General features: G+C 63.9%; 49 protein-coding genes, 8 tRNA genes and 1 pseudogene (2 of these 58 running past the window's edge). 43 read left to right on the top strand and 15 right to left on the bottom strand.

Annotated features, from left to right (window positions below):
- The 5 genes in view from AACY13_RS17680 to AACY13_RS17660 are tightly spaced (each overlapping or abutting the next) and all read left to right on the top strand, a layout consistent with a single transcriptional unit that may run on beyond the window.
- Positions 1–513, top strand: partial view of a heme lyase CcmF/NrfE family subunit gene (locus AACY13_RS17680; RefSeq protein ID WP_339462880.1) — the 3' end only. It extends 1,461 nt beyond the left edge of the window; the window shows 513 of its 1,974 coding nt (coding positions 1,462–1,974); its start codon lies beyond the left edge, outside the window; its stop codon occupies positions 511–513.
- Positions 510–1,046, top strand: coding sequence for a DsbE family thiol:disulfide interchange protein (locus tag AACY13_RS17675; protein WP_339462879.1), 537 nt, complete (start codon positions 510–512; stop codon positions 1,044–1,046). The genes AACY13_RS17680 and AACY13_RS17675 overlap by 4 nt, the downstream gene beginning before the upstream one ends.
- Positions 1,043–1,543, top strand: a complete 501-nt coding sequence (locus AACY13_RS17670; RefSeq protein ID WP_339462878.1) for a cytochrome c-type biogenesis protein — start codon at positions 1,043–1,045, stop codon at positions 1,541–1,543. Before AACY13_RS17675 ends, AACY13_RS17670 begins: the two co-directional genes overlap by 4 nt.
- A complete protein-coding gene (gene ccmI, locus AACY13_RS17665; RefSeq protein ID WP_339462877.1) occupies positions 1,543–2,760 on the top strand; it encodes a c-type cytochrome biogenesis protein CcmI in 1,218 nt (405 codons plus the stop codon). The genes AACY13_RS17670 and ccmI overlap by 1 nt, the downstream gene beginning before the upstream one ends.
- A complete protein-coding gene (locus AACY13_RS17660) occupies positions 2,757–3,080 on the top strand; it encodes a hypothetical protein (RefSeq protein ID WP_339462876.1) in 324 nt (107 codons plus the stop codon). The genes ccmI and AACY13_RS17660 overlap by 4 nt, the downstream gene beginning before the upstream one ends.
- A gap of 64 nt (positions 3,081–3,144) precedes the next feature.
- Here AACY13_RS17660 and AACY13_RS17655 read toward each other — a convergent pair whose 3' ends face one another.
- From AACY13_RS17655 to AACY13_RS17625, 7 genes and pseudogenes are all read right to left on the bottom strand, one after another.
- Positions 3,145–3,999, bottom strand: coding sequence for a pirin family protein (locus tag AACY13_RS17655; RefSeq protein ID WP_339462875.1), 855 nt, complete (start codon positions 3,997–3,999; stop codon positions 3,145–3,147).
- Between the two features lie 94 nt (positions 4,000–4,093).
- Positions 4,094–4,537, bottom strand: a complete 444-nt coding sequence (locus AACY13_RS17650) for a MerR family transcriptional regulator (RefSeq protein WP_339462874.1) — start codon at positions 4,535–4,537, stop codon at positions 4,094–4,096.
- 78 nt (positions 4,538–4,615) lie between these two features.
- A pseudogene (locus AACY13_RS17645) lies at positions 4,616–5,311 on the bottom strand (MlaA family lipoprotein); the annotation flags it as partial.
- Between the two features lie 73 nt (positions 5,312–5,384).
- Positions 5,385–6,683 (bottom strand): serine/threonine protein kinase, encoded by a 1,299-nt coding sequence (locus tag AACY13_RS17640; RefSeq protein WP_339462873.1) that lies wholly within the window; start codon positions 6,681–6,683, stop codon positions 5,385–5,387.
- A 172-nt stretch (positions 6,684–6,855) separates the two neighbouring features.
- Positions 6,856–7,092 carry a DUF2061 domain-containing protein gene (locus AACY13_RS17635; protein WP_339462872.1) on the bottom strand — a complete coding sequence of 79 codons (237 nt, stop codon included), beginning with the start codon at positions 7,090–7,092 and terminating at the stop codon, positions 6,856–6,858.
- Between the two features lie 560 nt (positions 7,093–7,652).
- Positions 7,653–7,728 (bottom strand) — tRNA-Asn (locus tag AACY13_RS17630).
- A gap of 65 nt (positions 7,729–7,793) precedes the next feature.
- Positions 7,794–8,990, bottom strand: a complete 1,197-nt coding sequence (locus AACY13_RS17625; protein ID WP_339462871.1) for an amino acid aminotransferase — start codon at positions 8,988–8,990, stop codon at positions 7,794–7,796.
- 189 nt (positions 8,991–9,179) lie between these two features.
- Between AACY13_RS17625 and uvrB the strand changes: the two genes are divergently transcribed.
- From uvrB to AACY13_RS17585, 8 genes are all read left to right on the top strand, one after another.
- Positions 9,180–11,195: an excinuclease ABC subunit UvrB gene (gene uvrB / locus AACY13_RS17620; protein WP_339462870.1), complete on the top strand. Its 2,016-nt coding sequence runs from the start codon at positions 9,180–9,182 to the stop codon at positions 11,193–11,195.
- Positions 11,196–11,292: 97 nt separating this feature from the next.
- Complete coding sequence (gene gltX / locus AACY13_RS17615; RefSeq protein ID WP_339462869.1) at positions 11,293–12,774, top strand: glutamate--tRNA ligase; 1,482 nt, start codon at positions 11,293–11,295, stop codon at positions 12,772–12,774.
- Between the two features lie 135 nt (positions 12,775–12,909).
- Positions 12,910–12,985: transfer RNA gene (locus tag AACY13_RS17610), tRNA-Ala, on the top strand.
- Positions 12,986–13,051: 66 nt separating this feature from the next.
- Positions 13,052–13,127: transfer RNA gene (locus AACY13_RS17605), tRNA-Glu, on the top strand.
- 49 nt (positions 13,128–13,176) lie between these two features.
- Positions 13,177–13,252 (top strand) — tRNA-Ala (locus AACY13_RS17600).
- 48 nt (positions 13,253–13,300) lie between these two features.
- Positions 13,301–13,376, top strand: a tRNA-Glu gene (locus tag AACY13_RS17595).
- Between the two features lie 320 nt (positions 13,377–13,696).
- Complete coding sequence (locus tag AACY13_RS17590) at positions 13,697–14,236, top strand: TetR/AcrR family transcriptional regulator (protein WP_339462868.1); 540 nt, start codon at positions 13,697–13,699, stop codon at positions 14,234–14,236.
- A gap of 11 nt (positions 14,237–14,247) precedes the next feature.
- Positions 14,248–15,087, top strand: coding sequence for an alpha/beta fold hydrolase (locus AACY13_RS17585; protein WP_339462867.1), 840 nt, complete (start codon positions 14,248–14,250; stop codon positions 15,085–15,087).
- Here AACY13_RS17585 and AACY13_RS17580 read toward each other — a convergent pair.
- A complete protein-coding gene (locus AACY13_RS17580; RefSeq protein ID WP_339462866.1) occupies positions 15,057–16,919 on the bottom strand; it encodes a sensor domain-containing diguanylate cyclase in 1,863 nt (620 codons plus the stop codon). The two genes, AACY13_RS17585 and AACY13_RS17580, sit on opposite strands and share 31 nt — an antisense overlap.
- 255 nt (positions 16,920–17,174) lie before the next feature.
- Between AACY13_RS17580 and AACY13_RS17575 the strand changes: the two genes are divergently transcribed.
- Positions 17,175–17,624, top strand: a complete 450-nt coding sequence (locus AACY13_RS17575) for an acyl-CoA thioesterase (RefSeq protein ID WP_339462865.1) — start codon at positions 17,175–17,177, stop codon at positions 17,622–17,624.
- A gap of 9 nt (positions 17,625–17,633) precedes the next feature.
- Here AACY13_RS17575 and AACY13_RS17570 read toward each other — a convergent pair whose 3' ends face one another.
- Positions 17,634–18,017: a hypothetical protein gene (locus AACY13_RS17570; RefSeq protein WP_339462864.1), complete on the bottom strand. Its 384-nt coding sequence runs from the start codon at positions 18,015–18,017 to the stop codon at positions 17,634–17,636.
- Positions 18,018–18,219: 202 nt separating this feature from the next.
- On the opposite strand from AACY13_RS17570, the gene AACY13_RS17565 reads away from it, so the two are divergent.
- Entirely contained in the window at positions 18,220–19,200 is a 981-nt protein-coding gene (locus AACY13_RS17565) for a tRNA dihydrouridine synthase (RefSeq protein ID WP_339462863.1), read from the top strand.
- A 290-nt stretch (positions 19,201–19,490) separates the two neighbouring features.
- Here the strand turns inward: AACY13_RS17565 and AACY13_RS17560 are convergent, their stop codons facing one another.
- Entirely contained in the window at positions 19,491–20,237 is a 747-nt protein-coding gene (locus AACY13_RS17560) for an SDR family oxidoreductase (RefSeq protein ID WP_339462862.1), read from the bottom strand.
- Positions 20,238–20,367: 130 nt separating this feature from the next.
- Between AACY13_RS17560 and AACY13_RS17555 the strand changes: the two genes are divergently transcribed.
- Entirely contained in the window at positions 20,368–20,814 is a 447-nt protein-coding gene (locus AACY13_RS17555; RefSeq protein WP_339462861.1) for an Hsp20 family protein, read from the top strand.
- A 31-nt stretch (positions 20,815–20,845) separates the two neighbouring features.
- On the opposite strand, the gene AACY13_RS17550 is transcribed toward AACY13_RS17555, so the two are convergent.
- Positions 20,846–24,163, bottom strand: a complete 3,318-nt coding sequence (locus AACY13_RS17550) for a PAS domain S-box protein (protein ID WP_339462860.1) — start codon at positions 24,161–24,163, stop codon at positions 20,846–20,848.
- 92 nt (positions 24,164–24,255) lie between these two features.
- Complete coding sequence (locus AACY13_RS17545) at positions 24,256–25,161, bottom strand: LysR family transcriptional regulator (RefSeq protein ID WP_339462859.1); 906 nt, start codon at positions 25,159–25,161, stop codon at positions 24,256–24,258.
- Between the two features lie 361 nt (positions 25,162–25,522).
- Between AACY13_RS17545 and leuC the strand changes: the two genes are divergently transcribed.
- The 14 genes from leuC to AACY13_RS17475 all read left to right on the top strand — a co-directional run bounded on the left by leuC (position 25,523) and on the right by AACY13_RS17475 (position 42,211).
- Positions 25,523–26,950: a 3-isopropylmalate dehydratase large subunit gene (gene leuC / locus AACY13_RS17540; RefSeq protein WP_339462858.1), complete on the top strand. Its 1,428-nt coding sequence runs from the start codon at positions 25,523–25,525 to the stop codon at positions 26,948–26,950.
- A gap of 10 nt (positions 26,951–26,960) precedes the next feature.
- Positions 26,961–27,608, top strand: a complete 648-nt coding sequence (leuD, locus tag AACY13_RS17535; RefSeq protein WP_339462857.1) for a 3-isopropylmalate dehydratase small subunit — start codon at positions 26,961–26,963, stop codon at positions 27,606–27,608.
- Between the two features lie 90 nt (positions 27,609–27,698).
- Complete coding sequence (leuB, locus tag AACY13_RS17530; protein ID WP_339462856.1) at positions 27,699–28,781, top strand: 3-isopropylmalate dehydrogenase; 1,083 nt, start codon at positions 27,699–27,701, stop codon at positions 28,779–28,781.
- 60 nt (positions 28,782–28,841) lie between these two features.
- Entirely contained in the window at positions 28,842–29,954 is a 1,113-nt protein-coding gene (gene asd / locus AACY13_RS17525) for an aspartate-semialdehyde dehydrogenase (protein WP_339462855.1), read from the top strand.
- A gap of 152 nt (positions 29,955–30,106) precedes the next feature.
- The gene (locus AACY13_RS17520) at positions 30,107–31,117 is read left to right on the top strand and encodes an aspartate-semialdehyde dehydrogenase (protein WP_339462854.1); all 1,011 of its coding nucleotides are present in this window, start codon (positions 30,107–30,109) and stop codon (positions 31,115–31,117) included.
- 154 nt (positions 31,118–31,271) lie between these two features.
- Complete coding sequence (locus tag AACY13_RS17515; RefSeq protein WP_339462853.1) at positions 31,272–34,091, top strand: FimV/HubP family polar landmark protein; 2,820 nt, start codon at positions 31,272–31,274, stop codon at positions 34,089–34,091.
- Positions 34,092–34,094: 3 nt separating this feature from the next.
- Positions 34,095–34,961, top strand: a complete 867-nt coding sequence (gene truA, locus AACY13_RS17510) for a tRNA pseudouridine(38-40) synthase TruA (RefSeq protein ID WP_339462852.1) — start codon at positions 34,095–34,097, stop codon at positions 34,959–34,961.
- A 51-nt stretch (positions 34,962–35,012) separates the two neighbouring features.
- Positions 35,013–35,633, top strand: coding sequence for a phosphoribosylanthranilate isomerase (locus AACY13_RS17505; RefSeq protein ID WP_339462851.1), 621 nt, complete (start codon positions 35,013–35,015; stop codon positions 35,631–35,633).
- Positions 35,634–35,869: 236 nt separating this feature from the next.
- On the top strand, positions 35,870–36,754 hold the full coding sequence (gene accD, locus AACY13_RS17500) for an acetyl-CoA carboxylase, carboxyltransferase subunit beta (protein ID WP_339462850.1): 885 nt from the start codon (positions 35,870–35,872) through the stop codon (positions 36,752–36,754).
- The gene (gene folC / locus AACY13_RS17495) at positions 36,751–38,055 is read left to right on the top strand and encodes a bifunctional tetrahydrofolate synthase/dihydrofolate synthase (protein WP_339462849.1); all 1,305 of its coding nucleotides are present in this window, start codon (positions 36,751–36,753) and stop codon (positions 38,053–38,055) included. The genes accD and folC overlap by 4 nt, the downstream gene beginning before the upstream one ends.
- Complete coding sequence (locus AACY13_RS17490; RefSeq protein WP_339462848.1) at positions 38,039–38,653, top strand: SPOR domain-containing protein; 615 nt, start codon at positions 38,039–38,041, stop codon at positions 38,651–38,653. The genes folC and AACY13_RS17490 overlap by 17 nt, the downstream gene beginning before the upstream one ends.
- A gap of 136 nt (positions 38,654–38,789) precedes the next feature.
- Positions 38,790–39,344, top strand: a complete 555-nt coding sequence (locus AACY13_RS17485) for a CvpA family protein (RefSeq protein ID WP_339462847.1) — start codon at positions 38,790–38,792, stop codon at positions 39,342–39,344.
- 45 nt (positions 39,345–39,389) lie between these two features.
- Positions 39,390–40,898: an amidophosphoribosyltransferase gene (gene purF, locus AACY13_RS17480; protein WP_339462846.1), complete on the top strand. Its 1,509-nt coding sequence runs from the start codon at positions 39,390–39,392 to the stop codon at positions 40,896–40,898.
- Between the two features lie 101 nt (positions 40,899–40,999).
- Positions 41,000–42,211 (top strand): O-succinylhomoserine sulfhydrylase, encoded by a 1,212-nt coding sequence (locus AACY13_RS17475; RefSeq protein ID WP_339462845.1) that lies wholly within the window; start codon positions 41,000–41,002, stop codon positions 42,209–42,211.
- Positions 42,212–42,448: 237 nt separating this feature from the next.
- Here the strand turns inward: AACY13_RS17475 and gspD are convergent, their stop codons facing one another.
- Complete coding sequence (gspD, locus tag AACY13_RS17470) at positions 42,449–44,398, bottom strand: type II secretion system secretin GspD (RefSeq protein ID WP_339462844.1); 1,950 nt, start codon at positions 44,396–44,398, stop codon at positions 42,449–42,451.
- A 4-nt stretch (positions 44,399–44,402) separates the two neighbouring features.
- Positions 44,403–44,969: a type II secretion system protein N gene (locus AACY13_RS17465; RefSeq protein WP_339462843.1), complete on the bottom strand. Its 567-nt coding sequence runs from the start codon at positions 44,967–44,969 to the stop codon at positions 44,403–44,405.
- Between the two features lie 325 nt (positions 44,970–45,294).
- On the opposite strand from AACY13_RS17465, the gene gspE reads away from it, so the two are divergent.
- The 12 genes from gspE (at position 45,295) to AACY13_RS17405 (ending at position 53,213) form a co-directional block, all read left to right on the top strand.
- The gene (gene gspE, locus AACY13_RS17460; protein ID WP_339462842.1) at positions 45,295–46,782 is read left to right on the top strand and encodes a type II secretion system ATPase GspE; all 1,488 of its coding nucleotides are present in this window, start codon (positions 45,295–45,297) and stop codon (positions 46,780–46,782) included.
- A 3-nt stretch (positions 46,783–46,785) separates the two neighbouring features.
- Positions 46,786–48,003 carry a GspF family T2SS innner membrane protein variant XcpS gene (gene xcpS, locus AACY13_RS17455; RefSeq protein ID WP_339462841.1) on the top strand — a complete coding sequence of 406 codons (1,218 nt, stop codon included), beginning with the start codon at positions 46,786–46,788 and terminating at the stop codon, positions 48,001–48,003.
- A 43-nt stretch (positions 48,004–48,046) separates the two neighbouring features.
- A complete protein-coding gene (gspG, locus tag AACY13_RS17450) occupies positions 48,047–48,433 on the top strand; it encodes a type II secretion system major pseudopilin GspG (RefSeq protein WP_445262591.1) in 387 nt (128 codons plus the stop codon).
- 14 nt (positions 48,434–48,447) lie between these two features.
- Positions 48,448–49,005, top strand: coding sequence for a type II secretion system minor pseudopilin GspH (gene gspH / locus AACY13_RS17445; RefSeq protein ID WP_339462839.1), 558 nt, complete (start codon positions 48,448–48,450; stop codon positions 49,003–49,005).
- A 5-nt stretch (positions 49,006–49,010) separates the two neighbouring features.
- A complete protein-coding gene (gene gspI / locus AACY13_RS17440; protein ID WP_339462985.1) occupies positions 49,011–49,400 on the top strand; it encodes a type II secretion system minor pseudopilin GspI in 390 nt (129 codons plus the stop codon).
- Positions 49,397–50,092, top strand: coding sequence for a type II secretion system minor pseudopilin GspJ (gspJ, locus tag AACY13_RS17435; RefSeq protein ID WP_339462838.1), 696 nt, complete (start codon positions 49,397–49,399; stop codon positions 50,090–50,092). Before gspI ends, gspJ begins: the two co-directional genes overlap by 4 nt.
- On the top strand, positions 50,089–51,054 hold the full coding sequence (gene gspK, locus AACY13_RS17430) for a type II secretion system minor pseudopilin GspK (protein WP_339462837.1): 966 nt from the start codon (positions 50,089–50,091) through the stop codon (positions 51,052–51,054). The genes gspJ and gspK overlap by 4 nt, the downstream gene beginning before the upstream one ends.
- Positions 51,051–52,187 carry a type II secretion system protein GspL gene (gspL, locus tag AACY13_RS17425; RefSeq protein ID WP_339462836.1) on the top strand — a complete coding sequence of 379 codons (1,137 nt, stop codon included), beginning with the start codon at positions 51,051–51,053 and terminating at the stop codon, positions 52,185–52,187. Before gspK ends, gspL begins: the two co-directional genes overlap by 4 nt.
- On the top strand, positions 52,184–52,705 hold the full coding sequence (locus AACY13_RS17420; RefSeq protein ID WP_445262589.1) for a type II secretion system protein M: 522 nt from the start codon (positions 52,184–52,186) through the stop codon (positions 52,703–52,705). Before gspL ends, AACY13_RS17420 begins: the two co-directional genes overlap by 4 nt.
- 146 nt (positions 52,706–52,851) lie before the next feature.
- Positions 52,852–52,927: transfer RNA gene (locus AACY13_RS17415), tRNA-Val, on the top strand.
- Positions 52,928–52,959: 32 nt separating this feature from the next.
- Positions 52,960–53,036, top strand: a tRNA-Asp gene (locus tag AACY13_RS17410).
- Positions 53,037–53,136: 100 nt separating this feature from the next.
- Positions 53,137–53,213 (top strand) — tRNA-Asp (locus AACY13_RS17405).
- A 510-nt stretch (positions 53,214–53,723) separates the two neighbouring features.
- Here the strand turns inward: AACY13_RS17405 and AACY13_RS17400 are convergent.
- Positions 53,724–54,761 carry an AraC family transcriptional regulator gene (locus tag AACY13_RS17400; protein WP_339462983.1) on the bottom strand — a complete coding sequence of 346 codons (1,038 nt, stop codon included), beginning with the start codon at positions 54,759–54,761 and terminating at the stop codon, positions 53,724–53,726.
- A 240-nt stretch (positions 54,762–55,001) separates the two neighbouring features.
- Here AACY13_RS17400 and AACY13_RS17395 point away from each other — a divergent pair, with 240 nt between their 5' ends.
- Positions 55,002–56,323: the 5' portion of an NADPH-dependent 2,4-dienoyl-CoA reductase gene (locus AACY13_RS17395; RefSeq protein ID WP_339462835.1), read on the top strand. It continues 715 nt past the right edge of the window; only the first 1,322 of its 2,037 coding nucleotides appear in the window; the start codon lies at positions 55,002–55,004; its stop codon lies off the right edge, out of view.

The raw sequence follows: 56,323 nt of genomic DNA, 5'->3' as shown, positions 1-56,323 counted from the left end.
AGCTATTGGGGCATGCAGACCGCGCACCTGGGCATGGCGGTGTGCGCCCTGGGCGTGGTGCTTACCAGTGTCGGCAGTTTCGAACGCGATATGCGCATGGCTCCCGGCGAGTCGGTGGAAATCGGTGGTTATCAGTTTGTCTTCGACGGGGCCGAACACTTCGAAGGACCGAATTTCACCTCCGACAAAGGCACGGTGCGCATCCTTGAAAACGGCAAGCAGATCGCCGTTCTGCACCCGGAGAAGCGCCTGTATACCGTGCAGCAGTCGGTCATGACCGAAGCCGGCATCGATGCCGGGATCACCCGCGACCTGTTCGTCGCCCTGGGCGAGCCATTGGACAACGGAGCCTGGGCGGTGCGCGTGCATATCAAGCCCTTTGTCCGCTGGATCTGGCTGGGTGCCTTGCTGATGGGCCTGGGCGGTTTCCTCTCGGCAGCGGACAAGCGCTACCGCATAAAGGTCAAAACCCGGGTACGCGAAGCCCTGGGCATGGCGGGGGCGCAGGCATGAAACGGTTGATCCTGATACTGCCCCTGGCGATTTTTCTCGGTGTCGCGCTGTTCCTCTACCGTGGCCTGTTTCTCGACCCCAGCGAACTGCCCTCGGCGCTGATCGGCAAGCCGTTTCCGGCGTTCTCCCTGCCGGCGGTGCAGGATGGCAAGACGCTGAGTGAGGCCGACCTCAAGGGCAAGCCTGCGCTGGTCAATGTTTGGGCCACCTGGTGCGTGGCCTGCCGGGTCGAGCATCCGGTGCTGAACAAGCTGGCCGGGCTCGGCGTAACCATCCATGGGGTCAACTACAAGGACGACAACGCCGCCGCGCAGAAGTGGCTGGTGGAGTTCCATGATCCCTACCAGCTCAATATCAACGACGCCCGCGGTACCCTGGGTCTGGACCTGGGCGTGTATGGCGCACCCGAGACCTTCCTGATCGACAAGGACGGCATCATCCGCCACAAGTTCGTCGGCGTGATCGATGAGCGGGTCTGGCGCGAGCAACTGGCCCCGCTCTATCAAGAACTGGTCGACGAGGTCAGCCCATGAAACGTTTGTTGACCGCAGCCGTACTGGGCCTGGCGCTGCTTGGCAGCGCCCAGGCCGCCATCGATACCTACGAGTTTGCCAGCGAGGCCGAGCGCGAGCGTTACCGCAATCTGGTGGAAGAGCTGCGCTGCCCCAAGTGCCAGAACCAGAATATCGCCGACTCCGACGCGCCGATTGCCATGGACCTGCGGGCGCAGATCTTCCGCATGCTGGAGGAGGGCCAGAGCAATGAGCAGATCATCGATTTTCTGGTCAGCCGCTATGGCGATTTCGTTCTCTACAAACCGCCGCTAACCGCGCGCACCCTGTTGCTCTGGTACGGCCCGGGCGGCCTGCTGCTCGGGGGCTTCGTCCTGCTCGGGGTGATCCTGCTGCGTCGCCGCGGCAAACAGAATGCCGAGGCCAGCGGCCTGTCTGCGGATGAACGGCAGCGCCTGGCCGCTTTGCTTAGCCAGCCGCCTGCCAATAATCAACCGCCTGTGGATAAGAAAGACTGATGATCGAATTCTGGTTGTGCGCCGGCCTGCTGTTGCTGGTGGCCCTGGCTTTTCTGCTGATTCCGGTGTTGCGCGGGCGCAAGGCGCAAGCGGAAGAGGATCGTACCGCGCTCAATGTGAGCCTCTATCAGGAACGCCTGCAGGAGCTGCAAGGCCAGCACGAGGCCGGCGCGCTGAACGATGAGCAGCTGCAGCGTGGTCGCGACGAAGCGGCCCGCGAGCTGCTGGCCGACACCGAAGGTGCCGGGACGCCAAGCCGCTTTGCCGCGCTGGGCGGCAAGATTCCGCTGCTGGCGGCCCTGCTGATGCCATTGCTGGGCTATGGCCTGTATCAGCACTGGGGGGCCATCGATGAGGTTGAGCAGGCGCGTACCTTGGCCGAGCAGCCGAAGAGCATCGAGGAGATGACCGCGCGCCTGGAAGCCTCGGTACAGAGCAATCCCGATTCTGTCGAGGGTTGGTACTTCCTCGGTCGCGCCTATATGGCCCAGGAGCGGGCGGCCGATGCGGCGGTGGCTTTCGAACGGGCCGTCGGCGTTGCCGGACGTGAGCCGGAGCTGCTCGGGCAGTGGGCCCAGGCGCTGTACTTCGCCGGCAACAAGCAATGGAGCGAGCAGCTGCAGACGCTCACCGATGAAGCCTTGCAGACCGATCCGGATGAGGTCACCAGCCTCGGTCTGCTCGGTATTGCCGCCTATGAAGAGGGGCGCTTTACGGCAGCCATCGGCTTCTGGGAGCGCCTGGTCGCGGTATTGCCTGAGCAGGACCCTTCGCGACAGGCGATTCAGGGCGGTATCGAACGTGCCCGTGAGCGCCTCGCCGCGCCGACAGATGAAGTGCCAACGCCAGCGCCGGCTGCTGCGGCGAGCCGGCAATTGACGGTCAAGGTCGAGCTGGCTGCGGCGCTGCAGGACCAGGTACAACCGAGCGACAGCGTGTTCGTCTTTGCTCGTGCGGCCTCCGGTCCGCCGATGCCGCTGGCGGTCAAGCGTCTGACTGTAGCCGACCTGCCGGCGCAGGTCAGCCTGTCGGACAGCGACGCGATGATGCCGCAGCTCAAGCTTTCCGGGTTCGCACAGGTGCAGCTGGTGGCGCGGGTTTCCCGCAGTGGCAACGCTACCGCCGGCGAATGGATCGGCCGCAGCCAGCCATTGGCCAGCAGCACCACCGAGCCGCAGCACCTGACCATCGACACCGCCGACGGCCAGGCGCAATGAAGCGCTGGATGCCGCTGGTGCTAGCGCTGGGCTTGTCGAGCCTGGCCGGTTGCGCGCTACAGCAGGGCAGCGTCCCCAGCGCGCAGCCGTCGGTGGCCAAGTCGCACCCGCGCTATGCGCCGCCGCCCGGTGTGAAAAGCCACTGGGACAGTCGTCTGACGGTGTATGTCGTGGCTGGTGTGCGTGACCTGTACTACCGCGAACGCACCTACTACCGCTGGAATCGCGGCTGGAGTTGGGCGACCAACCCACAGGGGCCCTGGCAGCCAACCGACAGCAGCGGTGTCCCGCCAGGCCTCTATCGGCACTACGTCCAGTAGCGCCGTAGCCGGTTAGCGTTCCGGGCGACTGACCACGGTGCCGGTCGTCGGCCTCCGTCCGGGGTCAGGCCAGGGCGCTGTCGCGAAGGTCGCGCAGCGCCTGCTCGATCTCTTCCCGGGTATTCATCACAAAGGGGCCGTACTGCACGATCGGCTCGCCCAGAGGCTTGCCCGCGATCAGCAGCAGGCGCGCGCCGTCCTGGCTGTGCAGGTGCAGCTCGCCCTGGTCGGAAAGGCGCACCAGGCGGCCGGCGGCCACCGACTGCGGGCTGGCACCAGGTAGCTGCAGGCTGCCCTGGTAGACATAGAGCATGGCCCTGTGCCCTTGCGGCAGGCGCGGCGCGATGTGGCTGCCGGCCGGCAGGTGCAAGTCGAACAGGTAGGGCTCGGTGTGGGGGCGCTGCACTGCGCCCTGTTGCCGGACCTGACCGTCGTCGAACTGCCCGGCGATCACCACCACCTCGACCCCGCTCTGGCTGGTCAGGCGCGGAATCTCGCTGGCCGGAATATCGCGGTAACCAGGGTCGCCGAGCTTGTCCTTGGCCGGCAGGTTGAGCCACAGCTGAAAGCCGCGCATGGCCCCCTGTTCCTGTTCGGGCATTTCGCTGTGGATGATGCCGCGGGCGGCGGTCATCCACTGCACGCCACCGCTTTGCAGGAGGCCGACATTGCCCAGGTGGTCTTCGTGGCGCATATGGCCTTCGAGCATATAGGTGATGGTCTCGAATCCGCGGTGCGGGTGCGGCGGAAAACCGGCGATGTAGTCGTCGGGGTTGTCCGAGGCGAACTCGTCGAGCATCAGGAAGGGGTCGAAGCGCTCCAGGCCGCCCCCGCCTATCACTCGTGTCAGGCGCACGCCGGCACCGTCGGATGCGGGCTGGCCGGGTTGGATGGCGATAACGCTGCGCAGTGGATTCATGGGGGGCCTCCATTAGTGGATGGCCCTATCCTATGCCGATAAATCAGATTGATGGTTGCTAAATAAAGGACTTAATGATCTATTTTTTAGATGTTCAGTGGGCCGGGCAGGGGGTGGCGGGGCGGCTTTCCTCGGGCAGCTCGAAGTCTTCGATCAAGCGACAGATCGCCTGGCCATCGGGGGCGCACTCGGGCCGCTCGGCCCAGTCGTCGAGGGCGTTGTGCATGACCAGTGCCAGGCGCTGGCACTCGTCGATATGGGCCTGCAGGGCCGCCAGGCGGTTGCCCAGCAGGTCGCGCACTTCGCCGCATGGCGCGCTGCCGCTCTCGGCTCGGGCGAGGATCGCCTGTACATCCTTGAGGCTGAAACCCAGGCGTCTGGCGCGGGCGATAAAACGCAGGCGCTGGAGGTCGCCGGAGGCGAACTGCTGGTAACCGTTGTGCGGGTCGCGGGCGGGTTGCAACAAACCGAGGTCGGTGTAGTGGCGGACAGTTTCGGCACTGACGCCGGCGGCCTTGGCCAGTTGGGCTACACGCATAAGCAGTCTCCAGAATCGACAGGGTCGCCCTAGGTTAAAACCTGGGGGCGGCCCTTGGGTCAAGTCGCCGGGGGATGCCTACTCGGCGATCTTCAGCTTGCGCGACTCATGGTAGAAGAAGCGGATTTTCTCGTACTCGAAGGGCGAGTTGAGCTGACCGTAGCGGAAGTTCACCGTGGCGCGCTGGTCGACTACTTCGAGCAGGGTGATTTCCGGATGCTGCACGCTGGTTTCGGCGACGTTGAGCAGGTTGATCTGGCTGCTGGCGGCGAAATCCGCCACCAGCCCGCCGGTGTCGCGCAGGTTGGAGGGGCCGAGCAGCGGCAGCATCAGGTACGGACCCGCCGGCGTGCCGTAGAAACCCAGGGTCTGGCCAAAGTCTTCGCGCTGCTTGGGCAGGCCCATGCGGGTGGCCGGGTCCCACAGGCCGGCGACCCCAATGGTGGTGTTGAGCAGCAGGCGTGCGGTGGTCTGCATGGCGCGTTTGCCCTTGAACTGCAGCGCGCTGTTGAGCAGGTTGGGCACATCGCCCAGGTTGCTGAAGAAGTTGCTCACGCCACTTTGCACGAGGTCGGGGGTGATATAGCGGTAGCCATCGACGATCGGCAGAAACACCCACTGATCGAAGCGGTAGTTGAAGTGATAGACCCGACGGTTCCAGGACTCCAGCGGGTCATAGACCTGCAGTGCGCCGAGGCTCGAGCGCTCGAACTCGCGCTGATCGAGGCCAGGGTTGAACTGCAGATGCTGCAGCGGCTGCTTGAAGCCGTCGTCATCGGCCGCGTGTTGCGCCTGGACCAGGCTGCTGGCGAGTATCAGGCTTGCGAAAAGCGCGCTGCGGAAAGGCTTAGCCACGGAAGAACTCCAGCATGGCGTCGCTGTTGACGCTGTAATTGAGGTTGCCGCAATGGCCGCCGAGGGGGTAGAGGGTCAAGCGCTCGCCGAAGGTCTTGCGCAGGTAACCGAGGTCGCCAGGGCCGAGAATCACGTCGTCGGCATTGTGCATGACGGCGATCTTGCTGCTGTCTTTCAGGTAGTCGGTCAGGGCATACAGGCTGACCTGGTCGATCAGTTGCAGCAGGCTGCCGCCGTCAGAGCGGGCTCGCCACATGGGAATCAATTGTTCCGTCAGGTAGCAGTCGAAATTGCATTGCAGGGCGCGCTTGAAGAACGGCGTCAGGCTGGTGCCTTCCTTGATCGGATAGTTGATCGGGGTGATCAGGCCGCGGCGATTGACCAGGTCCGAGGTGAAGGCGATATCCGAGGATGAGAAGCGGAACACCGCGCCGATCAGCATGGCCATCTGCTCGTCCGAGAGTTGCTCCTTGGACTGCTGGAAGTCGTAGAGCAGGGCGTCGTTGATATCGAGGTAACCTTTGGCCTGGAAGTAACGGGTCAGCTTGTTCAGAACCAGTTCGTAGAAGGTGGTGCTGTTGTCGATGCCTTCGACCTGGGTCTGCACCAGGCGATCCAGGTTGCCGAGCGAGGTATAGAGGTTGACCGGCGGGTTGAGCAGCAGCACGCGCTTGAAGTTGAAGCTGCGCCGCGTCTCGTCGAGTTCGCTGACGAAAGCAGCCTGCAGGCCGCCCAGGCTGTAGCCGGTCAGGTGGAATTCGCTGACTTGCAGGCGCGGGTGCTGGGCCCTGACGGCCTGCATGGCGCGGTACAGGTCTTCGGCATCGTCGCGGGTAATGCCCGGGGTGGCGAAGCGCGAGGCCGAGGTCATAAAGTCGTAGCTGGTGGGCGAAGACAGTTGCACCACGTGATAGCCCGCGCCATAGAACAGCTTCTTCAGGTACTCCGGCGTGCTGCTGGCGTAGTGCGCACCGGTGCCGGCGATGATAAAGATCAAGGGCGCTACGCCGCGCTGTTTGGCCAGGCGATAACCCATCTTGGTGACCGGCCAGAAGTTCTCCGACAGTTCGAACTCGCGTTCGGGGCGCAGCTTGATCCGATAGTCATCCTGATCGATGTCGGCGTCGGCCGGTAGGCTTGGGCGCAGTTCGGGTGGGGTGGTGGCGATCGTGGCTTCGAAGGGGTTGCTCAGGGGGTAGCCATAACTGGTTGCATCGATATCGGCTGCCAGGAGCTGGCCGGTAAAGGCCATTGCGCTGAGCAAGGCGACCAAGCGGAAGAATCGCGGCATGACAGGAATTCTCGAGTAGTGGGCAAGCTGACGTGAGCTGGCGTCATTCGACCACAGAGTCTTTCCTAAGTGCGTTTTATTATCAATGGAAATAACCCCGCCGCTGTACAGGTCGCTGTTTCGGGACTCCAGTGGCCAGGGGGCAGGTCAATAAACCGGGTAGGCTGGCCGCTCAAGCCTGGTGGTGCAACCAGGCGTGCCGGGGAATGGCCTGGGCGGAGGACGGCGCACGACTTCTTCTGGCGACCAGCCTCGCCCACAGCTTCTCGTGGAAGTAGAAACCCACGGAATTGCACAGCGGCTCAACGGCTGCCACCAGGCCGCTGGCTGCGACGCTGCCGGTCAGCGCATAGGTCACCCCGAAGGCGATGCAGAAGTGCATCAGGGTAAAGGTCAGGGTCTTGAGCATGGCGCGCCTCGATTGAGAACTGTTCTCTGTTGCTGTGCAGCCTAGTGGCTAAAGTTGTATTGATAAAATTTCTCGTCTCGATCTTCTTGATAGTTTTGTTCGATCGATTGGGGTAGGGCGATTATTTCTATGGGGTGTTGTAGTCGGGGCTGTTGGTGCGCACGGTGTTCAGCCAGGATGCAGGGGCGAGCGTCAGCGAATAACCAGGCGGTGGAGAGTCCGCAGGCAATAAAAAACTCAGCGGTTAGGCTGGGTTCTTAAATGTGGCTCCGCGACCAGGACTCGACAGCGCTAGCTGAACGCGCTTTAGCGCGGCCCCGGAGGGGTGAGCGTAGCGAATAACCTGGGACATGGTCCCGGTGAGAGTCCGGCAGGCGAAAAAAAGCCCCGGATTAACCGAGGCTCTTGAATGTGGCTCCGCGACCAGGACTCGACAGCGCTAGCTGAACGCGCTTTAGCGCGGCCCCGGAGGGGTGAGCGTAGCGAATAACCTGGGACATGGTCCTGGTGAGAGTCCGGCAGGCGAAAAAAAGCCCCGGATTAACCGAGGCTCTTGAATGTGGCTCCGCGACCAGGACTCGAACCTGGGACCCAATGATTAACAGTCATTTGCTCTACCGACTGAGCTATCGCGGAATGACGGCGCGTATCCTACTGATTAAGAAGGGGAAGTCAAGCATCCCTGGCTTCCCCTTGGCGGCTTAGAGCACCTGGGCGATGGCCTGGGTCACGGCCGGCAGATTGCGCTGGTTCAGCGCGGCGACGCAGATGCGCCCGGTGCCGACGGCGTAAATGCCGAACTCGCTTTTCAGGCGCTCGACCTGCTCGGCGGTGAGGCCCGAGTAGGAGAACATGCCGCGCTGTTGGGCGACGAAGCTGAAATCGCGCTTGCTGCTCAGGGCAGCCAATTGTTCGACCATGCTCAGGCGCATGCCGCGAATACGCTCGCGCATGCCCGCCAGCTCATCTTCCCACAGGGCGCGCAGCTCAGGGCTGTTAAGCACAGTGGCGACCACGGTGGCACCGTGGGTCGGCGGGTTGGAGTAGTTGGTGCGGATCACCCGCTTGACCTGCGAGAGCACGCGGCCAGCCTCTTCCTTGCTGGCGGTGACGATGGACAGGGCACCGACGCGTTCGCCGTACAGCGAGAAGGACTTGGAGAAGGAACTGGAGACGAAGAACTGCAGGCCCGACTCGGCGAACAGGCGCACGGCAAAGGCGTCCTGCTCGATGCCGTCACCGAAGCCCTGGTAGGCGATGTCGAGGAAGGGCACGTGCTCGCGTTCGCGCAGCACCTCCAGCACGGCTTTCCAGTCGTCCAGCGACAGGTCGACGCCGGTCGGGTTGTGGCAGCAGGCGTGCAGCACGACGATTGAGCGGGCCGGCAGGTTTCTCAGGTCTTCGAGCATGCCGGCGCGGTTTACCCCGTGGCTGGCCGCGTCGTAGTAGCGGTAGTGCTGCACCGGGAAGCCGGCGGACTCGAACAGCGCGCGGTGGTTTTCCCAGCTCGGGTCGCTGATGGCCACCACGGTGTTCGGCAGCATGCGTTTGAGGAAGTCGGCACCGGTTTTCAGTGCACCGGTGCCGCCCACCGCCTGGGTGGTAATGACTCGGCCCGCGGCGATCAGCTCGGAGTCGGCTCCCAGCAGCAGTGTCTGCACGGCGCTGTCATAGGCGGCAATCCCTTCGATCGGCAGGTAGCCACGCGGCGCATGGGCTTCAATGCGGGCCTTTTCGGCTTCGGCGACGGCGCGCAACAGCGGAATTCGGCCTTCCTCGTTGTAGTAAACGCCCACGCCCAGGTTGACCTTGGTCGCACGGGTATCGGCGTTGAATGCTTCATTGAGGCCCAGGATGGGATCGCGCGGTGCCATTTCGACGGCAGAGAACAGACTCATGGAGGCGGCAGCTCTTGGAGAGGAGAGATGAGTGTCAGGCAACACCCTGCTACGACTGGGGCTAGGGGTTGCGTAAGTGGGCCGGTAGTATACCGAGCCATAACCTGTGCCGCGACAGCAGGCACACGCTTTTCACCGGTTTTGACGTACGCTTTCAGCTCGCGTCACAGCCGCTTGTCGAGGTCCGTCATGTCCGAGTTCCAACTGGTCACCCGTTTTCAGCCCGCCGGCGATCAACCGGAGGCAATCCGGCAGATGGTCGAGGGGCTCGAAGCGGGTCTTTCGCACCAGACCCTGCTCGGCGTGACCGGCTCGGGCAAGACTTTTTCCATCGCCAACGTGATCGCGCAGATCCAGCGGCCGACCCTGGTGCTGGCACCGAACAAGACCCTGGCCGCGCAGTTGTATGGCGAGTTCAAGAGCTTCTTCCCGAACAATGCGGTGGAGTATTTCGTTTCCTATTACGACTACTACCAGCCCGAGGCCTATGTGCCGTCGTCCGACACCTTTATCGAGAAGGACGCCTCGATCAACGACCATATCGAGCAGATGCGCCTGTCGGCGACCAAGGCGCTGCTGGAGCGGCCGGACGCGATCATCGTTACCACTGTGTCGTGCATCTACGGTCTGGGTAGTCCGGAGAGTTACCTGAAGATGGTGTTGCACGTCGATCGCGGCGACAAACTGGATCAACGTGCCTTGCTGCGCCGCCTGGCCGACCTGCAGTACACCCGCAACGATATGGACTTCGCCCGCGCCACCTTCCGCGTGCGCGGTGATGTGATCGATATCTTCCCCGCAGAATCGGATCTGGAAGCCATTCGTATCGAGCTGTTCGACGATGAAGTGGAAAGTTTGTCGGCGTTCGATCCGCTGACCGGGGAGGTGATCCGCAAACTGCCGCGCTTCACCTTCTACCCCAAGAGCCACTACGTCACCCCGCGCGAGGTGCTGCTGGAGGCGGTGGAGAAGATCAAGGTCGAGCTGGTCGAGCGCCTGGATTATCTGCGCAGTACCAACAAGCTGGTGGAGGCCCAGCGTCTGGAGCAGCGCACCCGCTTTGACCTGGAGATGATTCTCGAGCTGGGCTACTGCAACGGCATCGAAAACTACTCGCGCTATCTGTCCGGACGCGGCCCCGGCGAGCCGCCACCGACCCTGTATGACTACCTGCCGGACCAGGCGCTGCTGGTGATCGACGAGTCCCATGTGTCGGTGCCGCAAGTCGGTGCCATGTACAAGGGCGACCGCTCGCGCAAGGAAACCCTGGTCGAATACGGCTTCCGTCTGCCCTCGGCACTGGATAACCGGCCGATGCGTTTCGAGGAGTGGGAGGCGGCCAGCCCGCAGACCATCTTCGTTTCGGCCACGCCGGGCAACTACGAGGCCGAGCATGCCGGGCGGGTGATCGAACAGGTGGTGCGGCCCACCGGTCTGGTCGACCCACAGATCGAGGTGCGCCCGGCCCTGACCCAGGTCGATGACCTGCTCTCGGAAATCCACAAGCGCGTGGCCATCGAGGAGCGCGTGCTGGTCACCACCCTGACCAAGCGCATGGCCGAAGACCTCACCGATTACCTGGCCGATCACGGGGTCAAGGTGCGTTACCTGCACTCGGATATCGACACCGTGGAGCGGGTCGAGATCATTCGTGACCTGCGCATCGGCGCTTTCGACGTGCTGGTCGGCATCAACCTGCTGCGCGAAGGCCTGGACATGCCGGAAGTGTCGCTGGTGGCGATCCTCGATGCGGACAAGGAGGGCTTCCTGCGCTCCGAACGCTCGCTGATCCAGACCATCGGCCGCGCCGCGCGTAACCTCAACGGCCGGGCGATTCTCTATGCCGACCGCATGACCGGCTCGATGGAGCGCGCCATCGGCGAGACCGAGCGGCGGCGCAACAAGCAGATCGCCTTTAACACCGCCAATGGCATCACCCCCAAAGGCGTGTTCAAGGACGTACAGGACATTCTCGAAGGGGCCACCGTGCCCGGTTCGCGTAGCAAGAAGCGCAAGGGCATGGCCCAGGCCGCCGAAGAAAACGCGCGCTACGAGAACGAATTGCGTTCGCCCAGCGAGATCGCCAAGCGCATCCGGCAGCTGGAGGAGAAGATGTACGCCCTGGCCCGCGATCTGGAGTTCGAGGCCGCGGCGCAGTTGCGCGACGAGATCCACAAGCTGCGTGAGCGCCTGCTGCAGGTGTAACGGTCCGGGGCGCGGAGGGCGGCGCTGGAGGGCGGAGGGCTAGGGCTGTTAATATCGCCGCCTCGATTTAATCCGCTTTGCCTGCCCGAGAGCCGCCATGACCACCGTCCGTACCCGTATCGCGCCGTCGCCTACCGGCGATCCCCATGTAGGCACTGCCTATATCGCCCTGTTCAACCTGTGCTTTGCGCGTCAGCACGGCGGCGAATTTATCCTGCGCATCGAGGATACCGATCAGTTGCGCTCGACCCGTGAGTCCGAGCAGCAGATCTACGACGCCCTGCGCTGGCTGGGCATCGAGTGGAGCGAAGGCCCGGATGTCGGCGGCCCGCATGGCCCGTATCGGCAGAGCGAGCGCGGGCATATCTACCAGAAATACAGCGCCGAGCTGGTGGGCAAGGGGCATGCCTTCCACTGTTTCTGCAGCGCCGAGCGCCTGGACAAGCTCCGTGCCGAGCAGATGGAGGCCAAGCAGACGCCGCGTTACGACGGCCACTGCATGCATCTGTCCGCCGAGGAAGTGCAGCAGCGCCTGGCCGCCGGCGAGCCTAACGTGGTGCGCATGAAGGTGCCGACCGAAGGCGTGTGCGTGGTGCCGGATATGCTCCGTGGCGAAGTGGAGATTCCCTGGGATCGCATGGACATGCAGGTGCTGATGAAGACCGATGGCTTGCCGACCTATTTCCTGGCCAACGTGGTCGATGACCACCTGATGGGCATCACCCATGTGCTGCGTGGCGAAGAGTGGCTGCCGTCGGCCCCCAAGCTGATCCTGCTGTACGAGTACTTCGGCTGGGACAAGCCGCAGCTGTGCTATATGCCGCTGCTGCGCAATCCGGACAAGAGCAAGTTGTCCAAACGCAAGAACCCGACATCCATCACCTTCTACGAGCGCATGGGCTTCCTGCCCCAGGCCATGCTCAACTACCTGGGCCGCATGGGCTGGTCGATGCCGGATGAACGCGAAAAATTCAGCCTGGATGAGATGGTCGAGCATTTCGATATCAACCGGGTGTCCCTGGGGGGGCCGATCTTCGACCTGGAGAAGCTGTCCTGGCTCAACGGCCAGTGGATGCGCGAGCTGAGCGTCGAGGAATTCGCCGCCGGTGCGCAGAAGTGGGCGTTCAATTCCGACTACCTGATGCAGATCGCCCCCCATGTGCAGGGGCGAGTGGAGACCTTCAGCCAGATCGCGCCGCTGGCCAGTTTCTTCTTCGCCGGTGGCGTCAGCCCCGATGCCAAGCTGTTCGAGAGCAAGAAGCTGTCGGCCGATCAGGTACGCCAGGTGATGCAGCTGATCCTGTGGAAGCTCGAAGCTCTGCGCCAATGGGAAAAAGACAAGATCACTGGCAGCATCCAGGCGGTGGTCGAACACCTGGAGCTGAAGCTGCGTGACGCCATGCCGCTGATGTTTGCTGCAGTCACCGGTCAGGCCAGCTCGGTGTCGGTGCTCGATGCCATGGAAATCATCGGTCCTGACCTGACCCGCTTCCGTCTGCGTCAGGCCATCGAGTTGCTCGGCGGTGTGTCGAAGAAAGAAAACAAAGAGTGGGAAAAGCTTCTGGCAGCCATTGCCTGAAGCACCCCGGCGAGCCCGGTTTTTCCGGGCTTGGCCAGTAAGTAGTTGTTCTATTGGTAAAAATTTTACGGCTGCGGGAAAAATTTTGTTGACAGGTAGGGGGCGCGCTCTTAACATGCGCCCCGTCCTTGAGATGGGGCTATAGCTCAGCTGGGAGAGCGCTTGCATGGCATGCAAGAGGTCGACGGTTCGATCCCGTCTAGCTCCACCAATCTCAAAGCCGAAAGGCTTGCCACAGTTGGCTCTTAGAGTTGACTGAGTTTTGAAGGGTATCTGCGTCCCCTTCGTCTAGTGGCCTAGGACACCGCCCTTTCACGGCGGTAACAGGGGTTCGAGTCCCCTAGGGGACGCCATTATTTCCAGCCGCAGCGCTTAGGCGCTGCAGCCAGACCGCAAGGTTTCGGGGCTATAGCTCAGCTGGGAGAGCGCTTGCATGGCATGCAAGAGGTCGACGGTTCGATCCCGTCTAGCTCCACCAATACCACGACAGGCCAGCCTAGCGCTGGCCTTGTTCTTCGAAGGTTTCGTCCCCTTCGTCTAGTGGCCTAGGACACCGCCCTTTCACGGCGGTAACAGGGGTTCGAGTCCCCTAGGGGACGCCATTTTTGCCCGCTCTGCGGGATTTTGAAGGGTCATTCTTTACGGAATGGCCCTTTTGTTTTTATGGCCTGCCATCCCTGGCGGCCACCCTGCTGGCCGTTGCTGCGCAACGTTAAAAATCGCTCCAGGCGATTTTTTATGGCCTGCCATCCTTGGCAGCCACCCTGCGGGCCGTCGCTACGCGACGTTAAAAATTGCTCCAGGCAATTTTTTCCATCCTCTTAAAACTTTTTTCTTGCCGCCCGATTAATGGTCGTATTCAGCGCTTGCCTAAATATATTATGAGCATAATATTACGCATGTAATATTTGTGGAGGCGAGCATGAGCGACAAGAAAGCGCAAACCCGTGAACGCATTATGGCTGCAGCCGGTACTGCGCTACTGCAGCGCGGTCCGGCTGATCCCAGTGTTGGTGAGGTGATGGGGGCGGCCGGCCTGACCGTCGGCGGTTTCTATGCCCATTTCGAGAGCAAGGACGCGCTGATGCTGGAGGTGTTTGAGCAGATGCTCTGTCAGCGCCGCGAGTTGCTCGGGGCGTTGGATCAGGAGTTGCCGGCGGATCAGCGACGGGTTCTGGCAGCCGCCTTCTACCTGTCGCGCAAGCACCGCGATGCCTGCGATCAGGGCTGCCCGCTGCCCAGTACGCTGGGCGAGCTGAACCGCTTGCCGGAGGGTTTTCGCCAGGCGTTGGCACAGCACCTGGAGCTGATGACGGCGCAATTGTCGGCCAGTCCCGAGGAGGCCGACAAGGTGCTGGCCGATATCGCATTGATGGTCGGGGGGCTGGCGCTGGCGCGGGCGCTGGGTCCCTGTGAGTTGTCTGACCGCGTCTTGCGTGCCGCCAAGTCGGCAATCCTGTGAGGAGAACGGCAATGAGCAATATAGGCTGGATTCGTGGCTTCAACGCGTCTGTGGGGCTGCTGGCCCCCCGTGCGCTGGCCAGCAAGCTGCATCGTGAATTTATAACGCCGCGCGAGTCGTTACCGCGGGACTGGGAGTTGCCGCTGCTGAGTCGAGCCGAGCGCATCACCCTGCGTTTCGGCCTGTCGGCCTTGCGTTGGGGCAGTGGTCCTACCGTCTTGCTGATGCATGGCTGGGAAGGGCGGCCTACCCAGTTCGCCGGCTTGATTGGCGCGCTGGTCGAGGCCGGCTATGGCGTGGTGGCGCTGGATGGCCCGGCCCACGGCCGTTCGCCTGGGCAGGAAGCCACGGTGGTGCAGTTTGCCCATGCGCTGCTGGAGGCGGCCAACGAGTTGCCGCCGCTCAAGGCGGTGGTCGGCCACTCCATGGGCGGGGCCAGCATGCTGCTGGCGACCCAGATGGGCTTGCGCGCCGAAGCGCTGGTGAGCATTGCCGCGCCGAGCCGGATTCTCGCCATGCTGCGCCGTTTCGCCCGCTATATGGGCATGCCGGCGCACGCGGGGGCGCATTTCGTGCGTCTGATCGAGGAGAAGGCCGGTATGCCTGCGAGCAAGCTGGATGTGGCGCAATACCAGCTGGATATCCCGGGCCTGATCGTGCACGCCGCGGATGACCCGGTGGTGCCTTTCGGCGAGGCCGAGGCCATCCAGCAGGCCTGGTTCGACAGCCGTCTACTGCGTCTGGAGACGGGTGGACACCAGCGAGTATTGGCCGACCCGCGTCTGCACGAGGCGGTGGTGCAGCTGCTGGGGACTGTCCGTCATACCTCGTCGAGCGCGCTGGCTTCGTAGCGCTCCACCCGGTTGCGCCCGGCGGCTTTGGCGCGATACAGGGCCTGGTCGGCGCGGCGCAGCAGTTGTTCGCTGTTGCTGTCGGCGTGCGGGACCAGCGCATAGACGCCGATGCTCAGGCTCAGTGCGATGCTGGCCCCCTCATGTTGGCAGGGGTGGTTGGCCAGGTCGGCGCGCAGTTGTTCGGCCAGTTCGGTCGCGCCGGCCAGGTCGGTGTCGCTCAGTACCGCGGCAAACTCTTCGCCGCCGAAGCGCGCCAGCAGGTCATTGTTGCGCATGCGCTGCAGCATGCGCTGGGCGGCGTGGTGCAGGCAGGCATCGCCGGCCAGGTGGCCGTGCTCGTCGTTGACCCGCTTGAAGTAGTCCAGGTCCATCATCAGGATCGCCATCGGTTGGTGCGAACGCTTGGCCTGGGCCAGGGTTCGCGCCAGTTCTTCGTTGAGCACCTGGCGGTTGTACAGGCCGGTCAGGCTGTCATGGCGGCTGAGTTCGGCCAGGCGCTGGTTGGCCGCGGAAAGCTCGTGCAGCGCCTGCTGCAGCGAGGCGGTACGTTGTTCTACGCGCAGTTCAAGCCCCTCGCTGATCTGTTTCTGCAGGCCGAGGCTTTTCGCCTGCTCCGCACGCAGTTGCTGCTCATGGCTGAGCAAGCGGGCCTGGGCCAGCTGCTCGGCACGTTGGGCCTGGCGGATGCGCGTGCCCAGGGCGATGGAAAAGATCAGCAGTTCGAGCAGGCCGCCGATCTGCTGGGCGTGCAGGGTCAGCAGGGAGTTGGCGATCACCCCGGTGCCGCTGAGGATGCTGGACAGGCTGGCGCAGATCAGCATGGACCAGCCCAGGGCAAACAGCTTGGCCGGCTGGTAGCCGGCACGCCAGCGCAGCAGGGTGAAGGCGAAAGCCATCAGCGCGCAGATCACCAACAGCACGAAGCTGGCGATCAGTGCCACGCTGTAGGGGGCGGTCAGCGCCAGGGCGATCACCGCCAGGCTGCCGGCCAGCAAGGCCTGAGTGATGCGGGTATAGCGCGCGGGGCAGCTCTTGAGGTCGAGCACGCCATAGGTAAAGAAAATGCCGAACAGGGTGGCGAGGGCGGAACTGAGTGGGAAGCTCAGCTGCTGCCAGCCAAGCGCCTGGGGCCACAGCCACTGGAAGGCAAAGCCCAGCTGAATGAACTGATAGAGGCTGAAACTGCCGACAAACAGGCTGTACCAGAGGTAGTTGCGGTCGCGGGTGATGACGAAGATCGACAGGTTGTAGATCAGCATCACCAGCAAGGCTCCGAAGAACAGGCCCTGCAGCAGCAACATCGATTGTTCGTGGCGGTTGAAGCTGGCCGCGGTCATCAGGCTGGCGCTGAGGTTGGCCGAGCCTTCGGTCTGCATGCGCAGGAACAGTTCGCGCTGCTCGCCGGCGGCCAGGTGCAGGGGCAGGACGAACTGGCGGTGCTCGATCCAGCGCTGCGGGAAGGGGCGCTGATCGCCGGCCTGGTACACCCGCTCGCCATCCAGGCCGTACGCATCCAGGTAGTCCAGCAACGGGTTGCCGATCAGCAGTACCCAGTCCATGGCCTGGGTTTCGGGGTTGTGCAGCCTAAGGCGCAGCCAGTAGGCCTGGCCTCCATAGCCGAAGCTGGCATCGCGCCTGGTGACCGCCTGCCAGGCCGAGTCGGGGAGGTTGCGCACGGCGGTTATCTGCGTCTGACCCTCGGGGTCCTGCCATACGTGCATAAAGGGGCCCGGTAGCACGGGCTGTTCGCTCGCCGGCAAGGACAGCAGAGCCGTGTGGCCCGTCAGGGGGAGTAGCAACAGTAGGCACAGACGTAACAGGGCGATCAAATGCAAGTTACTCGCTGTGGTAGGAGCAGGTTGTTCGGCAAGGACGTATTATGCTGCTCCCTTATGCCTTGCCGATAGCTTAGTGTCAGTGTTCGCGCAGGCCAATGCCCTGAGTCAAGTTAACGGATAGTTGATCGCAAGCGCTGGCCGGCTGCTCTTGTGGGGCTCGCGGACGGCCTGAGTACGCTGTTTTTACCCGGCCAGCCCAAGGGCTGGCGCAACCTGCGTGTTGAGCGCAAACATGGAGCCATAGCCATGAGTTGGGATCTTGCCGATCCATTTGTTATCGATATCGATGTCGTGGCCGAGGACATCGACGGTCTCGGCCATGCCAACAATGCGGTCTATGTCAGCTGGCTGGAGCGCTGCGCCTGGCGGCATTCGCAATACCTGGGGCTGGATCTGGCCGAGTATCGTCGTCTCGATCGGGCCATGGCGGTGCTGCGCCATGAGATCGACTACCTGGCCAGTGCCTATGAAGGCCAGGCGTTGCAGATGGCCACCTGGATCGTCGAGTCCGACCAGCGCCTGAAGATGGATCGGCGCTTTCAGCTGCTGCGTCCGGAGGATGGCGTCACCCTGCTGCGGGCCAAGACCACCTTCGTCTGCATCGAGCTGTCCAGCGGCAAGCCCAAGCGGATGCCGGCGGAGTTCGTGGAGGGGTACGGGCGAGCCTTGCAGCCGCCGTTTCCACTGGAGTTGTAGCGGCGGGGGTCATTCCAGCTGCGGGGCGAGGAACAGGGCGTCGTTGTCGAACATCAGCTGGTAATGCCGGGTCTCGCCGGGTTCGAGCAGCACCGACTGGCCGCTGGCCAGGCCGCCCGCATCGCAGTTGTCGGTGGGCAGCAGCTGGGCCCTGAGGTAGAGGGTGCCGGGTGCGACCTCCAGGTCGGTGGATTCGCCGGCCGGTAGTTGCGCCACCTGCTTTTCTTCCAGCAGCAACTCCACGTTGCAGTTTGCGGGCACCTTGGCGTCACGGCTGATAATCAGCTGGGCGGGCTGCTTTTGGCGCGCTTGCGCCTCGGCGTCGGTCGGTTCGGCGGCATGGCTCAGGCCCATGCCGAGGAAGAGGCTACTAAGCAGTATCAGGTGACGCATCATGTTCTCCAGGGTGTTTGGCTCTCTTCGAAGTGGACTCCCTGAGCGTTGCGGTGTTCCATCCGGTTTGTCCGCAGTCGTTGTCCGGGCGGTTCATTCCGGGCGATGCGCCGCGTACACTAGCGCTCGCCCAAGGCCCCGGCCAGTTAGGTCCTATCACGCGCAGGCTCCCCGAGGGCCGCGTATTCCTGAGAGTTGATTTATGCAAATCGCCCTGGCCCCGATGGAGGGGTTGGTCGACGAGATCCTTCGCGATGTGCTGACCCGGATGGGCGGCATCGACTGGTGTGTGACCGAGTTTATCCGCGTGACCGAGCGGGTATTGCCGGCCAGCACCTATGAAAAGCTGGCTCCCGAGCTCTTCAGTGGTGCACAGACGGCCGCTGGTACGCCGCTGCGGGTGCAGTTTCTCGGCTCCGACCCGCTTTGCCTGGCCGATAATGCGGCGTTCGCCTGCACCCTGGGGGCTCCGGTGATCGACCTGAATTTCGGCTGCCCGGCCAAGACGGTGAACAAGTCCCGGGGTGGTGCGGTGTTGCTCAAGGAGCCGGAGCTGCTGCATGCCATCGTTCGCGAGGTGCGTCGCACGGTCCCCGCGCATATTCCGCTGACCGCCAAGATGCGCCTGGGTTTCGAGCACAAGGACGATGCCCTGGAGTGCGCCCAGGCCCTGGCCGAAGGCGGTGCGGCGCAGATCGTGGTGCACGCGCGGACCAAGGTCGAGGGCTACAAGCCGCCGGCGCACTGGGAGTGGGTGGCGCGGGTGCAGGAAGCGGTCAAGGTGCCGGTGTTCGCCAATGGCGAGATCTGGAGCCTGGATGACTGGCGGCGCTGCCGCGAGGTCAGCGGGGTCGAGGACATCATGCTCGGCCGCGGCCTGGTGGCGCGCCCGGACCTGGCTCGGCAGATTGCCGCCGCCAAGGCAGGGCAGGCCGTGGAGGCCATGCGCTGGGCCGAACTGCAACCCCTGCTCGCCGATTTCTGGCTGCAGGCGCGGCGCAAGATTTCCCCACGCTATGCGCCGGGGCGACTCAAGCAGTGGCTGGCGATGCTGACCCGCAGCTACCCGGAGGCCACCGAGCTGTTCAGCCTGCTGCGCCGTGAGAACGACTGCCTGCGTATCGATGCCTTGCTCGGCATTGACTTTCTCGAACCCGGGCACGCCGAAAAGGCCAGCGCCTGAGCGTTTCCCCTCAGAACCTGTTTACGATCTCGCGGGCTAGAGTCATGCAAGGCGCTACGTTAGTAACAGCCTTCGGCTGGTCAAAACGGCGAGAAACGTAGCGTAGCGCAGTAACAGCCGTAGGCTGGCCCGCAGGGTGAGCGCAGCGAATCAAGCGGAGTGTACGAGCTTAAAGCATTACTCGCTTCGCTCGCCCTTCGGGCCGCGCTGAAGCGCGTTAGCCGCAAGCGACTTGCCGAGCCTGTTTTTAACGCAGCAGGGCCGACGCGCAGCAGATCGTAAATAGGTTCTCAGCGCCCGCCGCTGACATCCAGCAAGGCCCCGCTGGTATAGGACGCCTGCTCGCTGGCCAGCCAGAGAATCGCTTCGGCCACTTCCTCGGCCAGACCGCCACGGCCCATGGGTACGCTTTGGCTGACCCGGGCGACCCGTGCCGGTTCGCCGCCGCTGGCGTGGATCTCGGTGTCGATCACCCCGGGGCGCACGGCGTTGACCCTGATCCCTTCGGCGGCGACTTCCTTGGCCAGGCCCAGGGTCATGCTGTCGATCGCGCCCTTGGCGGCGGCATAGTCGATATATTCGCCCGGCGCGCCGAGGCGGGCGGCCGCCGATGACAGGTTGACGATGCTGCCTCCCTGTCCGCCGTGGGCGCTGGACATGCGCTTGATCGCCTCGCGGGCGCAGAGAAAGCTGCCGAATACATTGGTGGCTAACACCCGCTGCCAGCGGCCGAGGTCCATCTGCTCCAGGCACATCTGCGTCTCCAGCATGCCGGCGTTGTTGACCAGCGCGTCGAGGCGACCGAAGTGGCGGTCGAGCTGGGCGAACAGCTGCAGAACCTGGCGTTCATCTGCCACGTCCGCCTGTACTGCGATGGCCTGCCCGCCGCCCTGGATGATCTCGGCAACCAGGGCATCCGCCGCGGCCTGTTGCTGGTGATAGTTGAGGCACAGGGCATAACCCCGAGCGGCGGCGAGCCGGGCGGTGGCTGCGCCTATGCCGCGGCTGGCACCGGTAATCAGCATGACCTGGGGCATGGGGCTACTCCCTGACGGAAATTTGCTCTGGGGCTTGAAATCGTTCCAGGCGTCCACATTTTCACTAGTGCGGGATGCCGAAATCGGGTCTCGCTATTTTCGACTCGCTGAATATCAGGAGATTAATCCCATGAGCACTGCATTTTCCATGACCCCGCTGTTCCGTCAGTCCGTCGGTTTCGACCGTTTCAATGATCTGTTCGAGTCGGCCATGCGCAATGAGGCCGGTAGCAGCTATCCACCCTACAACGTCGAGAAGTATGCCGACGATCAATACCGCATCGTGGTGGCGGCCGCCGGCTTCCAGGAAGACGATCTGGAACTGCAGGTCGAGCGCGGTGTGCTGACCGTAAGCGGCGGCAAGCGCGACGCCAGCGCCGAGAACGTCACCTACCTGTACCAGGGCATCGCCCAGCGCGCGTTCAAGCTGTCGTTCCGCCTGGCCGATCATATCGAGGTCAAGGCGGCCAATCTGATCAACGGCCTGTTGAATATCGATCTGGTGCGCATCGTGCCGGAGGAGGCCAAAGCCAAACGCATCCCCATCAGTGCGGAGCGTAGCGTGCTGCAGCGTTAACTGTGCGTCGTTAAGTGATAAACAAGGGCTCCTAGGGAGCCCTTGTTGTTTGTCCTGGGCCGGGCTGAAGGTTTTCCTCCAGCAGGTTGCGGAACTGCGCCAGGGGCACCGGTCTGCTGAACAGGTAGCCCTGGTAGTGGTGGCAACCCTGCTGCTGGAGGAAGTCCAGCTGATCGCGCTGTTCGACCCCCTCGGCAATCATCGCCAGGCCCAGGCTGCGGGCCATGGCGACGATGGCGCGGATGATCTCCGCATCGTTGACGTCGAGGGTGGCGTCGCGCACGAACGACTGGTCGATCTTCAGTACGTCAACCGGCAGGCGCTTGAGGTAGGTCAGCGAGCTGTAGCCGGTGCCGAAATCGTCCATGGCGAAGCTGACGCCGACGCGTTTGAGGCGGTTCATCTTGGCGATGGTGTCGTCGATATTCTGGATCACGATGCCTTCGGTGATTTCCAGCTTGAGCATGCCGGCGGGCAGTTTGCTGGCGGCCAGGCTGCTTTCCACGCGCTCGACGAAATCGTTCTGGCGGAACTGCCGTGGGCTGATATTCACACACAGGCTGAACTGGCTGGCGTCGACCAGGCCGTCCTTGAGCAGCTGGGCGCAGGCGTGGCAGGCTTCGGCCAGGACCCAGCCACCGACTTCGAGAATCAGCCCGCTTTCTTCCAGCACATGGATAAACAGGGCTGGCGACTGTGCCCCCAGGGTCGGGTGACACCAGCGCAGCAGGGCTTCGGCTCCGATAATCTGGTTGTTGCGGGCGTCGACCTGAGGCTGGAAATGCAGCTCGAACTCGCCGCGGGCCAGGGCCAGGCGCAGATCGTTCTCCAGGCGCAGGCGCTCGCTGGCGGCCTTCTGCATGGTGTTGCGAAACAGCTGGATGCAGTTGCGCCCCGAATCCTTGGCGCGGTACAGGGCAATATCGGCGCGCTTGAGCAGGTCCGCCGGGGTGTCGCCGTGGTCGGGAATCAGGGCGATGCCGATGCTGGGGGTGACCTGCAGTCTGTGGCCATCCAGCAGCATGGGTTCGGCCAGCAGCTGGCGCAGTTTCTCCGCCACCCCGCGGGCCTGGCGTACCACGGTCGAGCGCTTGCCTTCGAGGCCGGAGAGCAGCACCACAAACTCGTCGCCGCCCAGGCGCGCCACCGTGTCCTCCTGGCGCACGCTGGCTTCCAGGCGGGCGGTGACCAGCTTGAGCACTGCGTCGCCGACCGGGTGGCCGAGCGAATCGTTGATGTGCTTGAAGTGGTCCAGATCGAGAAACAGCAACGCGCCGCGCAGTTCATGGCGCTTGAGCAGAGCGATCTGCTGGGTCAGGCGATCGAGCAGCAGGGCGCGATTGGGCAGGTTGGTCAGCGAGTCGTGGTAGGCCAGGTGCTGCACCTGGGCCTGGGCATGCTTGAGTTCGCTGATATCGCGGGCGGTCAGCAGCAGGCAGGGCGTGGCGTTCAGTTCGATCGGCTCGACCGAGACTTCGACCAGCTTGACCGTGCCGTCGCGGTGCCGGCCGTGCATTTCCATATGGTAGACGTGACCGTCCTGCAGAAGCCGTTGCACCATCTGCACCCGCTCCTGCGGATCGGCCCAGACGCTGAGTTCGCCGGCGCTGCGGCCGATCACTTCCTCGGCCTGGTAGCCGGTCAGGCGGCTGAAACCCTGGTTGACCTCGATATAGCGGCCCGTATCGCGCTCGGTGATGGTGATGGCGTCGGGGCTGGAGTGGAAGGCCTTGGCGAATTTCTCCTGGCTGCCCTTGAGTGCGGCTTCGGCCTGTTGGCGCGCGCTGATGTCGCGAAATGAGGTGAGGATGCAGGTCTGGCTGCCGATTTCGATCGGCCGGGTCGAGACCACGCAGGTGAGCTTGCGGCCTTGCCGGTCGAGAAAGTCGGCGACCTCGTTATCCAGTTTCTGCTGCTGGTAGAACTTTACGAAGAGTGCGGCACGCACCTCTACATCGGCCCAGAAATTGAGCTCCAGCATGGTGCGCCCGACCGCTTGCTCGGGCTGCCAGCCGAACACCTGGGTGAAGCTGGGGTTGATTTCCAGTACGCGGCCGTCGGGTATCGTGGTCAGGGCAATGGGGTCGGGGCTGGCCTGGAACAGGGTGGCGAATTTTTCCTCGGAGGCGGCCAGGCGCTGCTCGCGGCGGACCCGTTCGCTGATGTCGATCAGGATGCCGGCCATGCGCTCGGGTTTGCCCTGGGCGTCGCGATAGAGTTTGGCGGTGCTCTCCAGGTAGTGCACCTCCTGGTTGGCGTAGATGGCGCGGTAGGTCACCTGGTAGTCCTGGCTGCTGCCTTCGGCCAGGCGCTTGTAGTGGTCGCGCATGGCACGGCGGTCTTCCAGGGGGACGAAGCTGAAGAACTTGCGAAAGTCGTCATGGAAGGGCGCTTCCGCCAGGCCGTGGAGCTTCGCGGCGCGCACCGAGCCAAACAGCATATTGCTGGGGATATGCCAGTCCCAGGTGCCCAGGTCGGCAGACTCCAGGGCCAGGTTCAGGCGTTCCTGGCTGTCTTGCAGCGCCTGTTCCTGTCTGCGCTGTTCGGTGATGTCGCGCAGCGACAGGACCAGGCAGGTGCAACCGTCCAGCTGCATCGCGCCGCCGAACAGGAGGTTGCGGCGCAGGCTGCCGTCGCGGTGGTAGAGGCTGACTTCGAGGCCGTTGAGGGCATTGTTCTCGATGGCTTCGAGCATCCGCAAGCGATCGCCGGGTTGCGCCCAGATGCCCAGCTCCAGCGAGGTGCGACCCAGGGTTTCCTGACTGCTCCAGCCAAACTGGCGCTCGAAGCCGGCATTGACCGCGATAAAGCACCCGTTGGCCCTGTTGGTGATGACTACGGCGTCCGGGGTGTAATGGAAGGCCTGGGCGAACTTTTCCTCGCTGCTGCGCAGCGCCTGGTCGCGGGCCTGTTGCCCGCTGATATCGCGGATCACCCCCATGACTCGGGGCTTGCCGTCGTCGTCCTGTTGCAGGCTGCCGCTGATCTCCAGCCAGTGCAGGCTGCCGTCGGGCCAGAGAATGCGGTGGCGCAGTGCGTGCGAGCTGGGTTTGCCCTGCAGGAACTGTTCGAAGACTTGCAGCACGTCGGTGCGGTCTTCCTCGGGGATCAGATCGATATAGTCGACCTGTCGTTGCAGCGGCTGTTTGGGGTCCAGGCCGAACAGCGCCTGTGCGCCGCGCGACCAGCTGACCCGGCCGCTCTCGATGTCCCAGTACCAGGTGCCCAGGTTGGCCCCGTTCAAGGCGCGCAGCAGGCGCGGGGCGTCGTTCCAGGTGTTTTCGAATTCGGCGGGATCCAGTGCCGGGATAAAAGGCAGTGGTGGACGACGGTCAGTGGGTGGGGTCACGGCCGACTCTTCCTTTGGGCGATCGGGTGGTGCAACCGTTGTCAGGTCGACATGCTTGGCTCATGCGCGGGCCTTTTTTATCGTTATGGGCCTCACGTTAGCCTCTTGTCTGCAGGCAGTGCAAGGCTGTCGCGCTGGCTGTCGAGCAGGCTCATAAAGGCCCGCGCCGCATTCGACAGGGTGCGTTCGGTGTGGCGGATATAGCCCAGTTGGCGTGACAACTGGATGCCCGGCAGGGGCAGGCGGGTGACCTGGTCGTCGAGCATGGTGCGCGGCAGTACGCTCCAGGCCAGGCCGATGGAAACCATCATCTTGATGGTTTCCAGGTAGTTGGTGCTCATGGCGATGTTCGGCGTCAGCCCCTGGGCTTCGAACAGACGCCGCACGATATGGTGGGTAAAGGTGTTGCCGCCGGGAAAGACTGCCGGATGGTGGGCCACATCGGCCAGGCTGATCGCGTTGCTGCGTGCCAGCGGGTGTTCGGGGGCGGCGACGAAATCCAGCGGGTCGTCCCACACCGCGACTGCGTGCACCGGTTCGCGGGTTTCCGGGGCCAGGGTGATCACCGCCAATTCGGCGCGGCCATGCAGCACCTCTTCATAAGCCACTTCGGAGTCGAGAAACTGGATATCCAGCGCCACCTGCGGGTGCGCGCGGGTAAAGGCGCGCAGCAGCGGCGGCAGGCGGTGCAGGCCGATATGATGGCTGGTGGCCAGGGTTAGGCGACCGCTGATCTCGCCATTGAGGTTGGTCAGGGCGCGGCGCGTATCATCCAGTACATTGAGAATCTGGTAAGCCCGCGGCAGCAGGGCGCGGCCGGCCTCGGTCAGGCTGACTTCGCGGCCCAGTCGGTCGAACAGGCGCACATCGAGCTGCAGTTCCAGGCTGGCGATGCGCTTGCTCACCGCCGGCTGGGTCAGGTGCAGGCGCTCGGCCGCTTCCGAGAAGCTGCCCAGCTCGGCGATGGCGATAAAGGCGTTGAGGGTGGCGAGGTCCATAACGCAATAGCTCCAGGTGGTAAGTCATAAGTTGCAAGAGGAAGGCTGCGGGTCCTTGCTTGCAGCTTGAGGCTTGCAGACTAGCGCTATTCCTGCAAGGAATCCTTTGAATAAAAAATATGAATTTGAGTAATTCGACGGCAGCCCATAGGATTGCCCCATAAGCCAGAGGGCCATTCGCCCCGGGCATAGTACGGGCACCTCCAAAAACGTAGGCGAGGCAGCCAGCGCAAGGCAAAAACAGGCGAAAAAGCGGAGTTTACGAGTTGTAAATGAGCATTTTGAGCCTGTTTTTAACGCAGCGATGGCAACGCAGGTAGTTTTTAGAGGTGCCCGAAAGACGCTGATGAGGAACACGCTGATGGCCGGCAAAACGCTCTACGACAAGCTCTGGGACATGCACGAGGTGAAGCGCCGCGACGATGGTTCGTCGCTGATCTATATCGACCGGCATATCCTCCACGAAGTGACCTCGCCCCAGGCCTTCGAAGGGCTGCGTCTGGCTGGGCGCAAGCCGTGGCGCATCGATGCCAACATCGCCACCCCGGATCATAATGTGCCGACCACCAAGGCCGAGCGCCAGGGCGGTCTGGAGTCCATCGCCGATGAAGTCTCGCGCATTCAGGTGCAGACCCTGGACGAGAACTGCGACGACTTCGGCATCCTCGAATTCAAGATGAACGACCTGCGTCAGGGCATCGTCCACGTGGTCGGCCCGGAGCAGGGTGCGACCCTGCCGGGCATGACCGTGGTCTGCGGTGATTCGCACACCTCCACCCATGGCGCATTCGGCGCGCTGGCTCACGGCATCGGCACCTCCGAGGTCGAACATGTGCTGGCGACCCAGTGCCTGGTGGCGAAGAAGATGAAGAACATGCAGGTGCGGGTGGAGGGCAAGTTGCCCTTCGGCGTCACCGCCAAGGACATCGTGCTTGCGGTAATCGGCACGATCGGCACCGCCGGCGGTAATGGCCATGCCCTGGAATTCGCCGGCAGCGCAATCCGCGAGCTGTCGCTGGAAGGGCGCATGACCATCTGCAATATGTCCATCGAGGCCGGTGCTCGCGTCGGCCTGGTGGCGGTGGACCAGAAGACCATCGATTACGTCGAAGGCCGACCGTTCGCCCCCAAGGGTGCCGATTGGGACGCCGCCGTGGCGCAGTGGCAGGACCTGGTGTCCGATGCCGATGCGGTATTCGACACCGTGGTCGAGTTGCGTGCCGAAGATATCAAGCCGCAGGTCAGCTGGGGTACGTCCCCGGAAATGGTGCTGGCGGTGGATCAGCAGGTGCCGGACCCGGCCGCCGAGAGCGACCCGGTGAAGAAGGACTCGATCACCCGCGCCCTGAAATATATGGGCCTGAGCGCCAACCAGGCGATCACCGATATCCAGCTGGACCGCGTGTTTATCGGCTCCTGCACCAACTCGCGGATCGAGGACCTGCGCGCCGCAGCTGAGGTGGCCAAGGGCCGCAAGGTCGCCGCAACCATCAAGCAGGCCATGGTGGTGCCGGGTTCCGGTCTGGTCAAAGCCCAGGCGGAAAAGGAAGGACTGGACCAGATCTTTATCGACGCCGGTTTCGAATGGCGCGAGCCGGGCTGCTCCATGTGCCTGGCGATGAACCCGGACAAACTCGGCAGCGGCGAGCACTGCGCCTCTACCTCCAATCGCAACTTCGAAGGCCGTCAGGGGGCCGGTGGGCGTACCCATCTGGTCAGCCCGGCCATGGCGGCGGCGGCGGCGGTGACCGGCCACTTTATCGATGTGCGCGAATTGATCCAGGCCTGAGGACTCGACCATGAAAGCTTTTACCCAACATACCGGCCTGGTCGCTCCATTGGATCGCGCCAACGTCGACACCGACCAGATCATCCCCAAGCAGTTCCTCAAGTCGATCAAGCGCACGGGCTTTGGCCCGAACCTGTTCGATGAGTGGCGTTACCACGATGTCGGTCAGCCCAATCAGGACAACTCCCAGCGTCCGGTGAATCAGGCGTTCGTGCTCAATTTTCCGCGCTATCAGGGTGCCAGCGTGCTGCTGGCGCGGGAGAACTTCGGTTGCGGCTCGAGCCGCGAGCACGCGCCCTGGGCGCTGGAAGAGTACGGTTTTCGCGCCATCATCGCGCCGAGCTTTGCCGATATCTTCTTCAACAACAGCTTCAAGAACGGTTTGTTGCCGATCATCCTCAAGGAGGATGAGGTCGATGCGCTGTTCCAGCAGGCCGAGGCCCATGAGGGTTATCAGCTGACCGTCGACCTGGCCGCGCAGACCGTGACCCGTCCGGATGGCGTGCAGTACCGCTTCGAAGTCGATGCCTTCCGCAAGCATTGCCTGCTCAACGGTCTGGACGATATCGGCCTGACCCTGCAGGACAGCGACGCGATCAAGGCCTTCGAGGTCGGTTATCAGCAGCGCAGCCCCTGGCTGTTCGGCGCAATCAAATAAGCGAGGGTGGGCGGGGCCGCCCAGGCCGCGCGCACCGGTTAGACGGATAAATGGTGCGCGCGGCGCACCCCATGGCGTATTGAGGGCAAGATGAGCAAGCAGATTCTGATTCTCCCAGGCGACGGTATCGGCCCGGAAATCATGGCCGAGGCGGTCAAGGTGCTGGAACTGGTCAGCGACAAGTACAGCCTGGGTTTCGAGCTGAGCTTCGACGAACTGGGCGGCGCTGCCTACGACAAGTACGGCGTACCCCTGGCCGACGAAACCCTGGAGCGTGCCCGCGCCGCCGACGCCATTCTGCTCGGTGCCGTCGGTGGGCCGAAGTGGGACACGATCGACCCGGCGCTGCGCCCGGAGCGCGGCCTGCTGAAGATCCGTTCGCAGCTGGGCCTATTCGCCAATCTGCGTCCGGCCATTCTCTATCCGCAACTGGCCGATGCTTCTTCGCTGAAACCGGAAGTGGTAGCGGGGCTGGATATCCTCATCGTGCGTGAGTTGACCGGCGGCATCTATTTCGGCCAGCCGCGCGAGAGCAAGGTGCTGGAGAACGGCGAGCGCATGGCTTACGACACCCTGCCGTACAGCGAGAGTGAAATCCGCCGTATCGCCCGGGTCGGCTTCGACATGGCCCGTGTGCGTGGCAACAAGCTCTGCTCGGTGGACAAGGCCAACGTGCTGGCCTCCAGCCAGCTGTGGCGCACCGTGGTCGAAGAAGTGGCCAAGGACTATCCGGATGTCGAGCTCAGCCATATGTACGTCGATAACGCCGCCATGCAGCTGGTGCGTGCGCCCAAGCAGTTCGACGTGATGGTCACCGACAACATGTTCGGCGACATTCTGTCGGACGAGGCCTCCATGCTCACCGGCTCCATCGGCATGCTGCCGTCGGCGTCTCTGGATGCCAACAACAAGGGCATGTACGAGCCGTGCCACGGCAGCGCACCGGATATCGCCGGGCAGGGCATTGCCAATCCGTTGGCGACCATCCTCTCGGTGTCGATGATGCTGCGTTACAGTTTCAATCAGAGCGCGGCGGCCGATGCCATCGAGCAGGCGGTCAGCCTGGTGCTGGATCAGGGCCTGCGCACTGGCGATATTCTCTCTGCCGGTACGACCAAGGTCGGTACGGCGGCAATGGGCGATGCGGTGGTTTCCGCGCTGCGCAGTCTGTAATCTTCTCTGCTCGCCGGAGCAAACTCCGGCGGTCTGCTTGTTTATAAAGGTGCAGTGGCTATGAAACGTGTAGGTCTGATCGGTTGGCGTGGCATGGTGGGTTCCGTGCTGATGCAGCGCATGCTGGAAGAGCAGGATTTCGACTTGATCGAACCGGTGTTCTTCACCACTTCCAATGTCGGTGGTCAGGGTCCGGCGATTGGCAAGGAGATTGCCCCGCTGAAGGACGCCTACAGCATCGAGGAGCTGAAAGGTCTCGACGTGATCCTCACCTGTCAGGGCGGTGACTACACCAACGAAGTCTTTCCCAAGCTGCGCGAAGCCGGCTGGCAGGGCTATTGGATCGATGCCGCCTCCTCGCTGCGCATGGATGACAGCTCGGTGATTGTGCTCGACCCGGTCAACCGCAGGGTGATCGACCAGCAGCTGGATGCCGGGACCAAGAACTATATCGGCGGCAACTGCACCGTCAGCCTGATGCTGATGGCCCTGGGCGGCCTCTACGAAGCCGGTCTGGTCGAGTGGATGAGTGCCATGACCTATCAGGCGGCATCCGGTGCCGGCGCGCAGAACATGCGCGAGCTGATCAAGCAGATGGGTGCGATCAATGCCTCGGTGGCCGATGAACTGGCCGATCCGGCCAGCGCCATCCTGGATATCGACCGCAAGGTGGCCGACGCCATGCGCGGCGAGTCCTTCCCGGTGGACAACTTCGGCGTGCCCCTGGCCGGCAGCCTTATCCCCTATATCGACAAGGAACTGCCCAACGGCCAGAGCCGCGAAGAGTGGAAGGCTCAGGCCGAGACCAACAAGATCCTTGGCCGCTTCAAGAACCCGATTCCGGTCGATGGTCTGTGCGTGCGCATCGGTGCCATGCGCTGCCATAGCCAGGCGCTGACCATCAAGCTGAACAAGGACGTGCCCATGGCCGATATCGAGGGCTTGATCAGTCAGCACAACCCCTGGGTCAAGCTGGTGCCGAATCAGCGTGAAGCGAGCATCCGCGAACTGGGTCCGACCGCGGTAACCGGCACCCTGAGCGTACCGGTCGGTCGCCTGCGCAAACTCAATATGGGCTCGCAGTACCTCGGCGCGTTCACCGTCGGTGATCAGCTGCTGTGGGGTGCGGCCGAGCCACTGCGGCGCATGCTGCGGATTCTGCTGGAGCGTTGATGCCCTGAGTCTCCTCTGACGAGACTGCTGGGGTGTTAAAGGGGCGGGTTTGTCGGTGATCGAATGAAAGTTCGACCGCCGGCAGGCTCGCTTCTTTGCATTTGGCTGATGCGGTTATACAGTGCTGGGCTTATTTCGCTAGAAGCCTTGCCATGACCCGTAGTTTTGATATCGCAGTGATCGGTGCCACCGGTAGCGTGGGGGAAACCCTGGTGCAGTTGCTCGAAGAGCGCGATTTTCCGGTGGCGAACCTGCATCTGATCGCCAGTGGTGACTCGGCGGGTGGCTCATTGTCCTTCAAGGGCAAGAACCTGCGGGTGCGGAGCCTCGAGTCCTTCGACTTCACGACTGTGCGTCTGGCGTTCTTTGCCGCAGGCGCGGCCGTGACCCTGAAATATGCCGCCCAGGCCAGGGCAGCGGGTTGTGCGGTGATCGATCTGGCGGGCGCGCTGCCCGAGGAGCAGGCTCCGCGGATTGTCCCAGAGGTGAATGGCGGGGTCCTGGCGACGCTGGCGGCCCCCTATCTGCTGGCCAGCCCGAGTGCACCGAGTATCGCCCTGGCCTGCGTTCTGGCGGTTTTGGGCGAGTATCTGAGTCTGCAGCGACTGACTGTTACCGCCTGTCTGGCGGTTTCCAGCCGTGGTCGGGCTGGAGTTTCCGAGCTGGCACGGCAGACCGCCGAGCTGCTCAATGGGCGTGCTTTCGAGCCGCAACTGTTTGATCGGCAGATGGCGTTCAATCTGCTGGGGCAGGTCGATCAGTGCGATGGCGAAGGCCATGGTGCGCTGGAGCGGCGCATGGCGCTCGAGCTGAAAGCCTTGCTGGCTGCGCCGCAGTTGCAGGTGTCGGCCACCTGCATACAGGCACCGGTGTTCTTTGGCGACAGTTTCAGCGTATCGCTGCAGTGCGCCTCGGCAGTCGATCTGCAGACCCTGCGCGATGCCTTGGAAGCCGCGCCGGCTGTGGAGTATGTAGAGTCCGGCGATTATCCGACGGTGGTGGGCGATGCGGTGGGACAGGATGAGGTCTATGTTGGCCGAGTTCGCGCCGGCCTGGACGATCCCTGTGAACTCAATTTGTGGATTGCGTCTGATAATGTAAGAAAAGGCGCTGCCCTGAATGCTGTGCAATTGGCCGAGTTGTTGATAAAACACTATCTGTAAAAGATACTTAGCCGGAAATTTGAAGAAACTTTCGAGCTTGGCAATACTGGCTGAGTTGATTGCTGGATGGGGTGGCACCTTCGGGTGATGCAGGCAGCAATTTCCAAGATCCTCTCGCCTGGCGAGAAAAAAAGATAAAACAAGGGATAACGCTATGGTTCGGGTTCGCAAACTGGTGCTGGCAATCGCAGCTGCTTCGGCACTGTCCTCCGGTATGGCGCATGCGCTGGGGCTGGGTGAGGTGACCTTGCAGTCGGCGCTGAATCAGCCGTTGGTGGCTGAAATCGAATTGCTGGAAGTGCGTGACCTGACTTCCAGCGAGTTGCGGCCCAGCCTCGCGTCTCCCGAAGAATTCAACAAGGCGGGTGTGGATCGCCAGTATTTTCTGACCGATCTCAAGTTCACCCCGGTACTCAAGCCCAACGGCAAGAGCGTTATCCGCGTTACCTCGAGCAAGCCGCTGCGCGAGCCCTACCTGAACTTCCTGGTCGAGGTGTTGTGGCCTAACGGTCGCCTGCTGCGTGAGTACACCCTGCTGCTCGATCCGCCACTTTATAGCCCGCAGGCCGTGATCCCCGCCGCACCGCGGCTGCCGGTTGCGGCCCCTGCGCCGCGTCCGCAAGTCGCGGCTGCACCACGTCCGACCCAGGCCAGCGGTGCGCCGCTGGCGCCTGCCGCGCCTGCCGCGCCACGGGCCCTGGACGGCAACGAATACAAGACCACCGCCAATGACACCCTCTGGGAAATTGCCCGGCGCGTACCCGGCGGTAGTGTGCATCAGACCATGCTGGCCATCCAGGCGCTGAACCCGGATGCCTTTATCGGCGGCAATATCAATCGCCTGAAGAGCGGTCAGGTCTTGCGCCTGCCGGAAGCCGAACAGATCAAGAGCCGGGGGCAGGCCGAGGCCATTGCCCAGGTCGCCGAGCAGAACGCCGCATGGCGTGAAGGCCGTAGCCTGGCAGGCGGCGCGGCGCGCCAGCTGGATGCAACCAAGCGTACCGTGGCCGGCGACGCGCCTGCCAAAGCGGCGGCGGGTGACAGTCTGAAGCTGGTTGCGGCCGATACCGGCAAGGCCACCGCCGGTAGCGATACCGGCACTGCCGATAGCAAAGCCCTGGCCGACAAGTTGGCGGTGACTCAGGAAAGCCTCGACTCCACTCGCCGGGAAAATACCGAGCTGAAGGATCGCATGGGCGATCTGCAGAGCCAGCTCGACAAGCTGCAACGCCTGATTCAGCTTAAAGACGATCAGATGGCCAAGCTGCAGGCCGACCTGGCCGCCCAGGGGCAAACCCCCGCGGTGGCTCCGGCGGCTGAGGCTGTTGCGCCTGTGCCGGCCCCTGAGGCCGCTGCCGAGCCTGAGCAGGCCCAAGCCCCCGACACACCGGTGTTGGCTAGGCCCGCTGAACCAGTAGCCGAGCCTGAGCAGGATTTCAATTACAGCGAAGAGCCCGCCCCGGCCGCTCAGCCTGAGGCGGTTGCGCCGCAGGTCAGCGAGCCGCCAGCGCCGGCCAAGCCGGCTCCCGTCAAGCCCGCAGCCCCCGTGGTTGCCGTTGCCCCACCGGTGGTAGAACCTCCGGTCGAGGCCAGCCCGCTCGATGAGCTGCTGGCCAATCCGATGATGTTGGGCATCGCCGGTGGCGGTGCTTTGCTGGTTTTGCTGCTGGCACTGATGATGCTGTCGCGTCGCAACGCCCTCAAGGAAGCCGAGCTGCAGGAAAGTCTGGCCGCGGACGGGCAGGGTGTTGATCTGGGGGGCGATATGGCCCTGCCGGACGATAGCTTCGACGCTGCGGATGATCTGGCTGACGAGCAGGCGTCTGCCCTGGCTGAAGAGCGTGTGGCCACGCAAACCGGCGATGCCCTGGGCGAGGCCGATATCTATATTGCCTACGGTCGCTTCAATCAGGCGGCGGAGTTGTTGCAGGGGGCCATCAACGATGAGCCGCAGCGCAGCGACCTGCGCTTGAAATTGATGGAGGTTTATGCCGAGCTGGGCGATCGCGATGGCTTTGCCCGTCAGGACAATGAACTGCGTGAAATCGGCGGCAGTGCTGCTGAAGTCGATCAGATCAAGGCCAAGTACCCCGCCATGCTCGCCGCTGCCGGGGTTGCCGGTCTCGCGGCGGCTGCCGATGCCGAGGACGATGACCTGAGCGACTTCAGCTTCGACGACCTGGCGCTGGATGAGCCGACTGCGCCAGCCGCAGGCGGCGATCTGGACGATGCCTTCGACCTGAGTCTGGACGATCTGGAGGCCGACCTGGAGCGTGATCTGCAAGAGGCCGGTAAAGCGGCTGGGTCGAGCGATATGGACAGCCTGTCTCTGGATGGCGATATGGACTTCAGTGCGCCGGCCGAGCCCGAGAGCAAAGCGGACGATGAGCTGGGCTTCGATCTGAGTCTGGACGAAGCGGCGGGCGAAAGCCTGGCGGCGGAAGATGAGCTGGCCGATTTCAGTCTGGATCTGGATGCGCCGCTTGAGCTTGAAGAGGCCGCCGACGATGAGTTTCTGCTGAGCCTGGACGATGAGCCGAGTGCCGCTCCGGTCAAGAGCGAGCTGCCCGCAAAGGCTCCCGAACCCGCAGCCGAAGAGGCTGGCAACGACTTCGATCTGTCGGCCGATTTCGATCTGTCGCTGAATGACGAGTCGCCCGCCCAGCGGAGCGGCGACAGCTTTGCCGCTCAGCTCGATGAGGTAAATGCCGAACTCGACCAGCTGGCCGGTGATCTGGATCAGCCGGATGATCTGTCATCCACCCCTGGCTTGTCCGATTCGGGGATGGACGGCGACGACGATTTCGACTTCCTCTCCGGTACCGATGAAACTGCGACCAAGCTTGATCTGGCGCGCGCTTATATCGATATGGGCGATACCGAAGGTGCTCGCGACATCCTCGATGAAGTCATCGCCGAAGGTAACGATGGTCAGCAGCAGGAAGCCCGCGAGCTGGTCGCTAAACTGGTTTGATACATGTCTGATGGTCTCACTACAACGGCAGCCGACTCGGCTGCCGTTGGCGTTTTCAAAATCGCCCTCGGGGTCGAATACAAAGGCTCGCGCTACCGTGGCTTTCAGCGCCAGCGGGCGGGCGTGCCCTCGATTCAGGAATCCCTGGAAAAAGCCCTGTCGAAGGTCGCGGGCGGCGCTGCGGTTACCCTGAGCTGTGCCGGGCGCACCGATGCCCTGGTGCATGCCAGTGCCCAGGTGGTGCATTTCGCGACCACGGTCGAGCGCTCCATGCACGCCTGGGTGATGGGGGCGAACATGAACCTGCCCGGCGATATCAGCGTGACCTGGGCCAAGTCGATGCCGGCCCATTTCGATGCGCGCTTCTGCGCCATGGCCAGGCGCTATCGGTACGTGATCTACAACGATCAGATTCGTCCGGCGCATATGGCCGAAGAGGTGACCTGGAATCATCGGCCGCTGGATATCGAACGTATGCGCGAGGCGGCCAGGGCTTTTGTCGGCACCCACGACTTCAGTGCCTTTCGCGCGCGCCAGTGCCAGGCCAAGTCGCCGATCAAGACGGTGCATCACCTGGAGCTGCTGCAGCACGGGCGTTTTATCGTGCTGGATATTCGCGCCAATGCCTTCCTGCACCATATGGTGCGCAATATCGCCGGGGTGCTGATGACCATCGGGGCAGGGGAGCGGCCGGTTGCGTGGGCGCAGGAAGTGCTGGAAACCCGGGTGCGGCGTACCGGTGGGGTGACGGCGCATCCTTATGGCTTGTATTTGGTGCAGGTCGATTATCCGGCCGAGTTCGATTTGCCCAAGCGTTATCTGGGGCCGCATTTTCTCTCTGGCTTGGCGGATGTGGCGGCTGACGTCTGAAGGGCTATTTGTTAGCATCCGGCTCTGGCTGAATTTCTCGAGGTGATCCTGTTGTCAGTCGTTCGCAGCAAGATCTGTGGCATTACCCGCATAGAAGACGCATTGTCGGCCGCCGAGGCGGGTGCGGATGCCATAGGACTGGTGTTCTATGCCAAGAGCCCGCGCGCGGTCAGTGTGCAGCAGGCGCGGGCCATCATTGCCGCCTTGCCGCCCTTCGTGACCACCGTGGGGCTGTTTGTCGATGCCGACAGGCAGGAGCTCGACGAAATTCTCGCGGCCGTTCCCCTGGACCTGTTGCAGTTTCATGGGGATGAGAGCCCGGCCTTCTGCGAGGCCTTGCAGCGGCCCTATATCAAGGCGCTGCGGGTCAAACCCGGCGACGATCTGGTGGTCCGGGTCGCGGCCTATGGCCAGGCGTCCGGAGTCTTGCTCGATACCTATGTGCCGGGCATTCCCGGTGGCACGGGCGAGGCCTTCGACTGGTCGCTGGTGCCGCAAGGCCTGAGCAAGCCGATTATCCTGGCCGGTGGCCTGGTGGCGGAGAATGTGGCGGCGGCGATCAGGCAGGTGCGGCCCTATGCGGTCGATGTCAGTGGCGGCGTCGAGGCCCGCAAGGGCATCAAGGATGCAGAAAAGATCCGGGCGTTTATGCGTGCGGTCAAGACGGCCTGAAACAAGCCGGCGGGTGATGTGACGACGCGCTGCCCTTGGCCGTCCATAACCCTGTTGCAGGTGTTGCATGAATACTGCAGGCAGTCGAAGTGCGGGTGGCGGGTTTGTTGCGTGGATAGCCCGATGGGCGCGTACGCCGGCCCCTGGCATGACTGCCCTCGTGAATTTGCCTGGATCGGCCTGGTGACCTGGCGTCGCAGGCTTGCCCGGCTTTACCGCTTTGGAGAATCAAGAGCATGAGCAACTGGTTAGTAGAAAAACTGATCCCATCGATCATGCGATCCGAGGTCAAGAAGAGTTCGGTGCCGGAAGGCCTGTGGCACAAGTGCCCGTCCTGCGATGCGGTGCTGTACAAGCCCGAACTGGAAAAGACCCAGGATGTCTGCCCAAAATGTAATCACCACATGCGGATCGGGGCTCGTGAGCGCCTGGATATCTTTCTCGATGCCGACGGGCGTGAAGAGCTGGGTGCTGACCTGGAACCGGTCGACCGCCTGAAGTTCCGCGATGGCAAGAAGTACAAGGATCGTATCGTCGCGGCGCAGAAGCAGACCGGCGAGAAGGATGCGCTGATCGCCATCCGTGGCACCCTCGAAGGCATGCCTATCGTGACCTGTGCCTTCGAGTTCTCCTTTATGGGCGGCTCCATGGGGGCGATCGTCGGCGAGCGCTTCGTGCGCGCGGCCAACGCCGCGCTGGAGCAGCGTTGCCCACTGGTGTGCTTTTCCGCTTCGGGCGGCGCGCGCATGCAGGAAGCGCTGATTTCCCTGATGCAGATGGCCAAGACCTCCGCGGTGCTGGCGCGCCTGCGCGAAGAGGGAATTCCCTTTATCTCGGTACTGACCGACCCGGTGTATGGCGGGGTTTCCGCCAGCCTGGCCATGCTCGGCGACGTGATCGTGGCAGAACCCAAGGCCCTGATCGGCTTTGCCGGCCCGCGGGTGATCGAGCAGACCGTGCGCGAGAAGCTGCCGGAAGGCTTCCAGCGCAGCGAGTTCCTGATCGAACACGGTGCCATCGACATGATCATCCACCGTGCCGAGCTGCGCCCGCGTCTGGCGCGTCTGCTGGCCCAGTTGATGCGTTTGCCATCGCCAGCTGCGCTGCCGGCCACTGCATGACCGCGCGCTCCCTTGCCGAGTGGTTGGCTTATCTGGAGCAGTTGCACCCTAGTGCCATCGATATGGGCCTGGAGCGCTGCGCTGAAGTGGCGCAGCGGCTGGGTCTGGCCCGGCTTGCGCCGCGGGTGATCACGGTGACCGGCACCAATGGCAAGGGTTCGACCTGTGCGTTTATTGCCTCCTTGCTGCAAGAGCAGGGGCTCAGGGTCGGGCTGTACAGCTCGCCCCATCTGTTGCGTTACAACGAACGCGTGCAGATCGCCGGCGTCACCGCCAGCGACGCCGAACTCTGCCAGGCCTTTGCCGTGGTCGAGGCGGCGCGTGGCGATATTTCCCTGACCTATTTCGAAATGGGCACCCTGGCGGCGTTCTGGCTGTTCCGTGAGGTGGGCCTGGATGCGGTGGTGCTCGAGGTCGGCCTGGGCGGTCGGTTGGATGCGGTCAATCTGATGGATGCCGATATTGCCCTGGTCACCAGCATCGGTATCGATCATGCCGACTGGCTGGGCGATACCCGTGAGTCGGTGGCCTTCGAAAAGGCTGGGATCTTCCGCGCCGGCAAGCCGGCGCTGTGTGGCGATCTCGAACCGCCGCAGCCTTTGCTCGATCGCGTGGCCGAGCTGGATGCGCCGTTCTTTCTGCGCGGCCGCGACTATGACCTGAGCGTCGAGGCGCAGCATTGGTCCTGGTATGGCTTGAATGGCCAGGGCGAAGTGCTGCAGGTCGAACGCTTGCCGCTGCTCGACCTGCCCATGGAAAACGCCGCCCTGGCCCTGCAGGCCTATGCCCTGACGGGGCTACCCTGGCAGGCCGAGCAGATCGGCGATGCGCTGCTGCGCACCCGGGTAACCGGCCGACTCGACCGCCGCGTTGTGAATTGGCAGGGTAAGCCACTCACACTGCTGCTCGATGTTGGGCATAATCCCCAGGCGGCCGAGTACCTGGCCCGGCATCTGGCCGATCGGCCAGGGCAGGGGCGTCTGGCGGTATTCGGTCTGCTCGCGGACAAGGACCTGGCAGGGGTGGTGAGGCCGCTGCTGCCTGAGGTGCAGGCGTGGGCCGTAGCCCCGCTGCCGACCGCGCGCAGCCGTGATGCCGCCGAGCTGCAGGCTCAGCTGCACAATAGCGGTGCCCGGGTAGCGGCCTATGCCAACGTGCAGGCGGCGCTTGAGGCCCAGTGCGAGCAGGCGGCAGCCGGTGATGAAATACTGGTGTTCGGATCTTTCTACTGCGTGGCCGAGGCCCTGGATTGGCTGGCCCGCCAAGCCAATGGGGGCGTGCAGGATGGCTTTGCTGGATAAAGGATTGAAGCAGCGGATGGTGGGGGCGCTGGTGTTGCTGGCGCTGGCGGTTATCTTCCTGCCGATGCTGTTGTCGCGTGAAGATGAGCTGCGTCGTGTGGTGGTCGATGCGCCGTCCATGCCCGCTGCGCCCGCCATGCCGCAAGTCGAGATGCAGTCGGTGGTGGTCCCCGAGCCGCAGCCGTTGGCGGATGAGTCGCCCGTCGCAGGCGACGATGTTCAGGCCCCTGAGCCGTCTGCGGTTCCCGAGGCCGTCCCTGCGCCAGCGCCTGCTGCCAAGCCTGCTGCGCCCGCTGTGGCGCAGGCCAAGCCGAGCGCGCCGACGCCTGCGCCCGTCAGTCGTCTGGATGGCAACAGCCTGCCGATCAGTTGGTCGGTGCAGCTGGCCAGCCTGTCCAGTCGCGATGGCGCGCAGGGCCTGCAGAAAACCCTACGCAGCCAGGGCTATAACGCCTATATCCGGACCGTGGACGGGATGAATCGAGTCTTTGTCGGCCCGCTGATCGAGCGCGGCGAGGCCGATCGTCTGCGTGATCAGCTCAATCGACAGCACAAGCTCAACGGTTTTGTCGTGCGTTTCCAGCCGGAATCCAGCTGAAGCGCTCAGGCCGGACGCGGCAGGCCGACCTGTCGGGCCCGGCTTTTGGGCATTTCGGCGGGTGCGCAATCCTTTGCTTACCCCAGCTCGGGGGCTCTGCTAAAATGCAGCGCCTTTTCCGTCGGTAACCCGCATCGTGATATTTACCTGGGTCGATTGGGCGATAGTCGCCGTTGTCGCCATCTCCAGTCTGATCAGCCTAAGCCGAGGCTTCGTAAAAGAAGCGCTGTCGCTGCTGACCTGGATTATTGCCGGCGTGGTGGCCTGGATGTTTGGCGGCGCGCTGGCGCAGCATCTCGGCGAGTTTATCGAAACACCCTCGGCGCGGGTCATCGCCGCCTGCGCCATCCTGTTCGTGGTGACCTTGTTGGTCGGCGCGTTGATCAATTACCTGATCGGTGAGCTGATTCGGGTGACCGGATTGTCCGGTACCGATCGTCTTCTCGGCATGGTGTTCGGCGCTGCCCGTGGCGGCTTGCTGGTGGTGGTACTGGTCGGCCTGGTCAGCCTGGCCCCGGTGCAGCAGGACAGTTGGTGGCAGGAGTCGAGCCTGCTGCCACATTTTTTGCTGGTGGCCGACTGGTCGAAGAACCTTATCCTGAGTCTGTCCAGTCAGTGGCTCGCCAGCGGCGTAAGTGCGCCGGTTGAATTACCGTTCAAAGAGGCGCTGCAGCAGCCTAGACTGCCGTAAGCGCATTCAGAATCATCCTGTTTCATTGAGTAGGGGTTGCGTCACATGTGCGGCATTGTCGGTATCGTCGGTAAATCGAACGTCAATCAGGCGCTGTATGACGGGCTCACCGTCCTCCAGCACCGCGGCCAGGATGCTGCCGGTATTGTCACCAGCCATGATGGCCGCCTGTTCCTGCGCAAGGATAACGGCCTGGTGCGCGATGTCTTTCAGCAGCGTCATATGCAGCGCCTGGTTGGCCATATGGGCATCGGCCATGTCCGTTATCCCACCGCGGGCAGCTCCAGTTCGGCCGAAGCGCAGCCGTTCTACGTCAACTCGCCGTATGGCATCACCCTGGCGCACAACGGCAACCTGACCAACGTCGAGCAGTTGGCCAAGGAGATCTACGAGTCCGACCTGCGCCACGTCAACACCAATTCCGATTCGGAAGTGCTGCTCAACGTGTTCGCCCACGAACTGGCCCAGCGCGGCAAGCTGCAGCCGACCGAGGAAGATATCTTCGCCGCGGTCAGTCAGGTGCATGAGCGCTGCATCGGCGGTTATGCGGTGGTGGCGATGATCACCGGCTACGGCATCGTCGGCTTTCGCGACCCCAACGGCATTCGTCCGATCGTCTTCGGTCAGCGCCACACCGACGAAGGCGTGGAGTACATGATCGCCTCGGAAAGCGTATCGCTGGACGTGCTCGGCTTCACCCTGATCCGCGACCTGGAGCCGGGCGAGGCGGTGTATATCACCGAAGACGGCAAGCTGACCACGCGCCAGTGCGCGAGCAATCCGAAGCTCTCGCCGTGCATCTTCGAACACGTCTATCTGGCCCGCCCCGACTCGATCATGGATGGCGTGTCGGTGTACAAGGCGCGTCTGCGCATGGGCGAGAAGCTGGCCGACAAGATCCTCCGCGAGCGGCCGGAGCACAATATCGATGTGGTTATCCCGATTCCCGACACCAGCCGCACCTCGGCGCTGGAGCTGGCCAATCACCTGGGGGTGAAGTTCCGTGAAGGCTTCGTCAAGAATCGCTATATCGGCCGTACGTTCATCATGCCGGGCCAGGCCGCTCGGAAGAAATCGGTACGGCAGAAGCTCAACGCCATCGAACTGGAATTCCGCGGCAAGAACGTGATGCTGGTGGACGACTCCATCGTGCGCGGCACCACCTGCAAGCAGATCATCCAGATGGCCCGCGAGGCCGGGGCGAAGAATGTCTACTTCTGCTCGGCCGCGCCAGCGGTGCGCTATCCCAACGTGTATGGCATCGACATGCCCAGCGCCCATGAGCTGATCGCCCATAATCGCAGCACCGAGGAAGTGGCCGAGTTGATCGGTGCCGACTGGCTGGTGTATCAGGACCTGCCGGACCTGATCGAGGCGGTCAGTGGTAGCAAGAAGATCAAGATCGAGCATTTCGACTGCGCGGTGTTCGACGGCAAGTACGTGACCGGCGATGTCGACGCGGCTTACCTGGACAAGATCGAGCAGGCGCGCAACGATGCCTCGAAGGTCAAGTCCCAGGCGGTCAGCGCGATTATCGATCTGTACAACAACTGACGGCAGGCTGGGCAGGCAGAATCTGTCCGGCGTTTAGCTGGTGCGCGCGGCGCACCCTACGCGGCACGGCCGGCGCTGCCGGTCGTAATGAGGTTTGCAGCATGACCGAAGAATGGCAAGCAGGGCGTCTGGACAGCGATCTGGACGGCGTAGGTTTCGACACCCTGGCGGTGCGTGCCGGGCAGCATCGCTCGCCTGAAGGCGAACACAGCGAGGCGATCTTCCCGACTTCCAGCTATGTGTTCCGCACCGCCGCCGACGCCGCCGCGCGCTTTGCCGGCGAGGTGCCGGGCAATGTCTATTCGCGTTACACCAACCCCACGGTGCGCGCCTTCGAGGAGCGCATCGCCGCCCTGGAAGGGGCCGAGCAGGCGGTGGCCACCTCGTCCGGCATGTCGGCGATTCTGGCCATGGTCATGAGCCTGTGCAGCGGCGGCGACCATGTGCTGGTGTCGCGCAGCGTGTTCGGTTCGACCATCAGCCTGTTCGAGAAGTACCTCAAGCGCTTCGGCGTCGAGGTGGACTATGTGCCGCTGTCCGACCTGGACGCCTGGTCGGCGGCGTTCAAGGACAATACCCGGCTGCTGTTCGTCGAGTCGCCCTCCAACCCCCTGGCCGAGCTGGTGGATATCGCCGCCCTGGCGGAGATTGCCCATGGCAAGGGTGCGCTGCTGGCGGTGGACAACTGCTTCTGTACCCCGGCGCTGCAGCAGCCGCTCAAGCTGGGGGCCGATATCGTCATGCATTCGGCGACCAAGTATATCGACGGCCAGGGCCGCAGCATGGGCGGGGTGGTCGCCGGCCGCGCCGCGCTGATGAAGGAGGTGGTGGGCTTTCTGCGCACCGCCGGGCCGACCCTCAGCCCGTTCAATGCCTGGATCTTCCTCAAGGGCCTGGAAACCCTGCGCGTGCGCATGCAGGCCCACTGTGCCAGCGCCCTACAGCTGGCCCAGTGGCTGGAGCAGCAGCCCGGGGTCGAGCAGGTTTACTACGCCGGTTTGCCCAGCCATCCGCAGCATGAACTGGCCAAACTGCAGCAGAGTGCGTTCGGTGCCGTGGTCAGTTTCGAAGTCAAGGGCGGCAAGGACGCGGCCTGGCGTTTTATCGACGCCACCCGGGTGATCTCCATCACCACCAACCTGGGCGATACCAAGACCACCATCGCCCATCCGGCAACTACCTCCCACGGCCGTCTGACCCCGGCCGAACGCGCCAACGCCGGCATCCGCGACAACCTGATCCGCGTCGCGGTCGGTCTGGAAGACCTGGTCGATCTCAAGGCCGATCTGGCCCGCGGTCTGGCGGCGCTCTAAGTAGGTAGATAGCAGCCTGCAGCAAAAGGCCTCGGTAAATACCGAGGCCTTTTTGTGGCCTGCCATCCATGGCGGCCACCCTTCGGGCCGTCGCTACGCGACGTTAAAAATTGTTCCCGGCAATTTTTTGTATCTGCGTCACGTCAGCGTTTTACCCGTAGGAGCGGCGGGGACGCCAAGTCCCAGGGCCGCGATTGCCGCTTTGCGGGCATGGCCCGCTCCTACGGGGTCGTGGGTTTATTCGCGCAGGTCGATGGCTTCTGGCTCGGCCTGGTCGAACAGTTGCACCGGGTTGCGCGGCAGGATACCGGGGCGGTAGTTCTCGCGAATATCGCCGAGCACGCGGATATCGCTGTATTTCTTCCCGGACAGCGCCGCCATGCCTGCCGCGTCGCGGATCACCGTGGGGCGCAGAAACACCATCAGGTTGCGCTTGATGCGGGTTTCCTTGGTCGAGCGGAACAGCCGGCCAAGCAGGGGAATATCGCCGAGCAGCGGCACCTTGGAGTCGGCCTGGGTGACGTCATCCTGAATCAGCCCGCCGAGCACGATGACCTGGCCGTTCTCGGCGAGGATGGTGCTCTTGATCGAGCGCTTGTTGGTGATCAGGTCGACCGCATTGACGCCCTGGCTGGTGGGGGCGATGGAGGAGATTTCCTGCTCGATTTCCAGGCGCAGCGAGGCCCCGTCGTTGATATGTGGGGTGACCTTGAGGGTCACGCCGATGTCCTGGCGCTCGATGGTGGTGAAGGGGTTGTCGGCACCGGAGGCACTGGTGGTGAAGGAGCCGGTCTGGAACGGCACGTTCTGCCCGACCAGGATTTCCGCCTTCTGGTGGTCCAGGGTCAGCAGGCTGGGGGTGGACAGCAGGTTGCTCTTGCTGTTGGCCGACAGCGCGGTGATCAGCACGCCGAAGCTGTCGCTGCCGAGGCCGATGATCGCGCCATCCGGCAGATTGCCCAGGGTGTTGTTGGCGGTGCCGTTGCCCTGATCCTGAATCGCCTGCAGCACGCGGCCGACCGACAGGCCGGTGCCGCTGAAGTTGGTGCCGCCCAGACCGCCGGTGCTGCCGCGGGCGTCCACCGCCCACTGCACGCCCAGGGCGTCGCTGATATCGCCGGAGACTTCGACAATCGCCGCCTCGACCATTACCTGGGCGCGCGGTACATCGAGCTGGCGCACGATGTCTTCCAGGGTCGCCACCACATCGGGTTCGGCCAGCAGCACCAGGGCGTTGAGGCTTTCGTCGGCACGGATCAGCACCGTCTGCGGCTTGCCGCTGCCTTCGCCGCCGGACTCCGGCTTGAGCTGCTCGGAGATCTCGCCGAGGGTTTCCGCCAGGCTCTTGGCGTCGCTGTGGCGCAGGCGAATCACCCGGGTATTGGCCGAGCGACTGGTGGGGGTGTCCAGCGATTGCGCCAGGGCCATCAGCTTGGCGCGCGCCGCCGGTGGGCCGAGCAGGATCAGGCGGTTGGTGCGGCCGTCAGCCACCACCTGGGTGGCGGTCGCGCCCTTGGCCTGGCCGCGGTCGATGGCGCTGCGCAGCACCTCGGCGGTGTCCATGACCCAGGCATGTTGCAGGTTGAGCACGCTGTAATCGTTCTGACCCTTCTGGTCGAGCTGGCGCAGCAGGTCTTCGATGCGTTCGATATTGGCGCTACGGTCGCTGATGATAATGGCGTTGGCCGAACTGACCGCGGCCAGATGGCCATACTGCGGAATCAGCGGGCGAATCAGCGGGATCAGCTCGGTCGCCGAGCCATGCTGCACCTGAATCAGTCGAGTCTCCAGGCGGTCCGGGGCGGCGCGGCCGGCATCGGCGTCGGCCTTGGCTTCGGCATTGGGCACGATGCGCGCCTGGTCGCCCTGGGTGATCACGCTGAACCCGTGGGTGGCCATGACCGAGAGAAACAGCTGGTAGACCTCGCCCAGATTCAGTGCGGTATTCGACACCACGCTGACCTGGCCCTTGACCCGGGGGTCGACGACAAAGGTCTGCCCGCTGATCTGCGCCACCTGGTCGATAAACTCGCGGATATCGGCACCCTTGAGGTTGATGGTCCAGCTTTCTTCCTGCTGGTTGGCACTCGGGGTCACGGCATTGACGGCGGCGCTGAGCGGCAACGGGCTGCAAACCAGGCCGGCGGCGAGCAGGGCGAGGGTAAGGCGCGAAAGGATCGGGGTCATCGGTTCAGTCGTCTTCCGTAGGCTGATCGGTGGGTTCAGCGTCCGCCGGCAGGGTGCCGGAGGCTTCCATCTGTTGGCGCAGGGCATCCATGCGTTCGCGCAGTTGCGCCAGGTTGTCGTTTTCCATTTCGCTGAGCTGCTCGAGGGTATCCTCGGCGCTGTCGCTTCTGCTATAGGCGTTGGCGCTGTCCTGGGCCTGGCTGAGCGGGAAACTCAGGCTCTCGCGGCGGCCATTGCGCAGCAACTCGACCCGGTCGGCGCTCACCGCATGCAGGCGCACGCCGCTGCTGATTTCGCTGTCCACGCTGTAGCGCTGAGCCGGGCTGCCTTCGCTGCGGATAATCGCGCTGGAGCGCTTGGGATCGGCGTGCACGAAGCTGCCCAGCAGGGTCAGGCGCAGGTCGGTGGCGGGGGCGTCGGCACTGCCGGGGGGGCTGTGGCCGAACAGCTGGCCGAGCTGCGGATGGCTTGCCGGGGCGCTGGGGGGGCTGGGGTTGAGCTCGCTGGTGGCCGGCGGGGTACGCAACAGGCGCAGCCACTCGGCGCTTTGCCAGGCCAGGCTGATGCTCATGGCGAGCACTACAGCGATGGCTGCCAGGCTGGTGGCATGCCGCTGGAGCCAGTGTTGGGTTGCCGAAACGGGCAAAAGCGTCACTCCGCGTTTTATTATTCTGTGGTCTGGATCGCGCGCTGATCATAGACAGTTGCCGCCGATTTGACAGCCCCCCGTCGGGGGCGTGTGTCGCTCGGCTCAATGTGCTAAAGATAGCGCGCCCTTGTTTGCGTTCTATTGCAGGCAACTTACAACAATTAACTCGTGGAACCCTAGGCGTTGAGCGCTCGCTTGCTGCTTTTGCGACAGACGCCTGGTTACCGTGGTCAAGGTCCGTTACCCCATGAATGCGCTGCTCACCGAAGTGCCACTACGGCGTTTACCCTTCAGCTTTGCCAGGCGCCACGGTGTGGTTCTGCTGAGCGAACGCGAGGGTCCCTGCCTGGCTTATCGTCCGGGTGTCGAACTGGTGGCCCTGGCCGAAGCGCAGCGGATGATCGGCGCGCAACTGGCGCTGCGCGGCCTGAGCCAGGAGGCCTTCGAACAGGCGCTGGGTCAGGCCTATCAGCATGACTCGGCGTCCATGCAGCTGGCCGAGGATATCGGCGGCAGCCTGGACCTGGCGGCTTTGGCCGAGCAGGTGCCGGAAACCGAGGACCTGCTGGAGCAGGAGGACGACGCGCCGATCATCCGCCTGATCAACGCCATCCTCGGCGAGGCGATCAAGGAAAATGCCTCGGATATCCACCTGGAAACCTTCGAGAAACGCCTGGTCGTGCGCTTTCGGGTCGATGGCATCCTGCGCGAGGTGCTCGAGCCCAAGCGCGAGCTGGCGGCCTTGCTGGTGTCGCGAATCAAGGTCATGGCGCGTCTGGATATCGCCGAGAAGCGCATTCCCCAGGACGGGCGGATTTCCCTGAAAGTCGGCGGCCGCGAGGTGGATGTGCGGGTGTCGACCCTGCCTTCGGCCAATGGCGAACGGGTGGTGCTGCGTCTGCTCGACAAACAGGCCGGCCGTCTCAACCTGCAGCACCTGGGCATGAGCGCCCGCGACCGTGACCTGATGGAAGCCACGGTGCGCAAACCCCACGGCATCCTGCTGGTGACCGGGCCCACCGGCTCGGGCAAGACCACCACGCTGTATGCCAGCCTGGTCAGCCTGAATGACCGCAGCCGCAATATCCTTACCGTCGAGGACCCGATCGAATACCACCTCGAAGGTATCGGCCAGACCCAGGTCAACGCCAAGGTCGACATGACCTTCGCCCGCGGCCTGCGCGCCATCCTGCGCCAGGACCCGGATGTGGTGATGGTCGGTGAGATCCGCGACAAGGAGACCGCCGAGATCGCCGTGCAGGCCTCCCTGACCGGTCACCTGGTGCTCTCGACCCTGCACACCAATAGCGCCATCGGGGCCATCACGCGCCTGGTGGATATGGGCGTCGAACCCTTTCTGCTGTCCTCGTCCTTGCTCGGCGTGCTGGCCCAGCGTCTGGTGCGGGTGCTCTGCCCGCACTGCAAGCAGGCCTACCAGGCCGATGCGGCGGAATGCGCGCTGCTCGGGGTAAATGCCGCAACGCCGCCGACCCTGTATCACGCCCGCGGTTGCGCCGAATGCCATCAGCAGGGTTATCGCGGACGTACCGGCATCTATGAACTGGTGGTGTTCGACGATCAGCTGCGCACCCTGATCCACAATGCCGCCTCCGAGCAGGACATGGTGCGTCACGCCCGCGCCCTGGGCTCGAGCATCCGCGCCGACGGCATGCGCAACGTACTGGCCGGGGTGACCACCCTGGAGGAAGTGCTGCGCGTGACCCGCGAGGAATAGGGCATGGCCGCTTTCGAATACCTCGCCCTCGACAGCAAGGGCCGCCAGCAGAAAGGCGTGCTGGAGGCCGACAGCGCCCGCCAGGTGCGCCAGGTACTGCGCGACCGCCAACTCGCCCCGCTGGATGTCAAACCGACCCGGACCCGCGAGCACGCCGGCGGCGGTAGCCATTTCAGCTTTAGTCGCGGGCTGTCGGCCAGCGATCTGGCGTTGCTGACGCGCCAGCTGGCGACGCTGATCCAGGCGGCCCTGCCGATCGAGGAGGCCCTGCGCGCGGCGGCGGCCCAGGCCCGTTCGCCAAGGGTGCAAAGCATGCTGCTGGCCGTGCGTGCGCGGGTGCTGGAGGGGCACGACCTGGCCAGCAGCCTGAAGGAATTTCCCTCGGCCTTTCCCGAGCTGTACCGTGCCACGGTGGCAGCGGGCGAGCACGCCGGGCATTTGGGGCCGGTGCTGGAGCAACTGGCCGATTACACCGAGCAACGCCAGCAGTCGCGACAGAAGATCCAGCTGGCGCTGCTTTATCCGCTGATTCTGATGTGCGCTTCGCTGCTGATCGTCGGCTTTCTGCTCGGCTATGTGGTGCCGGATGTGGTGCGGGTGTTCGTTGATTCCGGGCAGACCCTGCCGGCCCTGACCCGCGGCCTGATCGGCCTGAGCGACTGGGTCAAGGGCTGGGGCTGGCTGGCGGTCATCCTTGCCGTGGCGGCGGTGTTCGCCCTGCGCCGGGCGTTGCGCGACGACGCGCTGAAGGCACGCTGGCATGGCCTGCTGTTACGCCTGCCGCTGATCGGACGGCTGATTCGGGCCACCGATTGCGCGCGCTTCGCCTCGACCCTGGCGATCCTGACCCGCAGCGGCGTGCCCCTGGTCGAAGCCCTGGGTATCGGCGCACAGGTGATCGCCAACCGGGTAATCCGCGCCGATGTGGTCATCGCCGCACAAAAGGTCCGCGAAGGTGGCAGCCTGACCCGCGCGCTGGAGGCCAGCGGCCAGTTTCCGCCGATGATGTTGCATATGATCGCCAGCGGCGAACGCTCCGGCGAGCTGGACCAGATGCTGGCGCGCACCGCGCGCAATCAGGAAAACGACCTGGGGGCCCAGGTGGCGCTGCTGGTCGGGTTGTTCGAACCCTTTATGCTGGTTTTTATGGGGGCGGTGGTGCTGGTCATAGTCCTGGCCATCCTGCTGCCGATTCTGTCGCTCAATCAATTGGTGGGGTAAGCACGTGAACAAGGGACAAAAGGGTTTTACGCTGATCGAAATCATGGTGGTGGTGGTGATCCTGGGCATTCTTGCCGCCCTGGTGGTGCCGCAGGTGATGAGTCGCCCGGATCAGGCCAAGGTCACCGTGGCCAAGGGCGATATCAAGTCGATCGCCGCCGCCCTGGATATGTACAAGCTGGACAATCACAGCTACCCCAGCACCCAGCAGGGCCTGGAGGCCCTGGTGAAGAAACCTTCGGGCAATCCGCAACCGAAGAACTGGAACCGCGATGGCTACCTCAAGCGCATGCCGGTGGACCCCTGGGGCAATGACTATCAGTACCTGGCCCCGGGCACCAAGGGCGCGTTCGACCTCTATTCGCTGGGAGCCGACGGCAAGGAAGGCGGCAGCGAAAATGATGCCGATATCGGTAACTGGGACCGCTGATGGGGCGCTGCTGAGTGCGCCGTGCCGCCAAGCAGGCTCCAGCCGCAGCCGGGTCGCGGGCCTTTACCCTGATCGAGTTGCTGGTGGTGCTGGTGATTCTCGGCAGTCTGATCGGCCTGACGGTGCTCAGCCTGGGCATCGTCGGTCCGGGGCGGGAGCTGCACGGCGAGGCCGAGCGCCTGGCCGGTCTGATCGGCGTGCTGGCCGAGGAGGCGGTGCTGGATAACCGTGAATATGGCCTGCTGCTCGCCCCCGACAGCTACCAGGTGCTGCGCTACGACCCGCCGACCCTGAGCTGGCAGGCGCTGCCCGGCAAACCCCATCGATTGCCCGCCTGGGCCGAACTCAGTGTCGAGCTGGAGGGTGCCGCCCTGGCCCTGCCGCTGCCCGAGGACAAGGCCGAGGACGGCGAGGGTGTGGCGCTGCTGCCGCAGTTGCTGTTGCTGTCCAGCGGCGAGATGAGCCCCTTTCGTCTGCGCCTGGCGGAACGGCGTGCCGATGGCTTGCGCCTGCTGCTGGCCAGCGACGGTTTTCGCCTGCCCAGGGTCGAAGTCGAGTCGCCGCCAAAATGAGCCGGATAAAGCCCGTAGCCGGTTTTACCCTGCTCGAGGTGCTGGTGGCACTGGCCATCTTCGCCATGGTCGCGGCCAGCGTACTGACCGCCACCGCGCGCAGCCTGCAAACCGCTTCGCGCCTGGAAGACAAGACCCTGGCGATGTGGATCGCCGACAACCAGCTGAGCGAACTGCAGCTGGCGCAAACCCCGGTGGCCGATGGCCGGGCGCAGGGTGAGCTGATGTTCGCCGGGCGGCGCTGGCAGTGGCAGAGCGAAATCCGGGCGACCAGCGAGCCGGCGCTGCGCCGCGTCACCCTGTGGGTGGCGGAGCGTGCCGAGCAGGGCAATGCCGGCGAGGTGCGCGAGCGCGCCCTGGTCAGCCTCGACGGTTTCCTCGGGGACGGGCTATGAAGGCGGTGCGGGGCTTTACTCTGCTCGAATTGCTGATCGCCATCGCGATTTTCGCCCTGCTGGGCCTGGGCACCTACCGCATGCTCGACAGCGTATTGCAAACCGACAAGGTCACCCGTAGCCACGAGGCGCAGCTGCGCGAGCTGGTGCGGGCCATGGCGGCATTCGAGCGGGATCTGTTGCAGGTGCAGGCCAGGCCGGTGCGCGACCCTTTCGGCGAGTCGCGGCCCGCCCTGCTTGGCGAGGCGGGCGATGCCGGTGCGCTCGAACTTAGCCGTAGCGGTTGGCGCAATCCGCTGGCGCAGCCGCGTGCTTCGTTGCAGCGGGTGCGCTGGCAGCGCAGTGGCGAGCAATGGCAGCGCCTGTACTGGACGGTGCTCGATCAGGCCCAGGACAGCGAGCCCCAGGTGCAGCAGGCTCTGGATGGGGTAACGGCCCTGCAGCTGCGCTATCGGGACGCCAAGGGCGGCTGGCATGACAGCTGGCCGCCCGAGTCGGGGCCGGAGGAGGACAGTCTGGCCCTGCTGCCCCAGGCCCTTGAACTGCTGTTGGAACATCGCCGCTATGGCCAGTTGCGCCGCCTGCTGCGTTTGCCTGATGGGCTGCCCGAGCGCCTGGGTCAGATCCCCGGGCAGGACCCCGAAGCCCCCCAGGACCAGGCGGGCGACGAGCAGGGAGCGCCGCAAGCATGAGGCCCCAGCGCGGCATGGCCCTGATCACCGTATTGCTGGTGGTGGCGGTGGTCACGGTGGTCAGTGCCGGGATCATCGCCCGCCAGCAGCTGTCGATTCGCAGCAGCAGCAACCAGCTGCATGTGCGGCAGGCCTGGCACTACGCCCTGGGCGGCGAGACCCTGGCCAGGGCGGTGCTGCTGCGCGATCTGCGTCAGGGCGACCCGCGGGTGCCGGTCGATCACCTGAACGAGCCCTGGGCCAAGCCCCTGGCACCCTTTGCCCTGGATGAGGGCGGCGAATTGCGCGTGCAGATCAGTGATCTGAGTGCGCGCTTCAACCTCAACAGCCTGCTGCGTCAGGGGCAGTCCAACGAGGCCGCCGTGGCCCAGTTCCGCCGCCTGCTGCTGGGGCTGCAGATCGAGACGCCCTATGCCGAACGCCTGCTCGACTGGCTGGATGCCGACGACCAGGCCAGCGGGGCTTACGGGGCCGAGGACAATCAGTACCTGCTGCAACAGCCGCCCTACCGCGCCGGCAACCGGGCGCTGGCCGATGTATCGGAGCTGCGTCTGTTGCTGGAAATGAACGAACTCGACTACCAGCGCCTCTCGCCCCATGTCAGCGCCTTGCCGGCGGAGGCGACCCTGAACGTCAATACCGCCAGCGCCAGGGTGTTGGCCAGCGTGGCCGATGGTTTGACCCTGAGCGCCGCCCTGGGGCTGGTCGCCGCGCGCGGCAGCGAGGGCTACGACACGCCGGCGAGCTTTACCGCGCAGCTCGGCGGCCTGCAGCCGCAGAGCCAGGCCCTGGCCGTCGGCAGTCAGTATTTTCAGGTGGTCAGCGAAGTCCACATCGGCGATCGCCGTCAGGTTCTGCGCAGTACCTTGCACCGCGCCAGCGATGGCCGGATATATGTTTTAGCCCGTGACCTGGGGCTCAGCGGCATGCCGGCTGCGCCCGTCGAGGAAGTAGAGCCATGAGTCAGTTGCATATATTTCTACCGCCCGCGGCCTGTGCCGGTGCCCGCCTGGACCTGCCGGTGCAGCGGGTCGCGGAGGGGCACAGCGAATGCCTGTCGTTCGCCGAGGTGCAGGCGCAGCTGTCGGGCAGCTGGACCCTGGTGCTGCCGGTCGAGGCGGTGACCGCCTGCGCGGTCAATCTGCCGACCCGCAAGGCGCGCTGGCTGCGCCAGGCGCTGCCGTTCGCCGTGGAGGAGTTGCTGGCCGAGGATGTCGAGTTGATGCACCTGGCCCTGGGCGAGCCCCTGGCCGATGGTCGCTACCGGGTGATTGCCGTCCGTCGCAGCTGGCTGGCAGCCTGGTTGGAGCTGTGTGATACGCCACCGCAGCGCATAGTCGTGGATGCCGATTTGCTGCCAGCGACCGGCAGCCAGTTGCTGCAGCTGCATGGGCGCTGGTTGCTGGGCGGCGAGGGGGTTGCCCGCCTGGCCCTGGGCGCTGCCGACTGGCCGGCCTTGGCGGCGCTCTGCGCGCACCCGCAGCAGGCCTGGTGTTGCCCTGGCCAGGAGGCCCCGCAGCCGCTGGATGAGCGTGTCGAGATCGAAGCGCCATTCCTCTGGCTAGCGCAGCAGACAACGGGCACCAACCTGGCGCAGGAGGCCTTTGCCGCGCAGTCGAGTGGTGGCCAGTGGCAGCGCTGGAAGCCGCTGCTGGGCGTGCTCGGCCTCTGGCTGGTGCTGCAATGGGGCTTCGACCTGGCCCAGGGCTGGCATCTGCAGCGCCAGGCCGACAACTACGCCGCGGCCAGCGCCGCGCTCTATCAGGAGCTGTTTCCCCAGGACAGCAAGCTGGTCAATCTGCGGGCGCAGTTCGATCAGCATCTGGGGGCGGGCAGCGGGCCTGGCCAGGCCCGCTTGCTGAGCCTGCTGGCGCAGGTCAGTCAGGCCGTGGTGGCCGAGGGCGGGCAGGTGCAGATCAGGCAGGTGGACTTTAGCGAGAACCGCGGCGACCTGGCCATGCAGGTGCAGGCGGTTGGCTTTGCCGAACTGGAGCGCTTGCGTGAGCGTCTGCAGGAAAGTGGGCTGGCCGTGCAGCTGGGCTCGGCCAGCCGGGAAGCCGATGGTGTCAGTGCCCGCGTGGTGATCGGAGGATGAGTATGCTCGAGCTCGACAAAGGTTTTGCCGCCCAGCTGGAACGTTCAGTGCTAGCCCAGCGCTGGCGCGCCCTTGCCCCCCGCGATCGGCTGTCGTTGACCTGCCTGGCGCTGTTCGTCCTGCTGGTGCTGCTGTACCTGACCCTCTGGCAGCCGGCCCAGCAGCGCCTGGCGAGTGCGCGCAGTGCCTTCGAAACCCAGCGCGAACTGCATGCCTACCTGCAGAGCCGTGCCCCGCTAGCGCGCAGCCTGGTGAGCCGGCCGCAGGTGAGTATCGAGCCGGCGCGCCTGCAGGGCCTGGTGACCGCCAGCGCCGGGGCGCAGGGCCTGAGCATCGAACGCCTGGACAGCGACAGTGGCGGTGCCCTGCAGGTCAGTGTGCAGCCGGCACCTTTTGCCCAGTTGCTGCGCTGGTTCGCCGCGCTGGAGGCCCAGGGGGTGCAGATCGCCGAGGCGGGGCTGGACCGCGCCGAGGACCGCAAGGTGGCCGCGCGCTTGAGCCTGCGCGTCGCGCCATAAGCGCTGCGCCAGGCTGCAGGGTGGTGCGCGGTGCGGCAAATGGGTGCCGCGTGGGGGCACCGGGTTTTCCATCTTTTTAGAAAAACTTTAAGCAGGGTATTGACTTAGCTTCGGCCCTTGCGTAAATTTCGCGCCTCGCAAGCAGCGGGTGATTAGCTCAGCTGGGAGAGCATCTGCCTTACAAGCAGAGGGTCGGCGGTTCGATCCCGTCATCACCCACCACTCTTGTGAATTGGACGTAAGTCCACCGACGCGCAGCGGTAGTTCAGTCGGTTAGAATACCGGCCTGTCACGCCGGGGGTCGCGGGTTCGAGTCCCGTCCGCTGCGCCATATTTTCCAGCTTGAGTTCGCTCGGGCTGAGATGAAAAAGCCCCCCAGGGCAGTTTCATCAGATGAAGCAAGAGTTCCATGGACGTAAGTCCACCGACATGCAGCGGTAGTTCAGTCGGTTAGAATACCGGCCTGTCACGCCGGGGGTCGCGGGTTCGAGTCCCGTCCGCTGCGCCATATACGAAACCCTCAGGTAGGAATACCTGAGGGTTTTTTATTGCCTGTAATTTCTGCTGGCACCCCCTGCGGCGCAGCGTCGCTGCGCGTGCCCAGGCGCTTTTTACCGACAGCGACAACCTGTCATCTTGCATTCATCTGCATCTTTTAGTCTGTTTGGCAGGCTCCTTGTTGGTTATTTCGGGAGCTTGATGCCAATCGGAGGATGCCGCTATGGATGATTATGTTGAAGAGCTGCTGGAGCTGCAGGCTCTGGAAGAGGATGGGGTAGAGCTGGCGGAAGACGCCACCGAACTCTAGCGGGCCGCTGAAAAACTACCTGCGTTGCCGATGCGGCGTTAAAAACAGGCCGGGACGCGGCGTCTCAAAAAGCTCATGTACAACTCGTACACTCCGCTTTTTCGCCTGTTTTTGCCTTGCCTTGCCTTGCCTGCATTTTTCAACGGCCGGCTAACCATCTGTTGAAAGGTAGTTGTTTGAGGCGTGGCATATGGCTCGCGCCTGCCCTGATTATTGCGCCCGACGCTGCTCGCGGCGGTATTCCCCCGGGGTCTGCTGGTTCCAGCGCTTGAAGGCGCGCTGGAAGGCCTCCGCCGAAGCGAAGCCGAGCAGGTAGGCGATCTCGCCGAACGCCAGCTCGGTATCGCGGATATAGGCCATGGCCAGGTCGCGCCGGGTGTCGTTGAGGATGGTGCGAAACTGCGTGCCTTCTTCGGCCAGTTTGCGCCGCAATGTCCAGCTCGGCAGTTGCAGGCGTGCGGCCACCTCGCTCAGGTCCGGCTCGCGGCCGTGCAGCAGGGGGCCGAGCAACTGGGTGATGCGCTCGCGCAGGCTGCGGGTGCGGGTCAGTTGCTCCAGTTCCCCTTCGCAGATTTCCAACAGGTGTTTCCAGGTGCTCGGGCAGTGTTCCGGGTTGCGCATATTCAGGCTGTGCTGGTTCAGGCGCAGCTGGTTGTGGGCGCAGGAAAACTCCACCGGGCAGGCGAACAGTTCGGGGTATTGCGCGGCATAGTCGGGGGCGGGGAACTCGATCTGCACCTTCTCCACGGGCAGCGGCTGCTGCGCCAACTTGCTCAGTTGCTGGGCCCAGCTGGCCAGCACCGAATCGATCACGAAGCGGTTGTAGTCGTTGTAGGGGCTGATCGAATAGAAGCGCAGCCAGGCACCCTGGGCGTCCTCGTGCAGGCTGGACTGGCCGCGGTAGTTGGCGGCATACAGTGGCCCGAAACGGATCAGGGTGCGCGCGGCTTCGCGCACTGTCGGTGCCTGGGCGGCGGTCACTCCGGCCAGGCCGACCTGGCTGAGGCGGCTGCAGCGCCCCATCAGCAGGCCGATGCCGGGCTCTGCGGTTTGCTGAATGGCGCTATGTCCCAGGCGCATATAGCGCGGAATCGACAGGCGCGCGCGGGGCTCGGCCAGGCGCGCGGGGTCGAGGCCGTAGCTGAGCAGCAGGGGTTGCGGGTCCTGGCCCAGGCTGCGCATGGCAGCCGCCAGGCTGTCGACAAACCCCACCGCCAGGTCGCCCAGGCGGACTCTTGAGCGTTTCATCGGCGTGAGAGGGTGGACGAGGCGTTCGGACATGGCGCGGGCGGTTGCTGAGAGTGAGGTCTCAGGGTAAGGCGCGGGGTCGGGATTGCCAAGCAGCGCTGCACGTTATGATCAATAAGTTGTCACTTTGGGTCATTGAGCCATGCGGGTAGGCTCTTTATCGTCTAACCCATATCGACTGTGGCTCGACCGAAGCCGCGGCATTTCCGTGAAATAGCTCTGTCTGATGTGGAGATTTCCATGACCGCCGTTCCTTACCCGCACCTGCTGGCCCCGCTGGACCTGGGTTTCACCACCCTGAAGAACCGCGCGCTGATGGGCTCGATGCACACCGGCCTGGAAGAGAAGCCGGGTGGCTTCGAGCGCATGGCCGCCTATTTCGCCGAGCGTGCCCGTGGCGGCGTCGGCCTGATGGTCACCGGCGGCATCGGCCCGAACGACGAAGGCGGGGTATATTCCGGCGCGGCCAAACTGACCACCGCCGACGAAGCCGAGAAGCACAAGATCGTCACCCGCGCGGTGCATGAGGCCGACGGCAAGATCTGCATGCAGATCCTCCATGCCGGGCGCTACGCCTACAGCCCCAAGTCGGTGGCCCCGAGCGCCATCCAGGCTCCGATCAACCCGTTCAAGCCGCGCGAGCTGGACGAGGAGGGCATCGAGAAGCAGATCCAGGACTTTATCAACTGCTCCGTGCTGGCCCAGCAGGCCGAGTACGACGGCGTCGAGATCATGGGGTCGGAAGGTTATTTCATTAACCAGTTCCTGGTGGCCCATACCAACCATCGCACCGATCGCTGGGGCGGCAGCTACGAGAACCGCATGCGCCTGCCGGTGGAGATCGTCCGCCGCGTGCGTGAGGCCGTGGGCCCGAATTTCATCATCATCTATCGCCTGTCGATGCTCGACCTGGTCGAAGGTGGCAGCACCTGGGACGAAATCGTCCTGCTGGCCAAGGCCATCGAGAAAGCCGGTGCGACCCTGATCAACACCGGTATCGGCTGGCATGAAGCGCGCATCCCGACCATCGCCACCAAGGTACCGCGTGCGGCCTTCACCAAGGTCACCGCCAAGCTGCGCGGCGAGGTGAGCATTCCGCTGATCACCACCAATCGCATCAACACCCCGGAAATCGCCGAGCAGGTGCTGGCCGAGGGCGATGCCGACATGGTGTCGATGGCGCGTCCCTTCCTCGCCGACCCGGATTTCGTCAACAAGGCTGCAGAAGGCCGCAGCGACGAGATCAATACCTGTATCGGCTGCAACCAGGCCTGCCTGGATCACACCTTTGGCGGCAAGCTGACCAGCTGCCTGGTCAACCCGCGTGCCTGTCATGAGACCGAGCTGAACTATATTCCCACCGCCCGGGTGAAGAAGGTTGCCGTGGTCGGTGCCGGCCCTGCCGGGCTGTCCGCCGCCACGGTGGCCGCCGAACGCGGCCATAGCGTGACCCTGTTCGATTCGGGCAGCGAGATCGGTGGCCAGTTCAACGTGGCCAAGCGTGTGCCGGGCAAGGAGGAGTTCTTCGAAACCCTGCGCTATTTCAAGCGCAAGCTGGAAAC

This window comes from Pseudomonas sp. EA_105y_Pfl2_R69 (assembly GCF_963970915.1).
Lineage (GTDB): Bacteria > Pseudomonadota > Gammaproteobacteria > Pseudomonadales > Pseudomonadaceae > Aquipseudomonas.
This window is presented reverse-complemented; position numbering and strand designations above follow the sequence as displayed.

Excerpts from the sequence above, each read along its gene's own strand:
- AACY13_RS17675 (WP_339462879.1), top strand. The coding sequence starts at position 510 with ATGAAACGGTTGATCCTGATACTGCCCCTGGCGATTTTTCTCGGTGTC.
- AACY13_RS17670 (WP_339462878.1), top strand. The coding sequence starts at position 1,043 with ATGAAACGTTTGTTGACCGCAGCCGTACTGGGCCTGGCGCTGCTTGGC.
- ccmI (WP_339462877.1), top strand. The coding sequence starts at position 1,543 with ATGATCGAATTCTGGTTGTGCGCCGGCCTGCTGTTGCTGGTGGCCCTG.
- AACY13_RS17660 (WP_339462876.1), top strand. The coding sequence starts at position 2,757 with ATGAAGCGCTGGATGCCGCTGGTGCTAGCGCTGGGCTTGTCGAGCCTG.
- AACY13_RS17655 (WP_339462875.1), bottom strand. The coding sequence starts at position 3,999 with ATGAATCCACTGCGCAGCGTTATCGCCATCCAACCCGGCCAGCCCGCA.
- AACY13_RS17650 (WP_339462874.1), bottom strand. The coding sequence starts at position 4,537 with ATGCGTGTAGCCCAACTGGCCAAGGCCGCCGGCGTCAGTGCCGAAACT.
- AACY13_RS17640 (WP_339462873.1), bottom strand. The coding sequence starts at position 6,683 with ATGCCGCGATTCTTCCGCTTGGTCGCCTTGCTCAGCGCAATGGCCTTT.
- AACY13_RS17635 (WP_339462872.1), bottom strand. The coding sequence starts at position 7,092 with ATGCTCAAGACCCTGACCTTTACCCTGATGCACTTCTGCATCGCCTTC.
- AACY13_RS17625 (WP_339462871.1), bottom strand. The coding sequence starts at position 8,990 with ATGAGTCTGTTCTCTGCCGTCGAAATGGCACCGCGCGATCCCATCCTG.
- uvrB (WP_339462870.1), top strand. The coding sequence starts at position 9,180 with ATGTCCGAGTTCCAACTGGTCACCCGTTTTCAGCCCGCCGGCGATCAA.
- gltX (WP_339462869.1), top strand. The coding sequence starts at position 11,293 with ATGACCACCGTCCGTACCCGTATCGCGCCGTCGCCTACCGGCGATCCC.
- AACY13_RS17590 (WP_339462868.1), top strand. The coding sequence starts at position 13,697 with ATGAGCGACAAGAAAGCGCAAACCCGTGAACGCATTATGGCTGCAGCC.
- AACY13_RS17585 (WP_339462867.1), top strand. The coding sequence starts at position 14,248 with ATGAGCAATATAGGCTGGATTCGTGGCTTCAACGCGTCTGTGGGGCTG.
- AACY13_RS17575 (WP_339462865.1), top strand. The coding sequence starts at position 17,175 with ATGAGTTGGGATCTTGCCGATCCATTTGTTATCGATATCGATGTCGTG.
- AACY13_RS17570 (WP_339462864.1), bottom strand. The coding sequence starts at position 18,017 with ATGCGTCACCTGATACTGCTTAGTAGCCTCTTCCTCGGCATGGGCCTG.
- AACY13_RS17565 (WP_339462863.1), top strand. The coding sequence starts at position 18,220 with ATGCAAATCGCCCTGGCCCCGATGGAGGGGTTGGTCGACGAGATCCTT.
- AACY13_RS17560 (WP_339462862.1), bottom strand. The coding sequence starts at position 20,237 with ATGCCCCAGGTCATGCTGATTACCGGTGCCAGCCGCGGCATAGGCGCA.
- AACY13_RS17555 (WP_339462861.1), top strand. The coding sequence starts at position 20,368 with ATGAGCACTGCATTTTCCATGACCCCGCTGTTCCGTCAGTCCGTCGGT.
- AACY13_RS17545 (WP_339462859.1), bottom strand. The coding sequence starts at position 25,161 with ATGGACCTCGCCACCCTCAACGCCTTTATCGCCATCGCCGAGCTGGGC.
- leuC (WP_339462858.1), top strand. The coding sequence starts at position 25,523 with ATGGCCGGCAAAACGCTCTACGACAAGCTCTGGGACATGCACGAGGTG.
- leuD (WP_339462857.1), top strand. The coding sequence starts at position 26,961 with ATGAAAGCTTTTACCCAACATACCGGCCTGGTCGCTCCATTGGATCGC.
- leuB (WP_339462856.1), top strand. The coding sequence starts at position 27,699 with ATGAGCAAGCAGATTCTGATTCTCCCAGGCGACGGTATCGGCCCGGAA.
- asd (WP_339462855.1), top strand. The coding sequence starts at position 28,842 with ATGAAACGTGTAGGTCTGATCGGTTGGCGTGGCATGGTGGGTTCCGTG.
- AACY13_RS17520 (WP_339462854.1), top strand. The coding sequence starts at position 30,107 with ATGACCCGTAGTTTTGATATCGCAGTGATCGGTGCCACCGGTAGCGTG.
- AACY13_RS17515 (WP_339462853.1), top strand. The coding sequence starts at position 31,272 with ATGGTTCGGGTTCGCAAACTGGTGCTGGCAATCGCAGCTGCTTCGGCA.
- truA (WP_339462852.1), top strand. The coding sequence starts at position 34,095 with ATGTCTGATGGTCTCACTACAACGGCAGCCGACTCGGCTGCCGTTGGC.
- accD (WP_339462850.1), top strand. The coding sequence starts at position 35,870 with ATGAGCAACTGGTTAGTAGAAAAACTGATCCCATCGATCATGCGATCC.
- folC (WP_339462849.1), top strand. The coding sequence starts at position 36,751 with ATGACCGCGCGCTCCCTTGCCGAGTGGTTGGCTTATCTGGAGCAGTTG.
- AACY13_RS17490 (WP_339462848.1), top strand. The coding sequence starts at position 38,039 with ATGGCTTTGCTGGATAAAGGATTGAAGCAGCGGATGGTGGGGGCGCTG.
- purF (WP_339462846.1), top strand. The coding sequence starts at position 39,390 with ATGTGCGGCATTGTCGGTATCGTCGGTAAATCGAACGTCAATCAGGCG.
- AACY13_RS17475 (WP_339462845.1), top strand. The coding sequence starts at position 41,000 with ATGACCGAAGAATGGCAAGCAGGGCGTCTGGACAGCGATCTGGACGGC.
- gspD (WP_339462844.1), bottom strand. The coding sequence starts at position 44,398 with ATGACCCCGATCCTTTCGCGCCTTACCCTCGCCCTGCTCGCCGCCGGC.
- AACY13_RS17465 (WP_339462843.1), bottom strand. The coding sequence starts at position 44,969 with ATGAGCATCAGCCTGGCCTGGCAAAGCGCCGAGTGGCTGCGCCTGTTG.
- gspE (WP_339462842.1), top strand. The coding sequence starts at position 45,295 with ATGAATGCGCTGCTCACCGAAGTGCCACTACGGCGTTTACCCTTCAGC.
- xcpS (WP_339462841.1), top strand. The coding sequence starts at position 46,786 with ATGGCCGCTTTCGAATACCTCGCCCTCGACAGCAAGGGCCGCCAGCAG.
- gspG (WP_445262591.1), top strand. The coding sequence starts at position 48,047 with ATGGTGGTGGTGGTGATCCTGGGCATTCTTGCCGCCCTGGTGGTGCCG.
- gspJ (WP_339462838.1), top strand. The coding sequence starts at position 49,397 with ATGAAGGCGGTGCGGGGCTTTACTCTGCTCGAATTGCTGATCGCCATC.
- gspK (WP_339462837.1), top strand. The coding sequence starts at position 50,089 with ATGAGGCCCCAGCGCGGCATGGCCCTGATCACCGTATTGCTGGTGGTG.
- gspL (WP_339462836.1), top strand. The coding sequence starts at position 51,051 with ATGAGTCAGTTGCATATATTTCTACCGCCCGCGGCCTGTGCCGGTGCC.
- AACY13_RS17420 (WP_445262589.1), top strand. The coding sequence starts at position 52,184 with ATGAGTATGCTCGAGCTCGACAAAGGTTTTGCCGCCCAGCTGGAACGT.
- AACY13_RS17400 (WP_339462983.1), bottom strand. The coding sequence starts at position 54,761 with ATGAAACGCTCAAGAGTCCGCCTGGGCGACCTGGCGGTGGGGTTTGTC.